The following is a 57,671-nucleotide window of genomic DNA, read 5'->3' as shown; positions in this document are numbered from 1 at the left end:
GAAAATCTGTATATTATATTGCCGCCAATGCCCTCGCAGCAACTCTTGCTGCCTTTCTGGGGAAAGGCTTCTAAGTTCAGCGAAATCGTTCGGCCCCGTGCCCCAACGTATAGTTGGATTCGCGCCTCCGTCAGGCCCTGCATCTTCAGTTCCACCGTCAATCTGAACGGCATTATCCGTAAGTCCTTCCATGTAATTATTATAAACTTTGTGATCATTCCCATAGAGACGGAAACCGCTCACTCCGGGTTTCTTGCCATCCCCGATAATGAAATTGCCGTAAAAGCTGTTGCGATGACCGTGCCGGGCTACCATCCCTCCATAGGAATTCAGGACGGTGTTGTACCGGATGATATTATCGCTGCTTTTCACCGAAACGATCTCGTCCTCGCCGTTCAAGCCATCGAACAAATTGTATTGAATCGTAACATGTCCGGGGGCTAAAGATAGTCCGGAAAGCCCTAGGCGAATCGCTTCCAATCCGTTGCTTACCCTTGGACCGATATCATGAAAGTAATTGTATTCAATGACATCATACTGCGAGACCGAATTCGTGCCGTCATATGTCATGACAGCGCCGAAGCCGGTTTTCGGACCGATATCATTGTAAGCGATGCGATTGTAGCTGCTAGTGCCCTCCACCTGAATATAATGCCGGTCGGTTCCGTTGTCCGTAAGCAGCGTCGAGTTCGGGCTATGCGACGTTTCTCCCGTATAAACCGCCCCATTCGGATCATAGGTGCTGCCATAACGACAGCTATTTTCAACGCCGATCACACACCAAATCTGCTTATCGATTTTGTTCTCGGTTTTCGTAAACCGATATTTCTGACCCGTTTCATCCAAGGCAAACGTGTTGCGAATGATGGAGACATTGCTCGAATCGAACAATTCCACACCCGGATGCACCCCCTTCAGTGCGTCAATCCTTTTTTCTGGGACGGCTCTGCTCCGCAGTGTATCCTCGCCTAATGCCGATCCACCCCCAGAATGGAAGGTAAGTCCCTCAACCTCAATATAGTTTACATTTTCCAAATGCATGTAGCTGTCGCCAGCAATAACGGCCTTCCCGAGTTCGGCAGCGACAATACGAATCGGAAGCGCAGCCGTGCCTGACTTATCTTTGATAACGAATGGACCGTTTTGTGCATACGTGCCATTTTGCAATTCAATCGTGGTCCCTTTAGCGGCTTGATCCAGTGCATTCTGCAGTTCTTCCGCTGAATTGACCTTCACCACCCGTACCGGAGGGAGAGGCTCCACGGGTTTATCGCCTGCTTGCGGAGGGCCGCTTGGCTCAGTCGGTTCATCCACTTTGGGTGCTGTGCCCGTATAAAGTTCAACTTCGGTAATACTATTCCAACTGCCTGAGCTGCCAGAAGCTGTATTTCCATATCCAACCAGCCTCAGATAACGAACTTCTGCTGGAGTAGTCAGCACATAAGGCTGCATAATATCATCTTCGGCTTTAAGCACTCTGCTTTTTCGTTTAGGCAGCAGCACGATCGGATTCTGGAAATCCGCTTGATTGGAGCCAATAATTTCGAAATTGGTTTGACGGTCGATAGCGCTTAGGAAAGCGATATTCAAATAGGTAACCTTCTCAGGCTGCCCCATATCGAACTGCAGCCACTCCCCTTGTCCGGAAGCCGACCAACGGACATCATTATTCCAAACACCGTCCACGACATTGGCAGGAATATTCGTCGTATTCGGCTGATAGGAACTAGCGGTAACCGTACTTGCGTTCATCGGCACTTGGCCATTCGTTCCTTTGGCCGATAGCCGATAGGCTTGCAGCGTATACGTATTCATCGCATCGCCGCTTGATAATCGGATCGTGATCTTGTTCGTGCCCGGTGCGAGATGAACTCGGGTAACATCGCTTATTGGCTGATTCACCCCTTCAAGATTCGTCAGGGTCACCGTCGTTGAAATACCGCCACTGACTTGCATGGCTAAACGGATGGAATCGGTAGCCTGTGGAACGATGACCTCATACCCGTCCATCTTGGAAGGCGCGAAGGGGATATTCATCCCAATCTTTTGGCTGCCGTCCCAAACATCGAGCGCGGATAACTGGATGGCTGGCATTTTCTCCGCAAAGGTGAAAAAGGATCCGTCAGCCAGCTCCGTATCCACAGCATAGTAAGCTTCGCCATGCACCTGTACAGGAGTTAATGACAGTGGAACCGCGTGGCTGAAATCGCTGCTTCCGCTCGTTAGCAGCAAGCCGCCTAGCGGAAGCATCGCTCCTGGAAATGCAACTTGTACGGTCCCGACATTGCCGGTATTTCGGACCTTCCACGTCCGCGCTGACTGCTTGAAGTCCGCACCGTACGGCACAGAAGAAGCCATACTTCCGTTATCGCCCCAGAGAAGGTACTGCTTGTCCGCCAAAGCTTGTTTAGCAGTAATGATGACCTGCGAAGATGCTTGTCCTTCGCTGCTCCGGCTTGTTACTTGAGCCAAAGCTCCTTGCTGATCGCGGGCGATACCTGCAATGTTATTGCCATAAGACATATTGGACTCAGTTGGCCAAACGACCATCGGCGAAGGGCCTGCCGATACATAATCCTTCCCCTTCAGCGGCGTTCCGAACTTAAGGGCCATGTACGTTTGCACTTGATTTTGCTGCACTTCTGTAAGCGTATCGCCAAACACGATCATCTCGCCAATTTGTCCATCATAGCCGGATCCTCCCTTGACAGCAGAACCGAGAGACATCGGGTTACTTCCGTTTCCAACCATTGCGAGGCGGGCCTGTGTTGATTTGGCTATCGTTTGCCCATCTAGCGTAATCGCTTGGTAAACAGCACTGGAAACGGCAGGATGCGATTCATATTGAAACCCCCAACTATTGTATTGAAGAGGAGGGATTGAATAGCCTGTCGTGAGTCGTGGACTTCCAGATAGGGTAGCTCCTGAATCCCACAAAACTTGCGAAGTGCCGGAATAAAAGGGGATATACGCTCCGAACACTCCTTTTCCTTGCAAAGTTTCGTAAAAGATTTGAGAGGTCTGATTTGATAACGCTAGCCCCCCAGCAACCAAATAAACACTCGCCTGCTCGACCGGCTCATCCTGGTCAAATAACCCATTTTTGTCCAATAAAAGACTTCCATTGCCTGAACTTCCTGAACGAATAAATTGCACCGAAGGCTGGAAATTCAATGCAGGATTGGACGGAGTATACTTCGGCTTTGCCCTCGGACTCTTATCCCCAACCGTCCCGTCATTGATGAAATCATTGCCTTGCGGACTGCTGTCCTTCCATACCGTTATATCGCCATTCCCATTGCGGGTCACGCTGTCGGGATCCGCTTTCAGCCACAATTTCAGCATGTTGGTATCCACACCACCTGGTGTTCCTGCCACTGTGCTATCTGCATGTGCTTTGGATAACCCTGAAGGCAAACCTGCTAAAGTTAAAGTTGCTGCGAGTAGCAAGCTGATTGCCCGTTTCGAACGCACTCTGAATTCTTTTGACATCTTGCTCAAATTCTCATCACCTCTTCTGTATCATGAAGCTTTTAGGGAACATTGCTGAAAACCATAAAAGCAGCTAAACTCATCATAAGAAAGCCCTTACAGATAATAAATCTTCAAAACCTTGAACTCATCATCAAATTCTCAAATTCCACTAATCAATATCTAAATCAACCTTCAAATTTGAAAGACGCGCATCAAAGTGACACTGCACTCTGTATTTTGCTGATTATTCCGCTATCTTACCCACCGCAGTGGCTGGCGGATCGCTATATTCGTGCGGGCGACCTTTGCTTTTGGCAGCTCTGGCATCCGTAATATGAATGGTGCTTTCCTTCATCGACGCATCGGCATGCTAACTCTTTTTAGCCCCTGTCGCTAATGAATAGTCAATGAACGATGCTAGTTAAATATTCAATTTACCCAATATATGATTAGCTATAATTCTATATCCTTCTGCGTTCGGATGCAGATGGTCTGGTAGTTTGTCAATAAAGGCTTCTCCGAAAATATCCAAACCGTCAACATAAGTCATATTTGATTCCCCATAAGAAATTAGAATACTCACTGCTTCCTGGATTTCTTTCCTCATTGTAACCAAGGTCATTCCTACTAAGTTTTCGTCTGTCTCCCTATGAGGACAATAAATAGGAGAAAATAAAAATAGGGGCGTGTTGCGATGCTTTTCCCGAATGATTGATACCAGGCCAATAATTGCAGAACGAAACGTTCGGATGTTTAAACTATTGCCACCCATCACATTAATGCCTAGGCATAAAGAAATGACGTCGGCGGGAAGGTCACGGATGACACGAGCAACCATTGGTTCCAAATGACATTGTCCAGCAAATCCCATACAAGTCAGGTCCCAACCTTTGTTGCGTGCTACGATTGCCGGCCAAGTCAGAGCCGGACTTTCAGCTGCGCTGCATTGTGTAATCGAACTGCCGTAGGCAACCCACCTAGGTTGATTGTCTGGCAAAGGAGCCGCCGAAGCCCTATCATCGACTTTTAGTGCTTTCACAATGACCGCAGCTTCTTGTGACAAATAAATGTCAACCCTCTTCATGCTGCCTGGCAAGTTTGTAAATAAACAAATTTCTTCTCCTGCAAGAAGCGTCTTGGTATCGACTAATTCATCTTCGATAACGAGGTCAAACCGTATATCTTTATCCGTTCTAGCGACATGCAGCTCCACTGAAGTGGAATCACTCATAAATGCAACTCTAACACCCGCTGTTTCCCCTGCCTTCTCCACCAATTTCGAGGCAAATAAGCTGAGCTGATCATGTGGCAATCGCCATGGCCGGAGTCCAATATCCGTCGTTTCTATTGAAACGGCACCTCGAAACCACTCTTTATTTATTTCAATTGTTTGCATGCTTCAATACACCTCTTTATAAATAGGCAAGCTAGAAATACCTATTCTTCCAAATTGTGCAACGTTTTCTAAAATAAGACCACCGAGCGTGCTTATCTGCTGCATTTCCTTGTTTTCTTGGCGTTTGAACGTACAATAAGCACTCCTGCCTTGCTTATGCCTTCAAAACAGCAACAATTCGAACAAATAAGCACGTTCAGCTACCTTATTCTCAGCGCATCGGCCCCCTATTAAGGGAACTGTGGGACACTATTAAGGGAACTGTAGGACTCTATTTAGGCAAAAAGCAGAGATACTAGAGTGTTAGCAGAACTACAGGGTCTTATTTCCACAAAAAGCGCTGAATTTCCCATCAAACAGCAAAATAGCGCACTGTAGTTCCCCCCAACCTCGAAATATTGACACTTTTGGCTGGAATAGCGCACTGTAGTTCCCTTAACCTAGCTATATTGACACTTTTGGCTGGAATAGCGCACTGTAGTTCCCCCAACCTCGAAATATTGACACTTTTGGCTGGAATAGCGCACTGTAGTTCCCTTATCTCCGCACGAGGCAGCTAGGAGCTCCTCGCTCACTCCAAAACATACGCTTATCTCATAAAAAGTCGCGATTTTCGCGACTCTTTATGAGATAAGGCTCTTGGCTCAAGCCAAGGATGTTACAGGAAGCACCGGCTTATCCTGCAAAATATCGCCGCTAGCTTGCATCCATGAAGCCAATTCGGAAGCAAGCCGTTCGATGATCCCGGCATTTGCCGGCTCTGCCGACAAATCTTGCGTTTCCCAAGGATCGCTCCGCAGATCGAACAACTGGATTCGTTCCGTTCCTGTGTTCGTTTCTGGCGAGCGATAATAACGGATCAGCTTCCATCTTCCGTCCGTTACCATCCGCTGGACATCTCGATATACCGAGCCCACGATACCGCGAACGCCATCAATTTCCCCAGCAAAGATGGGACACAGACTTATGCCTTCCGTTTCCTCCGGCAGATCGACGCCGCATAGCCCTGCAACGGTGGGAAAAATATCAATATTGCTTGCCAGCGCATGTTCCTGCTTGCCCTCCGGCACGCCTGGCCCCCGGAATATAAGCGGTATGCGCACGCTGTGCTCATAAAGGTTCTGTTTGCCCATCAGTCCGTGTTGCCCGACCGCCAAGCCATGATCCGCTGTATACACGATGAGTGTATCTTCATAAATGCCTTTAGCCTTCAGCGCTTCGACGACTCTACCGATTTGCGCGTCCAAATGGCTTATCATCGCATAGTAATCGGCAATATGTTCACGAATTTCGCCCTCGTCCCTCGGCCATCGTGCAAGTTTCTCGTCCCGACCCGCCATATCGCCGGTATCGAATGGATGCTCCCTCATAAAGTTCGGAGGTAGCGGAATGTCGGATTTGTCGTACATGCTAGCATACGGCTCCGGCGCGGTTCGGGGATCATGCGGCGCTGTATAAGCCACATACAGGAAAAACGGCCGATCCTCCCGGTAATCCTCAATAAATTCGACGGCGACGCTCGTAAACAACTCCGTCGAGAACGTCCGTTCGATATATTCCTGTTCCTTCGGATAAGCCCCAGTCAGATCATAATCGTACACAGGAACCTTTGTATGCTCGCTCATTCCGTGAAAAGTTAGCTTATCTCCTCCTTCAAAACTTCGGGCGAAGCTTGCCTTGTCGTTATGCCATTTGCCGATCGCATGCGTCAGGTACCCGGCACCCTGCATCGTTTGCGGCATTAGCCGAACATCCGGACGAATGACGCTCGAATGCTCCCGGATCATCATATCCTTGCCGATCATCGCCCGGAAGATAGGAATTCCCGTATTTACGCACGCTCTGCTAGGCGCGCAAACCGCTCCGGTCAGGCCACCGAATATATGCGTGTTACGACAAGCTGTCCCGCTAGCAACCAGCGAATCCAATACCGGCGTCTGCACGGTTTCATCGCCGAATGCTCGAATGGCTTCACCACGATGATCGTCCGCTATGATAAATACGACATTAGGTCTTTCGGCTGAAAGCTTCTTTAAGTTCTTCTCTTTCATCTTGTACCTCACTCTCACGAGACAGAAATGCTTCCGGATGCGGCTACTTTTTTGTTTTAAACTGGGTATAGGCTTGTTGATAAATTTCCAGGTAGCGTTTAATGTTCATTTTGTCCAAAGTGCTCAAATAGTTGTTCCACTCCTTGTCAATGTCCAGCGAGCCTGTAACTGTTTTCGCAAAAAATTCAGCTCTGTAGTCCGTAAGCGTCTTCTCAAGGGTAGAGAGCTCCTCCGCTTGTTCGTTGGTGAAGAACAATGGCGGCACAATTTTGCTCGGGTCGGTTTTGAAAGGCTCGTATTTTTTAGTTTCCTTATACAAAATAAGTTCCAGCGAATTTTTCGGATCTGCTGCCACGCTTAATCGCAAGTCGTTGGTTCGCAGCGACGGCCCCGCCTGCGCCCAGTGAATATTTTGCAGCTTGCCAAACGTGGCGATCGGTTTCCATTTCGCTTGCTTCCCGTTAACGCCAAGCTCTCCTTCCGCAGGACGCACCCACTCCTGATCAGGACGGCCCTGCGTGCTGCGCAGAGTCGCTTCTTCCGAAAGCAGCAGGTCAGCCATACGGAATGCGGCAGCGGGATTTTTGGCCTTATTGGTAATGACGTATTGACCAGCAGATACCGCGTAAGGATTATACGCAGTTGAACGTACACCTGACGGTCCTTTGAGCGGAGGTACGGATACGAAGTCTTTGAATCTCGGGTTATCGACTTCGACAAATACCGTTTGGTTTTGTGAGGCAATAGCTCCGGCGATCGGGATTTCCGGGTTCATGCCCATTTGTTTCAGCTGGTTTCTGTCTTGTGTAAACGTTTGCGGAGAGATTAAACCTTCAGCAAACAGTTTATGCATATATGTCAAAGCTTCCTTCCACTCCGGTTGATTATAGGCAACTTGAACCTTACCATCCTTAACAAAGCGCAGGTTGAAATCTTTCTCGATAAAAGCGCTGGTTAGAAAAAGGTCCAACGTAGATGATGGGCCATTCGTAGCGCCGACAAGCGGGATCTCATCTGCCTTCCCGTTTCCGTTCGGATCTTTTTCTTTAAATGCTTTTAGCACTTGATAAAACTCGTCAGTCGTTTCCGGCATTTTTAAACCGAGCTTATCTAGCCATGGTTGATAAATCCACATCTTTTGACCAAGTGAGCAGTGGTAGCAATCATTCACCTGAGGGACCGAATAAATTTTGCCGTCAGGCATGGTAATCAAATCTTTGACATAGGAAACCTGCTCGAACATCTTTTTCATTTCCACGCCGTATTTGTCAATATACGGGTTCAGCGGAATAAATACGCCATCCTTACCGTAAATCGACTGCTGAATCGGCGATACGCTCATATTAAGCAGCACGTCCGGATAATCGCCGCTTGCGAGTGAAACGTTAAGCTTCTCTGCAAATGTTTTTTCCGGAGCGACTTCCCAATCGATGTGAATGTTCGTTTTCTCCTCCAGCCACTTGGTGAACTCATTCGTTGCAAAGTTTTCGACAATGCTGGATCCTTTGACCATGACCCTTAGCGTCGTCTTCTCTTTCGTGATCGGGAATACACCTGCTACTGTTACTTGATCGTCACTGCCTGCTTCCGTCTTTGGATCTGCTCCCTTTTGTCCGCTGTCCGCACATGCGCTTAGAAGCGCTAGAGAAGCGGTAACCGCTACTAAAGCTGTTAAACCTTTTTTCATGTAAAAACCCCCTTTAGCCTTTGAGTGATCCAATCATCATGCCTTTGACAAAATGCCTTTGTATGAATGGATAGATGATGAGCACGGGCAGCGTAGACACGACGATAAGGGAAAATTTCAACAGCTCCCGCAGGCCATCCCTTGCTGCTTGATCGGCAACGTCGGTTATCATCGACGCATCGACCTCGTTTTGCACCAAAATATCCCTTAATACCAATTGAATCGGGTACAACTCCTGATGTTTTACATAAAGCAGTGCGTTAAAATATTGGTTCCAATGTCCGACTGCGTAAAACAAGGAGATAACAGCTATGATCGGACCTGACAAAGGAAGCACGATTTTCCGCACAAACGTAAAATCACTGCATCCATCCATTTGAGCGGCTTCAAGCAATTCATCCGGAATGGTTGTTTGAAAATACGTACGGGCAATGATCATATTCATAACGGCAAGCGCTCCCGGAATAATTAAAGACCACCTAGTGTCGATCATACCCAGCTCTTTCACAACCAGGTAAGACGGGATCAATCCGCCTGAAAACATCATTGTGAATACAAACAAAGCCATAATGCTATTACGTGGCATAAAATCTTTTCTCGAAAGCGGATAAGCCGCAATGAGTGTAAAGAGCACATTGATCGTCGTTCCCACTACGGTATAAAAGACCGAATTCAAAAAGCTAGACATAATTAAACGATGCTTAAATACCGCCTCATAACCCGCTAACGTCGGCTCTACCGGATACAACCAGACTTTACCGGAAATAACCGCTGTGGATGAGCTGAAGGAAGCGCTAACAATATAAACCAGAGGATAAAGAATCGTAATCGTAAAAATGAATAGGATGATGTAATTCAGAATTGTAAAAAGCCTGTCATCCGCACTTTCTTTAATGCTTCCCGTCATAGACATGCCCCCTTATTACCACAGACTGGTTTGCCCCAACTTTCTGGCTATCCGATTGACGGTAACCAGCAGGACCAAATTAATGACTGATTTAAACAATCCAATGGCAGATGAGTAGGAATAGTTGATAGCTGTTGATGCCAAGCCGACCTTGTACACAAAAGTATCGATCACCTCAGATGAGCTCATATTCAGCGGATTCTGCATCAGCAATACCTTTTCGAAGCCTATGTCCAGCACATGGCCGGTGTTCATGATGAGCAAGATAACGGCAACCGGCATAATACCCGGCAAGTCGACGTGCCACATTCGCTGCACTTTATTGGCTCCATCCACAACAGCTGCCTCGTGCAGCGAAGGATCGACAGCTGCAAGCGCTGCCAAGTAGATGATGCAGGAAAAACCAACGTTTTGCCAAATACCGGACCAGACAAAAACGTGTGAAAACCATTCGGGTATGCCCATGAAATTGATTGTCGGCAATCCGAAATATTTCATAATCGTTTGAATCAGGCCAACCCGTGGGTCCATCATTTGCAGAATGATGCCTACCATAACGACTACGGAAATAAAATGCGGTGCGTAAGTGATCATTTGCACGGTTTTCTTAAAGAAACGAGCGTTTACGTAATTCAAGGAAAGCGCAAGAATGATTGGGAACGGAAACCCTGCAAGTAAACTATAGATGCTGAGCAGGACCGTATTTTTCATAATCCGAACAAACTCATACGAATGGAAAAAACGATCGAAATGCTTCAGACCTACCCATTCGCTGCCCCATACCCCTTTAGTCGGAAGATAATTTTTGAACGCAATCAAAGCCCCATACATCGGCACGTACTTGAATATGAGCAAATAAATAATCGGCAGCAGCATAAACAGGTAGAGCTGCCAATGGCTGGATGCGTTCTTCTTCAGTCTAGACAAGTAACTTTCCTTTTTACCGACAGTTGTAGACAACATATTGCTCTTGCTAGCCGAAACTTCCATAAATCCCTCCCTCTCTCGATGTCCATGACTCGGTATGTTTGATGTCTTTCCTATATGTAGCATACAAAAAATAGGGACAGCCGAGCATTGTGCTGTTTTACACCGGCATGACTTTTTTTGCGCTGGACGACGGCATGCGAATCGTAACCTTCGTACCTACACCCAGGTCGCTTTGTATCGAAAGTCCATACTGCTCTCCGAACACCATCTGAATCCGATTATGCACATTGAGCAGCCCGATGCTGCCTTCGAATGTTGGTTGTGTATCCAGCAACCTCTCCTCCCGGCTGTTCATGAGTCGTATGTTTAATTGCAGAAGGGATTCCGCATCAATACCGCAGCCATTATCTTCAACGATGACATAAAAATCCGTTTCATCCTTCCAGGCGTCAATAATAATCGTGTGAGTATCCTCGATCCCATAGGGAAACGCATGCTTAAACACATTTTCGACCAAGGGCTGCAGCGTCAAGCGAACCATACTGTCCAGCAAATAATCCGTACTGATGCGAACATCAATTTCAAATTCGCGCTGGTTGCGGTATTTCATAATAGACATAAAATACAGAATGTGTTTAAGCTCGTTGGCTACCGTAATTTCCTCCAAATCGGTGCGTATGGAATAGCGCAGCATATATGACAGAGAACGAACGATGTCTTTGATCTCGCTTGATTTCTGGATAACGGCGTAACAAATAATAATTTCCAGCGTGTTGTACAAGAAGTGCGGATTAATCTGTAATTGCAGCGATTGAAATTCGGCCAGTTGCCGTTTCATTAAATTGTCCTGATTGCGCAGCTCGGTCTCGTAAACCCGCTCGACAAGCTCTTCCAGCCGGGTGACCATCGTATTGTAGCTGGTAATAAGCTGATCCATCTCATCACGGCTTCCGGTCAGAGGTACTCGGGTCCACTGGCCTTTGGCCGTCTGACGCATCCCGTTTTCCAGGAGTCGAACTGGATGAACGATAGATTGACCGAAACGATAAGCAAGAAATAAGGCCAAAATCAATGTAAAGATACCTACGAGCAGCGTTGTTTGCCGCAAATCTGAAATCGGCTTGCTCTGCTCAGCAACCGACATGCTTGCCACCAGCGTCCATCCGGAGTAGTCAGACTTTCGACTAAAGAAAACCCGCCCCGGTTCTCCGGGCAATTCAAATATTTGGTCTTTATTGGCTTCAACCGTATTGAAATGCATACCGTCAAGCTGTTTGCCGATCCGGCTCGGATCCGGATGGTATAAGATTTTCCCGCGATCGTTGACGATAAAAAAATACCCGGATTGTCCGAGTTTTATGCCCTTCCAGAGCGTGTTCAGCTCTCCTATCTTTAGTTCGAAACCCATAATGCCTTTAAATGATTTCGATGAGGTTCGGTCCGCTAATTTGCGAATAAGTGTGAGATGACCATCTAGAAATCCGGAATCCTGAATCGTCAGCTTCCCGTTTATATCATCGTCTTCCTTCATCTGTTCGACATATTCTTCAAAGCCTTTGTAATTAAAAGGAACAATGTGGATATTGAAATCCGTTGCCTGGAACCCGTTATAACCGATAATGTACGTCATTGATATTTCCGGGTTGTTGATGAGAACAGGTTGAAATACCCCCTTCATGGCAATTTCGGATGTATAAAAGCCAGGAGTTGAATTGCTTGGAAGATCAAGAGCCTCTTTCACGACAGGAGAAATCAGAATAGAGACTGTTGCCCTCTCGTAACTTTTCAAAAATAAATCGGTTTCATGCAAAACATTATCAACGATTTGAGTCAGCAGCCCTTCATACTGATTCTCCAATTCGTTAGACGACCGCCAATAACCGGTAACCCCCACCGTCACCAAAGTCAGCGCGATAATAATGACAAAGTAAATGTAAACCTTGCGTACCAGGCTGTTTTTCATTACCTGATCCCGAGCAGCCCGCGATATTCGGTAGGGGAATAGCCCGTCGCCTTTTTAAATACTCTGGAAAAGTGGGGGTAGCTATCGTAACCGACCTCGGTTCCAATGTCGATGATTTTGTAGTGCGGAACGGCAAGCAGTTGTTTGGCTTTATCGATTCGTTTGCGCATCCGGTATTGCACGAAGGTCTCGTTCGTATTTTTCTTAAAATAATGGCTGAAATAGGTCGGTGTTACACCTAGCCTCCCAGCAACCATGTCCAGCGAAAGCTCCTCCTCGAAAAGATGCTCATCGATGTACTGGATAGCCGCCTCCAAAACATTGATTCTTTCATGATTGCGATACTCGCTCAGTCGCTGTATCCATATTCCTACTTCTGCCTGAAACCATTCATACGTAATCGTGATGACCGTGTTCTCCTCGAAAAGCGGCTTCACTTCGATCCTGTACGCCCCTCTGGCATTCAGTTTCTTGAGCAGTAGCGTGACAGCGTCGTATACCCGCTGGTACTGCTGAATGTCCGTTTGGGCGGCGAACAACTCCCGCTTTCCCTCCTCAAGCAATTGATTAGCCCGAACCTTGTCCAACATCCAAACCGCTTCCTCCAAATGATCGATCCATTGTTCAAAAAGGGTGAAGGAAATAAGCGCCGCTTCCCGCATGGCGAGCATTTTATCCAGCACCGGAAAAAGCTCGATTTCTGTAATAGGCTTCAGCAAATATTCCTGTACGCCGTACGACATACATTTTTGTGCATACGCAAAATCCCCGTATCCCGAAAGCACAACGACTTTGGTGAAGAGCTTTAGCTGCTGAATATTCCGGCATAGCTCCAGACCGTCCATACGAGGCATCCGAATATCAGTCAACACAACGTCAGGAGGGTTAGCCATGATGCTCGACAACGCTGACACACCGTCTGTAAACGTATCGATCTCACTAAACCGTTTATATTCCCAAATTAACGTTTTGAGGCCAATCCCGATGATAGGTTCATCGTCAACAATAAAAATTCTGGCCATTCGCTTGCCCCCCTGTTTAAAATGTTAACCACCTTTATTATTTTCCGATTCCCGTTATCCTGGATACCCATTAAAACCTAAACAAAGTCATCAAAATCGCAAATTCCTTGCCCTTAATAATCCGAATGGGCATGTAAATGAAAATAGACCATTCGGTAAGCCTACCGAACGGTCTGTCTATGTGCATATTGGCTGAAAAAAAGCTTATTTGATCCAGTTTATTAGTCGGCTTGACTAGCTCGTGGACCTACATCATCAACAATGAGCGGTTTTATCACCGAAATATTATCGGGAACGTATTCAACAGCGCCAATGGCTTGATTTCGTTCAGACATTCGGATCAAACCGTCTTTACTGCGAACTAATTGGATATCTTCCTTCTGCATTGTGCCCGCAACAGCGATATTGTTAGAAATAATGGCAAGGCCATCCATCTTGTTGTCGAAATAATTGGGTCGCTCGCTTGCCGCAGCCTGCTGAACAGCACTTGTCTCAACTATCATCGTTCCAGTATGGCTGACAATCAAGTTGTTATACACCCTGGTACCCACGGGTTGGTAGGTTTTTCCACCCAGAACAAGGCAATTTGTGTTATTACCCATGTTCACCAGCGTATTATTGAACACCTGGACATTATATTGCCGCCAATGCCCACGCAGAAGCGCTGTTCGCTCCTCTTGCGAAAGATCCTCTAGAACCGCAGACTTTTCCTCATCTCCACTTATCCACTTTACAGTAGGATTTAAGGTTCCATCAGCTCCTCCATCATGTGATCCGCCATCAAGTCTTATCACCTGATCCGTCAAGCCTTCCATATAGTTGTCATAAATTTTGTGATCGTTGCCATAGATGCGAAAGCCCCTCATTCCCGGCTTTTCCCCGTCACCGAAGAAGAAGTTGCCGTAAAAGCTATTGCGATTACCGTGTCGAGCGACGAATCCCCCGTACGAATTCCGAGTCGTATTGTAGCGGATGATGTTGTCGCTGCTCTTCACAGAAATAATCTCATCCTCGCCATCAAAACCGTCAAACAAATTGTACTGGATCGTTACGTACCCAGGTGCTAATGAGAGGCTTGATAAACCGAGCCGTATCGCCTCTAATCCGTTCGTAACACGCGGGCCAATCCCATGGAAATGATTATATTCAATCAAATCATGCTGCGAGATCGTTCGTCCGCCATGCCCCTCTCCATCATAAATAATAACAGCGCCAAAGCCTCTCTTGGGCCCAATTTCATTGTAAGCAATCCGGTTGTAGCTGCTCACTCCCTCCACTCTGATATAATGGCGGTGCGTTCCATTGTCGGTGATCAGTTTAGAATCTTCATAAGGGGTCGGACCGCTATAAACGGCTCCATTCGGATCATAGCTGCTGCCATAACGGCAGCTGTTTTCGACGCCATACAACCCCCATACTGGACCCTTATTCGTGAGGAAACGATAAGGCTGGCCGGTCTCATTCAAGGCAAACGTATTGCGAAGAATAGAAATTCGGCTAGAGCTCTGCAGTTGAATTCCTGGATGTACACCTTGCAAGATACGGTGCGATAGACCTCTATCACTAAGCGACTGTTCGCTGGAGGAAGAGCCGATCCCACTATGGATCAATAGCCCCGATACTTCGATATAACTTGAATTCTCTATGTGCATATAGCTATCGCCTGAGATAATGGCCATTCCCAAGTTAGCAGCCTCAATCCGTATCGGCATGCCGTCCGAACCATGCTTATCCTTTACAACGAATGGACCGCTTTGTTCATAGATACCGTTTTTTAGCTCAATGACGCTTCCTGCGACCGCTTCATCCAATGCCATCTGCAATTCTGCAGCCGTGCTAACCTTTATGTATTTCAGCTTCGGCCGCACATCCACATGATCCCCCATATCCTAACCCCTCCATAATACTCTGACATTCGCTTGCATGCTTAGAACACACGATGCTTCCAACCTTGCAGCTTGGCAAGAGCTTCAACATAATAGTAGTCACCGTAAATCAACGATACATTCACATTCGTCTCAGCCGGTTTATGCCCCGTTCCCCCACGGAGAATGCCCTCATGCTGCGGTTCATCGAAGGCAGTATATCTCTCCGATAAGGATTTCAAGATGCGCTCAGCAGCTGAGCGGTACTTATTGGCATCCTCAGCTTGAACGACTTCGGCAAGTTCAAGCAAACCCGACGCCGCAATACTTGCAGCAGAAGTATCTCTTGGCGCCCCGCTTGCATTCGGTACGCGGAAGTCCCAAGGCGGCACCATTTCTTCTGGCAGCGAGCTAAGGAAATGATGAGCTACCTGCTGTGCAGCATGCAGGTATTTCTCCTTCTTGGTATAACGATATGTGTTTGTCATACCGTACAACGCCCAAGCATTCCCCCTAGACCAGCAGGAATCCTGTGCAAAGCCTTGCCCGCCCATGTGCTCCAGCAATTCCCCAGTTATCGGATCGAATACAGCAATATGACAAGTCGATCCATCGCCACGGATCATATGCTTGATAACCGTATCTGCATGGGCACACGCGATTTGAGAAAATCGCGGGTCTTGCAGTTCTTCGGAAGCCCAGAACAAGATTGACAAGTTCATCATGCAATCGATGATAGCCCAGCCAGTCAAATCACGATTCCAGGCCCTAAGAAACTGCCCGGCCAGATTAAATCGACCAGCCAGAAAATTGGCTGCCGCAAGTCCCCGGCGTCGTCCGTCCATATCTCCGGTCAGTTTGTACTTGAGGACAGATGTGGGCAAATACTGGAACCCCACATCATGATGAAAATGGTTGTCTTCCAGCAGATGACGTTCCATCCGTGTGTCCCACTCCCAGGCAGAAAGCTTATAGCGTTCTTCGGCGGTCAAATCATAAAGAATCCACAGCATCCCCGGCCAGAATCCGGAGATCCACTGATCAAGCTTCAAGCCATCATATGCCCCTGATTGGGCTGCATGCGGCGCTAGTTCAATACCTCGGCTCAGCATAGTATCAACCTTGTTCTGTACTCCTTTCCACCAAAGATCGATAGATGCAGGATCAATTATTATTGGCTTTTCCATGAATGTGATCTTCTCCTTTTTATCCTTTAATAGCCCCAATTAATGCGCCTTTCACAAAATATTTCTGCAGGTAGGGATAGACCATAAGAATCGGCATTGTGGCAACGATAATGGTAGCATGCTTCAGGGTTTCCCCTAATATCGAAACGTCTCCTGCACCCGAACCGCTTGCCATGGAGCTTGCTTCGTTCTGCAGCAGAAGCTCTCTGAGCACAAGCTGAAGCGGGTAAAGAGAGCGATCTTGTATAAAAATGAGAGCGTTAAACCAAGCGTTCCAGTGACTCACCCCGTAGTACAGCAACATAACAGCCACGACAGGCATACAAAGCGGGAGCATGATCCGAAACAAAATAACAAATTCATTAGCCCCATCCATCTTCGCCGATTCTTCCAGACTATCTGGTATCGCTTCAAACGCTGTTTTCATAAGAATAAGATTGAACGCTGAAACTGCTTGCGGAATAATCAATGCCCATAATGAATTAGCCAAACCCAGCCCCTTAACCGTAAAATAAAAGGGTATCATTCCTCCGCTGAAAAACATTGTAAATATAATATATAGCATGAGGGGCTTGCGATAGCCCAGACATTTACGAGACAAAGCGTACGCGCCCAGAGAAGTGAGGAGTATGTTCAAACATAATCCCACGACAACAATGATCATCGTATTGACATAGCCGTTCATGATCGTTCCATTTTGAAATACAAGCTTGTATGCCTTAAGATTAAAATCAAGCGGCTTCCAAAGAATTCCGCTATGCTGCATGTACAGCGTAGGGTCGCTTAAAGATGCAAATAGGACATACACAATAGGATACATTGTGGCGACAGCAAGCAGTGACAATAGCGTGTAGTTTCCGATATCGAAAGTCCACTCACCGACTGATTTGCGATACATATTCATCCCCCCTCTACCACAGGCTGGTATCGTTCAGCTTGCGGCTCAACCAGTTGGACCCGACAACAAGGGTGAAATTAATGGCCGAATTGAATAAACCAACGGCCGAGCTGAAGCTGTAATTGAATTCCTGAAGCCCAACTCGATATACATAGGAGCTAATAACATCAGCGGTTTCATAAATGGTAGGATTATAAAGCAAAATAACTTTTTCTGTCCCCACACTCAGCATACGGCCCATCTCAAGAATCAATAAAATGACAATCGTAGGCATGATTCCCGGTAGCGTGACATGGCGCATTTGCTTCCAACGTCCTGCGCCGTCGATCTTCGCAGCCTCATACTGCTCTGTATCAATGCCAGCCAATGCCGCTAGATAAATAATAGTTCCCCATCCAATATGCTGCCACACCCCCGACGAGACATAAATCGTACGGAAAAACTGGGATTCAAGCAGCAGGGAGAGTCTCTCCCCGCCCAAAAAAGCTATAAAATCATTGATTAATCCCCCGCTTACGGTGAATTCCTTGATCATTCCGCATACGACGACGAGTGAGACGAAATGCGGCATATAGGTAATCGTTTGGATAGATCGTTTAAAGATCGTTTTCTTAACTTCGTTAAGCAGCAGAGCCAGGATGATCGGTGCAGGAAATCCAAAAACGAGATCATACAAGCTGATAAGAATCGTATTTTTAAGCGTACGCCAGAAGTAAATACCTTCGAAAAAAACTTTAAAATGCTCGAATCCAGCCCACGGGCTTCCTATAATGCCAAGTCTCGGAGAGAAATCCTTAAAGGCAATGATTGCGCCATACATGGGAATATAGTGAAAAAGCGAAAAAAATAAAATCACAGGAGCTAGCATGAGATAGAGCAGCTTATTTTTCCGAATGTCATTCATCATCCCCCATCCCGGGAATGAATTTGTTTTCACTGAAATACCACCTTTCTATCTCTTGTTATACCGATCAAGCGAATTCTGATAAATCTCTACGGCGCGATCAATGCCTAGCTTTTTAATTTGTTCCACATATTTGCCATAATTCTCAAGTGGTTCCTTGCCCATAATAAACTTTGCAAACATTTCTTCCTTATAATTGCTTACATCGTTAATGATTTTACCGAGCTCTTTGCTTTCTTCCGCAGTTGGCGTAAGAAATGCTGGTATTGTGTGTTTAGCCGCATCGGTATTCGACCACAATTTAACCGCTTCATCTTGCTGAGGATACGTATTCCAGTTTCGACGTTCATCGGCTTCATATGGACCGTTCGGCTTAGTAAACTGCGCGACCATTTGCTGCAAGCTATACTTATCATTTTTCACGATCTGATCTGTATACGAAGGCTTTCCGTCTTTCATGACATAGCTTTCGCCCTCGACGCCAAAGTTGAACAATAGACCGCCTTTCGTGCTGTAAGCATAATCCAGCCAACGAACAGCCAGTTCCGGATTTTTCGTAGTTGCCGAAACCGCTTTGCTAGGACCTGGATTATACTTAAAATCTCTCTGCCCTGTAAAAGGCTTCTCCCCTTTTTTAAGGGTTGGATAAGGTGAGCCTACCAAATTGAACTTCGGATCCTTCGTTTTCATAGCATCCAGCCATTTTCCCAGGCCTCCACTCAGGAGGCCAACAGTTGCTCCGGTTTGACCGCCAAGTATTTTCGTATCCAGAGCTTTCCCATCTGTCAGCGCAAAATCTTTATCAAACAAGCCCTCTGAATACCATTTCCGGAAAAGGGCTAGGAAATCCTTATATTGAGGATCGACGGGTCCAAACTTGACTTTACCTGAGTCATCGAGGTAGAAATTGTTCGAAGTATGATAAGCGCCGATAAAAGCATCTCGAATCTCGAAATTCCCATTGACATAGGTTACACTGAATGGTGCTTTTGCTCCCTTTTTGTCACGGAATGCCTTTAAAGTCGTTTCCCATTCATCAATCGTCTCAGGAATGGGCAATTGCAGCTCATCCAGCCAATCCTTACGAATGATTGGTCCACGGAATACTAGTCCGGAAGGGTTACGGATCATCGGAAATACGTAGTATTTGCCGCTATCCGTTTTGATCATTTTGTCGAGCTCCTTATCTTCCTGCAGCTTCTTCTTCAAGTTCGGCGCATATTTATCAATCAAATCATTCAGTTCCAGAATGACTTTATCGTTTATGGCCTTCTCAGGTCCGCCAGGGTAAGACCCCGAGCTTCGTCCCGTCCAATCGTACTCAATGACATCCGGCAATTTCTCAGAGACAATCATGAGATTGAATTGCTCCTTCAGTTGTTGATCGTTCGGATGGACATACTTGACTTCAACACCCGTTTCTTTCGCCAACTGCTTGCCAAAAGGAGTTTCAGCCAAGTTTTGATAAAACGTGATGGCATTGTTATTTATTCCTTCCCATGATGTTAGCGTTTCCTTCGTAGTCATAGGATAGGTTGCTGTTGACTTGGCTGGATCGGCATTGGGCGTATTTACGCCGTCCTTGCTAGTACTTCCGTTTTCCGAGCAAGCGGCCAGTATAATACTTGTAAACATGAGGACACTTAATCCCGCAGCGCCATACTTGCGATGTTTTCCTAGTAATCTTAAGCTTTCCATGTTGGTTCCCCCATTCAATAGTTAAACGGATCCTTACAATTCAACGGTTTGCATGTTTCATTTTGCTTAAAAGATTAGAAAAAGTATATATTCAAAAACTAAACCCGTACATTAAAACCGGAAATACGAGGTTTTGAGTACGGGTTTAGGTTTTACATTATGGGCTGTCAGGCCCTACATTCGAAGCAACAAGCGGTTCACGGACAATGGCAGTAGAAGAACTAAAATATTCATCTGCACCAATATCATTCGTTGAACGCGTTTGACCATCCATATCCTCTGTAACGTAAGGATAGCTGCCGACAGCGGCATTAACGGCTGCGCTTCCAGAGGTTAACTTCTGCAATCCATTTATCGTTGTGAACGAAGGCGTTATATTAAGGATTTCCGACGATGATCTTGAACGATTATTTAATGTACTGCCAAAGCCAATATTCCCTTCAAACACAGCGTTCGATGTTTTCACTTCCTCATAAAGCGTCCCCGTACTATTGCGAACGATGTTGTTGGCTATTCGACTATCTACAGGTGCTGAGGTATAGCTTCTGCCGATGATGATGCCGAATGTGCTGTTAACGATCGTGTTGTTCGCAACTTGCGCTCGGTACACTCTCCAATGCTTGCTTAAATCTCCACTGCCGTAGTTTGTGGAGTTGGGTCCACCATCCCAATCTCCTCCATCGAGATTAATAGCGTCTGTGGTCAGACCTTCGAAGTAGTTATTATAAATGCGATGATCCGTCCCATAGATTCGGAACCCGCCCACTCCGGCTTTAGTCCCATTACCCAGGAAGAAATTTCCATAGAATTGATTATTATTCCCATGTCTTGCCGTTATTTGTCCTTGCGAATTACGAATTGTATTGTAACGAATCGTGTTATTACTGCTTTTCACCGAAATAACTTCCGGATCTCCATCGCTGTTCTCAAATAAATTATTCTCAACTGTCGAATTCCCGTTTAATAAGGAAACACCAGATAAGCCAAGACGAATACTCTCTTTCCCGTTGGTGATCCTCGGCGCGCTGTCATAGAAATAGTTGAGGTCAATAATCGTATATCGCGACATATAGTTGGTTCCATTTCCATCTACTGCGATGATGGGCCCCGGATCAGCTTTGGATCTGAATTCATTCCGATCAATCCGGTTATTGTCGCTATTGACACCTCTGATATTCACCCAGTTGTTAGTAGCCCCGGTTTCATTCAGATTAAATTCGTTGCGTGTCAAACGGATATGGTTGGATTCATCCATTTTCACTGCATTGTTGCTTGTGCTGGTCGTAGTTGTAAACTTCAAGCCCGAAATCGTCACATAGGACGACTGATAAAGATAGAAATAGGCGCCACCGGCCAGAATGGCTTGCCCGCGATTAACGGCTTTAATTGTAATTTCATTGCCATCCGCACCGTGAATCCCATTAATATTGATAGGGCCCGTTTGCGAATAGGTGCCGTTTTCCAAATAAATGACCCTGCCTGGAATGGCTTGGTTAATCGCAGTCTGCAGCTGTCCGGGGGTGGAAACCGTTACTGAATCTTCAACGGGGGTTCCACTTCCATTTCCGTAAATCTCTACCTCCGTATAGCTATTCCAAGCGTTCTGCGAATTGCCATGCCCGACGATGCGCACATACCTAACAGAGGCAACATCAGGAAAATTAAATGTTTGCAGGCCTTCTACCAAGCTGCTTGTTACATTTGCTTGAATGGTCGTAAAGGTCGTGTTGTCCGGAGAAGTCTGAATATCGAAAGTTGAGGTACGTGTGGAACCATTTAAGAAAGCAATTTTGACATAAGCTACTGTTGCGCTAGAACCAAGATCAAATTTGATCCATTGGCCATCACCGCTGGCTGACCAGCGGGTTCCTGTATTTCCATCTACCGTATTGGAAGGAACATTCCCATCATTGGAACTTGCCGTTACATTGGACCCTGAAATTGTAAATTTGGTGTCTGCAGCAGCAACTAATCCAGGAATCAAGCTCAAGAACACGAATGCGCATAACAGTAACTGTAAAGCATTCTTAAGTGACAATTTCATATAACTAACACCATCCTTTTAGTCTAATCTGATCGATCATCGTGACATGAAAGTCCTTACAAAAATGTTGTCTCACGAAATGTTCCTGATCACCACTTCCTTTCCGTATTTTCTAGCTCTAGTTTATCTCGTGTTACAAGGTTATTGAATCTCATTTGGCTTCATTTGTTTATAGGCAAAAGCAAGTATGATACGTAAAAAACAAACTCAATCGATCGTATTTTGTAAACAAGTATGTGAAATAAAAAAAAGAGCCCATTCCGGACTCTTTAACAAAGTTAGATCTTCTGATACTTTCCAGGAGTCATCCCTTCAAATCTTTTGAATATACGCAAAAACGTGCTTACATCTGCATAGCCAACACGTCCGGCAATTTCGTTAACGGTTAGTTTTTGCTCGGAAAGAAGTGCCTTTGCCGCTGTCAATCGCGTTTGGTTGATGAGATCTAGTAATGTTTCTCCTGTATGTTCTTTGAATATTTTGGACACGTAGGATGGCGTTAACGAAAATGATTCTCCGATCATCGAAATATTCAAATTCACATCTCGAAAATGCATCTCAATATATTCTCGTATATCATTAATCAAATACGCGTGATGATTTTTCTTTTCCGTTTGAATCCATTCACATATCTGCATGAGCACCCGATTCATATGCATCATCATTTCCTGAATCGTGTCACAGTTCAACAAACACTCCACGTCTTTGACATGAGCCTCAAAATTTCGCCTGCTGATCGTACTCACCTCATCTAGCGTTTTGAGCATGGTACTTGCCAGATTAAACAAAAGACATTTGGCAAGTGCAACCGAAACAGGATGGACCTTGAAATTCGCTTCATAGATCTCCCCTAACAACATCTGCGATTTGGGCAAATTGCCAGTCTTCACATAGTAAATGAGCTGTTGTTCAACGCTTAAAGGATAATAATAATTCCTCTGAGATTGAGCAGACTCCATACTTTTTTCCTTGTACGGAATCAGCTGTCCACTCCCAAGTACGATTCGATACTCTAGCGCTTCCAATGCCTCATGATACGATTGTGAAATTCCATAAACGTCACTGTGAACACCGCTCACAGCAATCGTCATTTCGGCATGAATATGTTCCTTCATGAATGCTTGCGTTTGAGAAGCCATCCGATTTAATTCTTTGACTTCCTCTTCTTCACTTAGAGTTGGCTTCAAATTAATGATACAAGCTATCAGTTCGTTCACTTCCGTTGAATAAACCGTCGCGTTCTTTCCGGCCAACTCCTCAATCACATTGCTTAGAATAAAGTGAAGCATCTGCATATTTTGCCCGAAAGAGTCCCGCCCTTCATCTGATTGCAGCTTGCCATAAGCATCCACGCTGAAAAGCAGCACCGCAAACCGATCCGAATGGAATTGAACGTTGTGAGCGATGAAAGATTCCTGAAGCGGAAATTTCTTCTCCAATTGTCCTTTCAATAAACGTGTCAAGAAATGAGCTCTAATCGTATTATTATGTAGCTTTAATCGGTCACTGATGGCATCTTTCTCAACAAATGTATGCTGAAGTGCGTTCTGTAAAAATGAATATTCATTTGATTTCCCATCGAAACGAAACCCTGATTTTTGCGTCATGTTCTGCAGCAGCACCTGAATCGGCAAATAATTCTTTTGCAAGAAAATAATGGTGACAATGATGCCAATCAACAAACCTAAAGCAATACTCAATCTTGTCATATCTTTCAAATATTCCATCTTTTCATTAAAAATGTTTGCCGGCAAAACCGATACATATTTCCAACCCGTTAGCTCAGATGTAAGGTAAGACAATGCCGCTTTGTCTTGATTCATTTCTACATAAACCAAACCCTTTTTCCCAAACAAACGCTCAGAAGGCAAGTAATCTTGAAGCTTCTCTTTATCTTTGGACGATGCAATGATGTGATTATCTTTATCCAGAATCAAAACTCTCGAATCATTGTATTGCGGAAGGCTTTCCAGCAGCTTATTCACGTTAATCAGGAAAATTAGAATGGGATGGGGCTGTATCGGATTATTAAAGATGAGCGAGCGGGCAAACATTACCGTAGACGTGGGCTTTCCATCGTTCCAAAGCAACATGGGGGAATACTTGTATACATATTTACCATCAAATAGCTGGATCCATTCCTCATAGGTAGTCTCTTGGCGCTGCCTCATCATGGCATGCAGACCACGGGAATCGATGTGGTTAAACGTAGATATAACGGTATCGCTATTAGCGTACATCACGTAGATTTGCTCAATATAGTCATTTGCATTCTGATATGTTCTTAAATTTTCAGCGATGTTGAACAGTTGAAAATAGTGATCATCGGATAATGGCTTTTCAACATTCGTGAAAGAGACTATATTTTTGTTTAAAGCAACTTCCAAACTTAATTGTTCCAAGCCTTTTAACTTACTGTCAATGGATAATTCGATTTGCGTGAGAAGCAGCTCATTTGCCCGATTAATTTCTTTCTCCACCAGACTGTGCGTGGCAGAATAAAGAATTATACTAATTACAATAGGAACCAACAATACAGATAAGTAAGAGAATATCCATGTTACAATTACACTCCTATTATATTTTCGGAGCTGCAGCAGCATACGAATGACCTCCTGACAATATATTCCTGCACCTATTATACATGGCTTATGAGAGCGATTACAAACGATGTCCCATCAGGCTACTTTGGTCTTTTTTGCCATAAAAAAATCCCCTCCAGTTTAGCAGCTTTCAAGTCCATTGTACCCATGGACTTTTCTTCACTGTCAACCATAAGGGGATAATATCAGTAGGAAGTTTTTTTCATTTTCAATGCTAGCCTTTACTTCTTCTACCGTATACAAAATATAAGGTAAGGGCAGACATAATCATCAAAATCACAGAATAGACAAGAGTCAACGCTTTTGTATCAGCCACCGCATCTGCGTCTGTACTATTTTTGATAACGATGCCCAACGGCTGGTACAGAGGGTGATATAGAAATACCGTCAGGTCATAATCCGCCAATATCCCGTTGAAATTCAAAGCAAGGACAGCCAGCGTGGAGGGAAGAATGATGGGTAGAAGTACCCTTCTGAAGGTATAAAAGGATTTGGCGCCCAAATTTTTGGCAGCATCCTCAAGATTGCTGTCAAGACTGAAGAAGGATGCCTTCACCATACGAAGGGTAAATGGAATGTGGACGATCACATAGGCAATGAACAGCAACCATACGGATCCGACCAACACGTTATTGCCAATAATTAGCCGAGGTGTACCAAAGGTGACAATCAGACCGATTGCAATTAATGTTGAAGGCAGCATCCACGGGATCAGTAGGGAATACTCCAGCATATTGGTCCAGGTGTTCTTATATTTATGCAATATCCGGGAAGCCATTAAAGCCAAAGCCACGACGGTAATTGACGCTGCCGCTGCATAGCAGACACTTACCAGGTAAGGTTTAAAAGCGGAAAGACTTGAAAACACATGGATGTAATTGTTCAATGTCAAATTGCTAAAGGAAATCGATGCTTTTGCAATGCTTTGGGCATCTGTAAAGGAAAAAGCAATAATGAGAATGACAGGAATGACATAGATCAGAAACAGAAGATAGGCTGCGGCATGGGTAAGCACATTCGCAAGCGGATTAATGATTTTTTGCTTAACCATCTCGGATTTAACTTTGGATACCGACATGAAATTTCCTTTTCTTTCAAACCGGATCATGATGGACAGCAAAACCATGGTTGCCAATCCGAGAACGAGCGCGAGCAACGCGGCTAAATCTTTGGAATAAGTGCTGTTGGCGAAGGCAAGAATCATAGGCGTAATCGTTTGAAATTCCGTCCCTCCCAGAATCAGAGGCGCTGAAGTTGCAGCTAATCCTGTAAGAAAGAGGAGGATCGTCAACGCATAAATAGTTGGCTTTAATACGGGAAGAACGACGCGTCTCAGAATATAAAAGGGCGATGCCCCCATGTTTTTCGCTGCTTCGATCGTTTGAAAATCCACTTTACGCATAGCATTGCTTAGAAAAAGGACATGGTTGGATGTACAGGCGAACGTCATGACAAAGAGAACAGCCCAATAGCCGTGAAACCACGTCGTATCAAAGGAAGGAAATACAAAGGCCAAGACTTTCGTCATAAGTCCCGTCTCACCGTAAATCAATTTGTAACCGGATACCAACACAACGCCGCTGTAGATGAGAGTTGTAAAATAGCCAAGCCTTAATATTTTTGCGCCTTTGATATCAAAGTACTCGACAACCAGAACCAAAAAGATCCCTACAAGGTTTACCGTAAAAATAAGTGAAATCGCTAAAATAAAGCTGTTGTACAAGCTTTTCATGGCACGAGCGGAGGATAACAGCTTTTGAACGGGTTCAAATGAAAAATTTCCCTTACCGAAAAAGATTTCGTAATAAACATTAAGATTCGGATAAATCAGAAAGGCGATGACAAACCATGCTATCAAAGCATAGAATATCAATGTGGACAAAGGGACGGACGACCGCGCTTTTTTAGTAATCTGTACGTTCAACAATGTTACCCCCTAGTACTGCAAAATATCGCCGGCGTGCATATAAATGTCAATCTCATCTCCCGTTTGGTATTGGTCATGTCCTTTTTCTGTTTCAACGGTCTTCAATATCCCGCCGCCTGCAATCTCCACCGAATACTTTGTGTAAATGCCATAAAATTCCTGATCCACAATTTCCCCTTTTAGTTGTACGGCATTTTTACCCTGAACTATTGGTGTGAGGCTTATTTTTTCGTTTCGAATATAAGATTTTTTGGCAGGATCAATGAAATCCTTTAAGGGAGAGTTCTGAATAATCGCCGGTTGAATCAGATTTATATCGCCTATAAAGTTACAAACAAATTCCGTCTTGGATTCATTGTAAATTTCCCGCGGCGTACCGACTTGTTCAACAATCCCCTTGTTAAATACAGCGATTCGATCCGATAAAGTCAAGGCTTCTTCCTGGTCATGCGTTACATATACGGTAGTGATCCCAAACTTCTTCTGAAGATCCTTTAACTCATTACGTAATTGCACTCTCAGCTTGGCGTCCAAATTGGACAAAGGCTCATCCAATGCAAGTATGCTTGGCTTAAGCACAAGAGCCCTCGCGATAGCCACACGCTGCTGCTGACCGCCCGATAACTCGGACACTTTTTTGACAAGCTGTTCCTCGCTTAAATCTACTTTTCGGGCAATCTCTTTAACCTGCGCATCTACTTCGGCTTTAGAGAATTTTTTCACCCGCATGCCAAAAGCAATGTTTTCGTATACATTTAATGTGGGAAACAGAGCATAGCTTTGAAAGACCATGCTGATTTCACGCTTTTCAATAGGTACTTGGGTGATATCCCGATCATTCAACAGGATCTGTCCGCTCGCAGGATTTATAAAACCTACCAAGCTCCGAAGAATAGTCGTTTTCCCGCATCCCGACGGCCCGAGAAACGTAAAAAACTCTCCTTCTCTGATGTTGAGATTAAGGTTCTTGATGGCATGGAAATCGCCGAAATGAATTTGAACATCTTTAAATGTAATCATTTTTAACCTCTGTAAAAAGTATTTTTTAAATATAACAGGCTGCATGCATGGAATATTCCAACATGCAGCCGAATCACCAAACCTTATTTCATAATTTCCAATTGAATTTTTTCTACCCATTTCCCAAGATTTCCGGCAACAAATACCCAGTCAAAAGCTATTGGCTTGATTGAAGCATAAAGAGCTTGTACATCTTTGTTTGCTTTTGCAACAGCTTTTGTATTCGCAGGCATGGCATTGAATTGTGCGGCAAATTGTCCTTGCACGTCCGCCGAACCGATCCAGTCGATAAACCTTTTTGCCGTTTCCATTTTCTTAGTCCCATTCGCAATGGCTGCTTGTTCTACAATCATTGGTACTCCACTACTTGGACTTACAATTCCCGCTTTAACCCCATATTGTTTCTCTTTTGCCTGCAGAGTGCCCGAAACGACGGCTCCAATTGGGGATTTTCCGTTAACCATATTTTGGTAGAAGTCTTCACCTTTAACAGCTGGGACACCGTTGTCATACAACTTCTTGATTTCATCCCAGCCTTGCTTTGAAATTCCATACTGGCCTTTGTCATCTTTGTATTTAGTCAATATGCTTGCCACTATTAACTGAGGTGTAATTTGATCAAGCTGAGTTGGAGTCTCATATTTCCCTTTGAACTGCGGATTACTATATACATCGGACCAATCCTTTGGTGCTGTATCCGCCGTATAAGATTTTGGATTATAGCCAATCAGAATGGCTTGCTTGACCAAACCGTGGTAATATCCTTCCGTGTCGTTCAAGCCCGCTTCAATTTCTCCCACCCATGCTGGGGCATATTTGGCAAGAACTTTTTCTTTCTTTAAGTTTTCATAAAGCATATTGTTCAATCCGTAAATGACGTCCGCAACCGGATTGTTTTTCTCGGCTATCAAGCGATTCGTTAAATTTGCTCCGCCTGCCCCGACAATTTCGATTTCAAATCCAGCGTCTTTCGCCTTCTGGACTAACCAATCGCCTCTGCCGTCTGAATTCGCGTTCGTATAAACAATCAACTTTTCGTTCTTAACTGGCTCTTTCGATGCAGGTGCAGATGCGGCCGGTGTACTAGTTGGTGCGGTAGTCCCCGCAGTATTACCGTTTGTATTGCCTCCACCGCAGGCAGTTACCGCTAAACACATGATTGATATCAAAGATACGCTTACCATTTTTCTCATCATTCTTTTTGACTCTCCTTTATATAGTTGATTTTTTATAAAGACAGTGAGACTATTAGCATCTGGATTTCTAGATATTAAAAATCAATCCATCATAGGCCACCACGACCCCGGTCGGTTTGAAGATTTCGTCAAATTCATCGTGAAGCAGTTTGGAATTATGGCTAAAGTGAGTGACGATAATGTGCCCTTCCTCTTTCAAGATGTTTTCTTTCCGAAACTCACGCTGAGCCTCAAGCACCGTCTCAATACACATATGATTGCGATCTCGGGAATTTCCCGTGTATCCATGCGTGCAATCGAGTATAGCACAATCCAGATTTTTCCCCTTTAACCATGCCCAAGTAGCTTCTGGAAACCAGCCCGAATCATGTCCATACAGCAGCTTTTTGCCATCCTTTTCGATCACGTACAACAAGCATGTTTCCATACGGTCATGATCCGCAAGGAGCGGTGTAACAAGTGCATCACCTACCTTTATCGTCTCGAATGGGCGCAGCAGATGAAAAGCAAACCTTTCTCCTTCAAAGCGGCCGATGGCAACACGCGTATGGTACATCACGGCATCATTCCCATAGATATGCATCGGATGCTGAAGTTCGTGTGCAATACCCGCTCTCCGGCATTCCAAATCATAAGCATTAAAATGATCGGAGTGCGTATGGGTGACAAGCAGGTGCTCGATAGCGCCCAAATCAATGTTGTCGCGAAGAGCCTGCATATAAGAATCTGGCGAATAGTCGAACTTGATTACATCGTCAATGATGGCCGAGGTTCGTGTACGTATGTTTTTTCCTCCAAGCTTACGAGCTTTGAGGCAATGCTCACAGCGGCAAAATGCATTCGGAAAGCCCTCTGCAGCTGCGGTTCCTAGAAAATGAATTTTCATATAAACTCCTTCTGTCAATCCTAAAGAACGGATTTCCTCTCTACGATCTTCGTTTGAATTTTGATGGTAATCGTTTTCTCATGTGAATGATTTATGCGTTTCATTAGAAGATTAAATGCCGATTGGGCAAGCTGCCCGGTATCCTGTCTGACCGTTGTAAGAGGAATCGGCGTTAACGCTGATAAATGGATATCGGAGAACCCAACAATTGAAAGCTTATCTGGGACAGGGATCCCCATACTCAAGGCTGTATATAAGGTTGAAATGGCCACATGATCATCCCCGCACATGAGGGCTGTCATATGCGGATTTTCCTGAATAAACCGTTCCTGTTCCGGGTCGCTCTCATTAATACGACTTGGATTGCATGCCACGCTTTTAAAATGAATATATTGGTTTTTGACGGGAATCGCATTATCGAGCAACGCCTGGATATAACCTAGATACCTCTCCTCCCTGCTAGTGATATTATCTATCGAGTTCGAGGTGTATCCGATTTCCCGGTGCCCCTTCTCGATCAAATACTGGGTCATCTGGTAAGAACCCTTATAATGATCGTGATACACGCAATCAATCTGAACCTCACGAAAAATTCGATCGATAATAACAATCGGAAACTGCTGTAATTTCAATCTCAGCACCTGGTCACTGCATGTCTTGCGCCCTTGGGGAAATAAAACGATGCCGTCTACCCCCCCTTCAACAAGTCTCTGCAGGCAACGATCCTCATCATCTTTATCCTTGCTGATTTTCAGAATAAGATCGCAATCGTGTTTTCGCACTTCGATCTCTGCTGCTGCGATAATTTTTGAAGTGTAATCAGATAGATGGGGCACTATGAGAGCTATCTGATTACTCTGCTTAATCCGCTTCTCCTCAACTGGAAGCGCTTTACTTTCCGACGGAAGCACTCCGTTGTAAGGCTCTCCATCCCTTGGTCCGGAAAGGAAGGTCCCCCTTCTCGGCAAACGGTACACCAGCCCCTGCTCGACCAACCGTTCCAGCGCCAACTTACTCGTCATCCGGCTAACACCGAACAACTTCGCAAGCTCTCCTTCTGAAGGGACGGGATCATGCGGTTGAAGCCTGCGGCTCTGGATAATGCCTATGGCCTTATCAGCTATTTGCAGGTACAGTAGACTCGGTTTCTTTGACGCGTGTGCATTTTTCATTACTGGTTATCCCTCGTTTTAATCAAAATCATGAACTGCAGCACTGGCGGTTAGTTCATCATTCCTTTTTATGATTAATTTCGCTTCACATACTGCTAAGAATCACACATAGATCAGTGACCTATAGTGAGCTTAATCCATGTCACTGACATATACAATGACATAGGTCGTTAAGTTTTTGTAAAATAAGCATTTCTCTTCAAAAATTCTAGATTCATCGACGATCTCTATATCAATTATATACATACTTCCATGCCATTAAATTTACAAAATTGATACAATTATATGCTTAAACTGTCTTACACTTTGACCCCCAATCATATGATCAGGTTTTATGTTGCACCAAAACCGTCAAAAGAGCGCCTATTGCCTTTGATGGCAATAAGCGCTCTTTTGAAATACTTGCAAGCCTAGCACAAGCAGGTCTACACTTACTGACCGTTACACGTATCGTATCGCTTGAGGAACCTCCCCAATTATTTGTTATGTGGTACGCGAACTGTGCTTATCGATGTTGATTGATTACCTGCTTGGTCGATTATCGTATACGTAATCGTGTATATTCGCCCCGTCCCATTACCTAATCTTTCCGCCCGTAATTGAAATGTAGTAGCAGGCGTGCTTATATTAGCCTCAATGTCACCCTGACCACTATCCGGTTCATTACTTGTAATGGAGGTTAACACAACAGAAGCAACGCCTGATACGGCATCACTCGCGTACACCGCAGCTTGAACCGTCACCATTTCATGATTCGGCGACCATATGGACGTTTTATCTAACTGAACCGTGAGTAAAGGTGCTGTTTGGTCAATCTTAAACTCAATTGTTTTGACCTGTTCTACATTGCCTGCTTGATCCGTGCTGCGATAACCAACCTTATAAGTCCCTTCAACAAAGGCAGGAATGGAACCGGTATAGGTTATCCAAGCCCCGTTATTTACTTGATATTCTGTTTTTGCCACACCGGATAATTGGTCATACACGGCTATGCTTACCGTTACATCCGATGTATACCATCCGTTGCTGCCGTTTGGAATACCCGGACTTACTGTGGCGCTGCTTATAGGAGCTATCTTATCCCCCTTAAAATAAGCCCAATCCGTCTGGATTCCCTCCAGCAGGGCAGGTTGGCTGGAGCTTTCCATTAAACTCCCAGCTTGAGCTCCAATGGAAATCTGGGTTCCCTTCATTATGCTTCCCGTAAATCCATTCAATTGACTTTTTTTCATAATCCCTTCCGTCAATACTCTTCCCGACTTCCCTGGTATAATCCGCTCTAGCGTGATGCCTACAAAGCTTTCAGGAGCATCAGCAGCGCTCATGAGCCGCAGCGTGGTATGGTCGGTATCAAAACGTACGGCGGCAAATCGAGGAATGCCAACTTGGGTATTATTTTGTAAAGTTAATTGCTTATCTAGCATTTGCGGATAGTATTCATCACCTGTGACGTTATACTCTGCCACTCTACCTGAAGCGCCCAAAACCCCATTTATTTTTGCCAATATATAGCTATTGGGCTGGTTCGTATAATTTTCATTAAAAATGATCGTTTTAATTGTTCCATCTTCAAAGATCACTTGAAGTGTTTTATTATGGATGGTACGGTCCCCAAGTCTTCTTCCCAACGTATTATTGACGTCGATGTTGGAACTCAAGCCCACCTTGATACCCGATATATCCCAGTATCCGTATAGATAGCCATTCAGGCCACCGCCTCCGTCTCGGGTTTCATACGTCCCCAGAATATCCGGCACGGCATCTCCGCTAGCCCTTACAGAGGATTGGCTGCCTGTGGAGCTGCTGAACAAGGCCAGCGCCCTTCCCCTATGGCCATCCTCGTAACCGATCGGTGTGCTGTTCGTAAAGGTAACGTTATAATCCGCATGGTTCGCATATTGGTTCTCCGGTTTTTGCGTAATCCATGGCGAGTCATTCTGAACCATATAAGTCCCTATAATTTCAGTGTTATTGAAGATGACCTCATCGTTCGTTCCACTGCCCAAGGATTGGATAAGAATAGGCTGCAAGGTCTCCGTGGAAACGATTTGACTGTTGTTGATCACATTGATTTGGGGTTTGGTGAAATCCTCGCGATTATGCACATACCAACCGACAGATTTCGAAACAAAAGAACTGTCATAAAAAGTCTCCCTTACACCGCTCGCGGAACCATAACCCCAAGTGCTTGCGATCCCACCCCGCTGCCCGCCCCATACCTTGGTCGGGTCCAAATCTGCCGGTGGAGTAACACCCGGATGAGCCGCCACCCAGCTATTGCGATAATTAATAGCTTCGAGATTGCCATAATGCTCAATATGGGAATTTTTCACGATATGAACCGCATCCTTATTATTGCCGCTGTCCTCACTGTGAACCGGATACCTCATATTTCTGGCGGTAATCGTGAGGTTCTCCAGATTGGCCGTGCCCTTCAGCCACAGGGTTGATTGGTCGGTGATCTCAAGGTTAGTGGCTGATGGACTATTCTCTCCTTTTAGGATGACCGTTTCCCGGTCAGTTCCCCGAAGGGTCGTATAAGGCTTAACCACCCAGTTTTTCTCCGTATATACACCTGGATAGATCAGAATGATATATTGCTTTTCGGGATTGCTATCCTGAATGCTATCGTTAGCCAGCTTAGGAGAGATGAAATCGCCGGTTCCATCAGTCTTTACTGTCAAGGTAACGGTTTCCACATACCCTTCTGTGACTGTAACCGCAGATGAAGCCGTTTTGCCGCCATCCACTGTCGTAACCGTGATAGTAGCCGTTCCCTCTTTTTTTCCATAGACGGCTCCATTCACATCCACAATAGCTACCAGCGGGTTGTCTGAGCTCCATGTGACTGCCCTTTCTACCGCATTTTGAGGCTCTATCGTGGCCATCAAACGCCTTACCTTGCCTACACCGATCTCCATAGTTGTATTGTTCAGGCTGACGCCAGATACACGAGCTGGGATGGGGTCATTGGAATAGGTCACAGGCCGGATTTCTACGTCATCCAGATAATAGGCATCGGCTAACGCAGGAGAATCCGTATACAAATACATCATCAAATTGGAAACAACACCGACTTCATTCAGCTTAAAATAGCCTTGTACCTGCTTCCAATTGGTAGCATCCATCGCAGGTCCTATTACCATAACCACCTGCTTGGAAACACCATCTAATTGGTACTGCAAACATATACGAAGCTTCTCTCCAAGAGTTGAGCCTGGCGCCAGCTTCCCCCATGCGGAATAGTAATATTCCTTCCCGTTTTCCACGCCGGGAAAATAGATTTTTGCATACGGATATTCTTTGGTGATTTTGACCGACTGATGACCGGAATGATATTCTGATGTGCTTAATTCCGTACTGATCCTTGATCCGGTATAGGGCAGTGTGCTCATTTCCATCCCTGGATCAACTAACATATTATCACCCAGAATTTTGGGCAGAGAGCTGAAAATATACAAAGTTTCTTCCTGTGCTTTCCACACCGAGTGAAAGCCGAACAATGCGTCTAACGCATCGATTGAAACCAGCAAATCACTTTCCGTCCATATAGGCACATGCTCCAGGTTTACGGGCGTATTTCCTTTATAGGCTGTGCTTTGTCCGTATACGACCCGAATGACACTGTTATCCTTTACAGCGAGGAGAGAGCCTTCATGATCCCATTCATAAGGTATGTTCATTTTCTTAAGAATCTCGACCAGAGGCACCCTAACGCTGCCATCGACGATTTCCAAAGGTGTTAAAGTTGTTGCCGGCTTTCCTTCAAGCATCATCTTTATGCCCTCTATAGGAACCGCCACTAGGCCAATCCGGTCAATACTGAAATCACCTGTGGTTGTAATCGGGTCAACACGGATCGCCTTTATTGTTCCCGTCCAGTTCCCAAGGCTCCACATCGGTACATAGTAGTCCGAATAGTTGCTGTCATAATTATTGACGTAAAAATCGACAGCCATGGCTTCTTTCCAGACTTGATCCTTTTCGGTGATAAAATAAACCTTGCCTGCCATATCAGCAGTACTGTTTTTCATACGGATGTGCAGATAGGGATTCTCTTCCGCAGAAATCCCCAGAGAACCTGGTGAAAGTATGCCGGGATCATTACCCGTTGATGTACCCGAATAATAACCTCCCGCAATGCTTACAGGGTTGACCTGTTTAGCTATCGTCCAGCCCTCGCTGTCTCCAGCCGTATTGAAATCCCATAATTTGCTGTACTGGATACTGCCATTATTAGTTAGAGGCGGAGGTTCAACCGCTTTGGCAGGGAGGACGGTTCTGCCTTCCGGGTATAAGACCCGGACTCTATCCTTTTGCTCGGGTGTAGGCACAACATTCGTGTGCGTACCTCCCGCTGTAAATACTTCCCGGATTGCATCCAGATATCCAAATCCGTTTAACCCGGCTGGCAGAATAAAGTGGCCCTCCCCGTATTCATTCCAATTATCGAGCAATATGATTTTGCGGCCCGGGCTTTCTTCCGGTAAAGAGGGTATAAAGCTGTCTTTTACCCATTGTGCCGTTGATTGAAATTCCTGGGGTGTTGCATAATAACCCTCCGCTCCGCCCCAAGCGGTATCATCCCTGCCCATGCTGATAACGGGGATCACATCCATTATCCCTACATCCCTTTGCTGCTCTAGCTTAGACTTCTGGAGGGCTTCTCTCCCGGCAAGCGCGCCCCAGGAGTAGGCAAACACAGCATCCATACCCGCATTCTGCATATCGCTCATCAAGGCAGCATCCGCACCTGAACTGGATATCAGAATAACCACGTCATCAAAGCCAGCGTCTTTGCAGGCTTGCCTTAAATAGTCCATTTCCACCCTAAGTGCCTCTGCCGTGCCGCCCAGACTATTTTTCAATTGGGTATAGCCATATATACCAATAACCGGCTTGTTGTCGACGACCAGATATCTCGGGTCTTTGAAATAATATTCCATCCAGTAGGGCACCAGGTTATTCCTGAAATCATCGCTTCCGCTTACCTTGGAGGCAGCAGCCTCCCACATGATCATAAAATCCGTCTGGTTACTATATTTACCATTAAAGTAGCCATCATGAAGCGCCGCTCCCAGACGTGGGTCCTTAATCGGCTTTCCTTCCGATCCCGTTGGCCTGTACCAGCAATACATCTGGAAGTCGACTCCATGCTCTACCATCCACTTCGTTTCCCAGTCCGCTACCTCCGGGTTTCCTTCGTCATAAAAGCCAAGCACCGGGACTCTTTCCGGGTAAGGCTGGATCCGTTCCCATCCCAAATGTTGCCCTTCTCTCCACAAGGAGCAGGCCTGGGCACCAACTAAGGCATCCCCTTCCTTGGCCACCGGCACAGGGGCAGGTACATAATCCGCAGGCTCCTCAGCCTCTTGGTACAAAAGAATATCATCCAAGGACATGCTTCCGTGATTGGAGGCGGCAATGGCAAAGCTGACAAGATCAACACTGCTCGCCAGTACATCCAATTGTTCTACCTTCAGCTTGCCGTTCAAATAAAGATCCGCTTTATTTGTAACCGTATTCATTTTAAGCTTTACATGATACCAGAGGTTAGGTATATACTCATAAAAATCTATATATTGGCCAGCAGCGTTTTTATAGGAGAATTTTCCGTCTTGTGTCAGCCATTGGAAGGCTGTTGATTCTCCACCTTTTAGTTCCATGGAGAAGCCATCCAATTGTGTTGGCATCAAAACCTTATACTCCATAACCAGGCTCCCTTCTTGGGAAGGAACAGATCGCCCTATATGCATAGCTCCATTCGCGTTGGCTGCATCCATTTTTAAGCTAAACACATCCGGAGCTTTTGAATTATTCATTTTTTCAACGGCAATCGCACCACCATTTGGCTGTGTGCTCCAGTCCTGTGGCAGCGGTCCTTCCACGGTAGAAAGGAACCTTTCATTAATGACATAGCCTTTATGAATCTTGACCGGTGAAAAATATATTTCGCCCGTAGTCACATCGCCTGTAATCACAAGAAAGTTGTCAATCGACTCTACACTACGGGTAAAGCCTTTTTCCGTTGCCTTTAACAGGCCGTTGACATAAACCTGCACGTTGTTGGCTTCGAGGTCAGCAATCACTTTAACCCCATATTCCACATCGGCGGTAAGCGTCTGGAGGTCATACCAGGTCCCCCCAGTTGCCAGACTCAGCTTGCCATTCTTTACCTCAAGGCTAACCCCTTCCACTTCTCCACTGCGAAGCTGCCACTTTACTCCATTTATAATAGCAGGCATTCTAAATCTGTATTCCAAAGTGAGCTTGCCAGAATGCTGCGGACGGATTTTTTTAGTCATGGATACGGGAAGTACATTACTGGTATCAATAATTTTAAACCAGCTGTTATAGCCGTAGGAAATCGCCCCTCCCGCTTTTCTTGTATCCCATCCACTAGCCACGGCATCATTGGGATTATAGGCAGTAGTCATGACAGAAAAATCCTCATCCAATAGGTACTCCGCTTTGGGCGAAGCAACCATTTCTGCATGGGCGGTAGAAACTCCCCATTGATTTACCATCCAAATAGACAAGATACATAGAGCCACAAGAATCCCTGACAAGCTGATCTTATTTCTCAGACAAATCTCCCCTTTCATTATTGAAATCCGCTTTATGCTTTATCATCGCCAACTTCCCAGACCGCCGAATATAACAGGTGGAATCGAATTCAGCCCACCCATACGCGGCGCGAAAGCAAATAAATTGTTGAATTTTTCTATATTTTGGTTAATCAACTGTCGTATAAGCCTACTTTACATACTGCTTGTATATTTCTCCTGTTGTGTAAATTTTATCTTTATTCTTGGCGTACCAGTCTTTGTACCATGCCTCGATTTTGTCGCCGCCGCCTTTGCTCCAGGCCGTTTTAGCATCGTTTATCGCCTGATCCACGGAATAAGAAGCACCGCTTACAATTGCTTTGTTGAAAATATCGCTGATCGATTGCGTTAATGAAGCCGAAAAAGCCGATAAATCTTGTGGAAGGGCCGGATTATAACCCGAAGCCGTGAATCCGTTGAAAGGACGCTCTGGATTTAAATAAGCAGGCTTCGCTTGCTGCAGCAGTAGATCCATAAATTCCTTCTGCAGCGGAACTTTCGCATCGAATACTTTTTCCGGTTGCACGCATTTGGCAAGCAAACCTATCCCTATGTTGGCCTGCATTCGTAAATCTCCGTTATAGTCCACCTCAGCTTTTGATTTGGCCGGATCAATCTGCTTCGGACAACCATCCTCTCCCATCTTCCAATGTTCATTTTCGATACCATATGTCAAAGACAATTGCGTCGAATCCTTGGTAAGAAAGTCCATATAGTCCATAACAGCCTGAGGATTCTTGGCTTTCGCATTCACCGCCGCTATCAACTGAATCGGTTCCCAGCCCCAGCTGTATGAACCGTATACTGTCGTTGGAAATGGAATAAATTTAATTTTGGCATTTGGATTATTTTTACGTAACGTTTCGAAATTTTTGTATCCCGCACCATTGATTCCGGCGATATTATTAATACCGTAAATACCAAGCTTGCCGTTGACAAAGTCCTGAAGCGCCTTTTCCCCTTTATCTGTCAAGAAGTCTTTATCTACCGTTCCTGCATCGAACAGCTGCTTCTTCAATTGCAGAGCAGCTTTGGAATTATCCCACTGCCGAACAAGCTCTCCATTATTCAGGAGCATGCCGTCTGGGATTTCACCACTATTGTACATACGATCGATTACTCCCCCGCCGATGAAGCTTAGCTGGTAACCGAATGTATCCTTCTTCCCGTTGCCGTCCGGATCCCGTTCAGTAAACGCCTTGGCAACAGCCAATAGCTCTTCAGGGGTTGTCGGAGACTTCAAACCCAGATTTTCCAACCAATCCTCCCGAATCACCAGTCCCACATTCAGCGTAGGACCAACCACACGGCCAAAATAATGCATCTTGCCATCTTCATTCATAGCCAATTTCTTGACGCCTGGATTCTGCTCAAGAAATTTTTTGTATTCCACACTTTTGCTGACCAAATCATCTATTGGCATAAACTGCTTTTGCGCAAGAAACTGATTTCTAATTTTTGCATCAAATTCAAAGATTAAATCAGGAGCCGATCCCGAGGCAAACAAAGTATTCAGCTTCGGCAGCGACTCCCAGCGCGGAATCGGGACAAACTCTACATTGGCCGGTCCGTTGGCATTGATCCATTTGCTCCAGCGGTTGTTGTCTATGGTGCCTTCGGCAGCTGGTACATTCCCCCGGTCATAGACGGAAACCGATATTTTCGACTTCGGCTTCATTGTCGCCGGTTTAGTCGCGTCTGGAGAAGCTGTATCACTTACTGTGTTATCCTTACTATTGGAGCAACCGTTCATAATCAATAAAACCAATGCCGATGCCAAAACGATCCTTATTTTTGTACGATATTCTGCTTTTATCCCATTCATATTTAACCCTCCTGATTATATTTCGCTCATTTCTCCGAGCATTGATACCCTTGCCCATTCATACTCCTACTTCACGCTAACAGATTGACATCACCTCCTTAGCAATCCATAACAGCCTCTATCCCTTAACTGCACCAACTAAGGCACCTTTTACAAAATATTTCTGTAAGAATGGATACACGATCATTAGGGGTAGCAGCAAAATCACAACTGCTCCTGCTTTGATCGCTTCTGGTGTCATAGAAACCGAGTCTTCCGCTTGAAATGTATTGATTTGCTGCAGCAGCTGCTGATTTGCCACCATATTTTGCACAAGTACAGTAAGGTTGTATTTCTTAGCATCATTGATGTACAGGAGCACTGTTAGAAACTGGTTCCAATACCCTACAGAATAGAACAAAGTCAACGTGGCAAGGACTGGTAAGGAAAGCGGGAGAAAAATTTGCAGCAGCATTCTGTATTCTCCGCATCCGTCCATTCGTGCGGCATCTTCTAGTTCAGAGGGAATATTGAGGAAGAATGTTCGCATAATCATCATATTGAATGCGCTGACCAAGGACGGCAGCCAGATCGCAGCGTAAGAGTTAATCAACCCCAATTCTTTGATGACCAGAAAGCTTGGGATCAATCCACCGCCGAACAACATCGTGAACACAATCGCCAATGTAAAGAAACGTCTGCCATAGAATGTATTTCTAGACAATGGATAGGCAGCCAATATTGTAAATAACATACTCAGGGCAACACCAACCACTGTTATGATGATACTATTTTTCAAAGCGTAAATAATTCTTGTTCCTTCGATAAGCTGCCTATAGGCTTCGATGTTCCAACCGATCGGCCAAATCGACACCTTTCCCGAGATAATGGCAGAACTATCACTCAATGAGACTGCCAAAATATTGATTAAGGGCACCAATGCACTAATCCCGAATAAAGCCAAAAAAACGTAATTAACGGCGAGAAAAACGTGTTCTCCCTTGCTGGTTTTCACTCTGAAGTCCCTCCTACCATAAGCTCTGGTTATAACGTTTCGCGATTTGATTGGCAGTCAGCACCAGAATTAATCCGATACATGATTCAAATAAGCCCAGTGCAGTTGTCAGACTGAATTGTGAATTCTGTACACCAATCCGATATATGTAAGTGCTAATGACGTCCGATAGAGTCGCGACAGGCGTTCGCAATACATACACTTGATCAAATCCAACCTCCATTACACGCCCCAAGGAAATAATCAGAATAAGAATCATGGTCGAAGCCAGTCCAGGAATCGTAATATGCCAAATTTGCTTCCATTTATTAGCACCGTCCAGGTTGGCCGCTTCATATAAGCTGGTATCGATGCTTGTTATTGCTGCCAGATAGATGATCGCTGAAAAACCGGTTTCTTTCCATAACGCCGATCCGATAAATATCGACCACCAGGAGAAATTGTGATAAAGAAACGCATAAGTCTCTCCGGTTATCCGTTCAATTACATGATTAACAATGCCTGTTTCCTGATTAAATATCGTGAAAACAAACCCGCTGATAATGACCCATGAAAAAAAATGAGGTAAATAAATCAACGTTTGGATCGAGCGTTTGAACCACATCCTGCGTACTTCGTTTAAGAGAATAGCCAATATAACCGGCAATGGAAAGCCAAATAAAATGCCCGTTAAACTTAACACAAAGGTGTTCTTCACAATTCGAACCGTTTCGGGATTCGAGAAAATATAATGAAAGTGCTTAAGTCCTACCCATGGGCTGTCGAGAAAACCTTCATACAGGTTGTAATCCTTGAAAGCAATAATCAGTCCTAGCATAGGTGTATATTTGAAAATAACAAAAAACAACAACACAGGGGTAAACATGATAAACAGTGGGAGATTTTCCTTCAATCTCTTTTTATTGATGGTTACCATTTGATGCTGCCCTCCTTTCTTCAATCGCTTTCTATTGATGGTTACCATTTGATGCTTACCCTCCATTCTTCTGTGGTGTCTGTCATAAACCTAATTGTAGGGATATTCATATTACGCCTGCAATAGACAAGAATCTGTTGTTAAACAGTTTTCTGTATAAGCTGGGATATGCGATTTGCCTTCACTATAATTGCCTCATGAGGATACTTGCTCAATACTAGACACGATTCAGTAACAGTCATAATTCCGTCCAGTTGGCGAAACAATTCTTTATCTGGTTGGGTATACAATTTTGACCACAAAAAAAAGCCTCAAACATATGAAAGATTCATACGTGAAGGCTTTATGAACATAGCAGCGAAAGAATCTCACTTTACTGATTCACTGCGGAATACAACTGGCGTTTTCCCGGTAAGTCTCTTGAATACCCTGTTAAAAGAGACACTATGCTGATAACCGACCTTTCCGGCAATATCCTGTACAGACATGGAAGTATCACTCAACAGTTGTTTGGCATGCTCCATCCTCACGAAGGCCAAATAATCAACAAAATTTTCCCCGAATTCTTCTTTAAATAGTTGACTTACATATTTCGAATTGATTTGGAATTTATCACTTAAGTGATTTAAGGAAAGATCCGGATCAAAGTAGTTGGCTTCAATATAGCTCCTTACCTCGGCAAGCAGGCTCCTATTGTTCCTGCCTTCACGTATACGCTCCAGATGTTCTGATGTTTCAGTCAGAATCAGACTCGCCTTACCACGGAATTCCCGTAAAGTATCAAACCGCTGCAATAATTCATTGATAGGCTGCAGCCCTTTATTTCGCCATATTTCGCCATAGTCCTCCGAAAGCTCCATGAGCTCCCGATTCATTTGATAAATCAGATAATTCAGAATACTCTCTACATCTTCTCTGGATAGCAGTGTTTTCTCCAATTCATCAAAGAATGCCTCAAGCTCCTCCCCCCACGATGGATTGCCCAAGCGGAATTGCTGCGACACCGTCCGTACAGGCTGGAGATGGCGGAACATATCCCCTTTCGGAGACATTTCGATATCGTTGTAAGCAATGATTCGATTGCTTCCCAAACCAGATTTATAGCCAAGCGCTTGCTTTGCGTCGTCGTATGAGCGATAAATCAATGCGGCTTCCTTGATTAAACTGCCTATACCAATCGTAACGGTAAACGTCAGGTTGCTCTGCACCCATTCACGCACTTCCTCCATCATACTTGCAAGTCGCTCGGAATTCTCCCCCTGCTCGTCCTGATATTGATAAAGCACCCCTACGATATGATGATCCATCCATTCATGCCAAACGATCACACCGTTATTTTGTGCCACTTCCGCAATCACACTGCACAGAATAAATTTTAACAAGTATTGATCCTTCTGGTTGTAGCTCATCTTAAAATCAGTAAATTTATCCATTTCAAATAACACGACTTCAAAACCGCTATACTTCACAGGACGTTCAAACTTGATCATTTCGTCCGTCCATTGCTCAGGTGTGATCTCTCGCGAACCTTCCAAGGCCTCTTGAAAAAATACTTTCTTGCGGAATACGATATTCTCTTCATGCCTTTGTTGAAATTTATTCGATTCCTCTATTAAATTCTCTACCGCATTCTCAATAAAACTGAGCTGATTTCCTCCTGTATGCGTAGCCAATTTCTGGCTGATCTTGAAGGAGAGCGATTGAATTTGATTAATCATAAGCTCGACCGGACGATAATTGCGACGGGTGATATAAACAATCCAGATGACTCCAAGCGCAACTATACTCAGACCAATAATAAGCCATATATAAGAAAAATTAGAAATAAAATAATACACCTTACCCGCCTCGACACCGCTGCGGAGATGCCAATTGGTTATCGGCGAGTGAATATCGGATAAATACATTTCTGTTGGCTTCTGCTTGGCTCGCTCTAACTCGGAACCATTTCTTGACAGAATTACATTGCCCTCACCATCCACAAGCTCCGCGTAGCTGATCCCCGAATCAAATAAATCCTGGAGTATCTTCTGTAAAGCCGTTATTTTGACATTGGTGACAATCTTGCCTTCTTCCCCGGAAAATAAAATCACGCTACGAACAAGTGTTATTACAGATATCGGCTCCGTCTGCGAGGAGAACTCCACATACTGTCTACTTCCGCTCCATGATTGAAGCGACGCATCTCCGGTCAGTTGGGCTTGCAGAAATTCCTTATCCCCAAATGCGCTGAGCGGAATAAAACGGTTCTTGCTTAAAATGGCTTGATCCGAGTAACGGTAAAGATAAATCGAATCGATAATGGCATGCTTTAAGACTAGATTATTCAATTCAAGTGAAGCTTCATAGGTTTGGAATAAAGGGTTAATTTCTTGCTGTGGTGTAAAAAAATCACGAATACTGCTGTGGTTTGCTATAATTTCATTGATAATACTTTGATCAATAGCCGAAAGTGATTGATCAATAAGCTTCATAACTTGTGTAGAATAAATTCGATTAGCTTCCTCGGCTTCCTTCTTTAAAACCTCACTCACTCCCAGAAAAAGAAATAAAATGAGCAAAGTAACAACAATCAAAAAAACCGGTACATAAGAAATCAATATCCGTGAAAACCAATGATTCCTAATAGGTTCACCTCATTTTTTAAAACAACCTTATTATAGGTTAATTATAGCGACAGGATATTAGTTCAACAATAGACAAGTTTCTGTGATAGACATAATTCCGTTCAGTTAGACGCACGGTTATAAAGGTCGGTTATGCGGAACAGACGAATGGCTATCTTCAGATAACGGCCTATCGTCCCTATGGAGATTAAATCCTCGAGATCTTCTCACACTGTAATAAACCTATTCTAGAGCTGATGATTATTTCTGCGAGAAGAAATCTACCGTGCTAGCATTTTTTTGCAAGGTAGACTGTCATCATTCGCCTGCCCTTTTTTCAAACATTTCCATGGCAACAGATAATCCTGCATAATCTCCAACTTGCTCACCTAACCCAGCAGGCACAATCTCACATACATCCAGGGACAAAGATAAGGCTTCCTGTCTCAATGTGGTCATGACAATAGGCTCAAGCAATTCTTGCTGCCGCCCATAGATACTACCAATAACAATTCTTTCCGGATTGAGTACATCTACCAACATAGCAAGTCCCTGTCCTAACCGCCGACCTACCAGAATAAAAACATGCCGTGCTAAAGGATCCCCTTCTTGCGCAGCCTTTCCTACCGTTTCAGCAGACAAACCGGCCAATTCGTTCATATTTTTACAGAAGGAAGGAGCCTTATCTTCTTGAATAGCTTTTATCGTCATCGTTTGCGCGAGCTTCGCGATACCTCCGCCGCTACAGAAACCTTCAAATGAACCCTCCTTCCCATATCCCAATGGCCCATCAGCTTCTAAACGAACATGCCCGACTTCACCGGCCATGTCATTCGTTCCCCTATAAAGCTGCCCGTTAAGAATAAGCCCTGCCCCCATACCCGTACCGAAGGTAAGAAAAATCATGTTTCGACAACCTTTTCCCGCTCCAAAACGCCACTCGGCTAACGCACAAGCATTCGCATCATTCTGTAAGCCGACCGGAATACCGAAACGCGCGCGAAAAGGAGTGATCACGTCAATATTATCCCAGCCTGGAAGATTCGGAGGCGAGAGAATGCGTCCAGCTTCGCTATTTAATGGACCTCCGCAGCTGATGCCTATCGCCGCAGGTGTTTGCTCAGAATGCCTAGATATTACAGTCTCCAGGGCTGCTGTGATGTCATCCATTGCCACTTTCGGATTAGATGGCGTCGTGAAGCTTATTTTTTCCAAAATAGTTACGCGATCTTGTTCCACAGCACCCAAACTCACTGCACATTTTGTTCCACCAATATCGATCGCTGCCAGTATTGTCATGAGGGAAAGAACGCCTCCTCTAGCATACTGCATAAGGCATGATAGATCGGAAGATGCCTCTCTTGGATATCCGATGTTCTTTCCCAAGGGACACATATGGTCACATCGCAAAGCGACTTCATTTTACCTCCACTACTACCAGTGAAACCAATGGTTTTCAACCCTTGCACCTTGGCAACTTGCAAGCCCCGGAGTACATTAAGAGAGTTACCCGATGTACTAAAAGCAATTAATACATCGCCTGGACGTCCATAGCCATACACTTGCTGAGCAAAAATCATCTCCGGAGCAACGTCATTGGCATAAGCGCTAATCAAAGCTGTGTGACTAATGAGTGAAATCGCTGGTAGCGCGCCTTGGAGCCTTTCCGCAAGACCAACGCCCTCTCCTGGGAATTCACGCTCAAATTGAGAGCTAACCAATGCGGGCAGTGGCCGATTGGACATAAATCCCTTCATCAATTCGCCAACAACATGCTCGCAATCTGCCGCACTTCCACCATTTCCGCATAATAGCAGCTTGCCATTTTGATGAAAGGAATTGTATAGAAGCTCATATCCCAATTCAATATCCGGCAAACATTCATTTAACTCTGGATAACGAGTTGTCATTAGACGCAAAATAGCATTCATTCAACAGTGCCTCCCATTTTACAAAGTTGACCCACCGACTTTCACCATTGCTTATACGTCTTGCCTTAGCTGAATCCGCTTCAATGCCTTCATCACATCACTGCCACCTCGGCCGAATAGCTCATGTAGACGGTTATATTCAAGGTATAACTCATCATAAACTTGGCTATGTTCATTGATTGGCCTATAGCTTTCTTGCCGCACACGGGACATACGAGATGCCGCTTCCACAATACTCGCATAACCGCCTCGTTCAATACCTGCTGCAACTGCACCAAAAATAGCTGCCCCGAGTGCTGAAGTTTGCGTTGAATCGGCTATCTTGATTTCACGGCGTGTCACGTCAGCAAATATTTGCACGAGCAGCCGATTGCGCTGAGGCAGACCGCCGCATGCAATCAGCTCGCTCACCTTAACACCAGCTTGCTCAAACGTCTCAATGATTTTTCGAGTACCAAAAGCAGTAGCTTCCAACAGGCAGCGGTATATGTCTTCCGGCTTCGTCTGCAAGGTCATACCAACCACCAGTCCACTCAAATCCGCGTCGACAAGCACCGTACGATTGCCGTTCCACCAATCCAATGCTAGTAAACCTGTCTGTCCAGGTTTCAACTCCCTTGCCAATTTCTCCAAATAGGCATGTACGCTGGTGCCTTCGTTCGCAGCCTCATCCTTAACATAACCTGGTACCCCCTGCTCAACAAACCAACCGAATAAATCTCCGACTGCCGATTGTCCCGCTTCATAGCCATACAACCCAGGAATAATCCCATCCTCTACGACTCCGCATCATCTCCTAAACTTTATTTGTGTGATTTTGTAATATTAATACAACAAAATGCCGCCTTTCACCCCCTTAGTGATCCTAGAATAGCACCTAGTATAAAGTACTTTTTCACAAAGGGATAAATGGCTTATTCGGATAGAATTGCAATAGTCCTATTTATTTACTCTTGCGAGTGCCGTATTATAAATCGTTTCAATTTCTGTTGCGCCCTTTTCTTTGCATTGTTTAATAAAACTATCCCAATCATTCAATGCCCCATCATTGATAATGAATCTATCCATATTCAAAGTTAAATACGCATCTAATTGTGTGCGGAGCTGTTTAAGCTTTTCTCGTTCTTCTTTATTAAATGGGGGATCGTTGACTTCTCTGAAATTAATACCATCAGCAAGATCCTTGATTGCCTTGTCAGACCACTTAACTAGTTCCGATGCGGAAGAAGGAATTAGAGGATGGTCGTCAGAATAAAGTGCTAAGCCAAGGTAACCGGTTCCAAGTGCAGATTGCATCGCCCGGAATGGATCTTGTTTATCCTTAAACTTCGCTTGCGTCGCTTCAGAAATCTTATATTCGCCACCAGCTAGTGTATAATCAACGTTCTCTACACCAAAGCTTGTCAGATTGGTCCCTTCGTCTCCATACATCCAGTCTATAATCTTGATAACTTCTTCAGGATTCTTCACCTTAGAGCTTATTGCGTACATTTCACCAAGATGATCAAGTTGATATACATTGTTGCGTTTAACCCCATTGCTACTAGCCATGACAGGTAACAATTCGAACTTGGCATCTGGCTCTTTAGCCTGGAGTGCTTTATTAAAGTTTACACCGAAGCCATTGTTATCTTGGTAAAAGAAAGATTTTCCAGTGCTTAATTTTTCCACCCATGTTTGTGAGGTTGCTACGGAATAATCCGGATCTAGAAGTTTTTCTTTATAGAGCTTATGTAGATAGGTAATCGCATCTTTAAATTCAGGTGAATAAGGACCAAATTTATATTGCTTTGTAGCTTGCTCATAATAAACCTTAGTACCTGTAATATTGGTATATCCACTACCAAAACCGAAAGCAATTGGATTGATCAAATTTTCTGTTCCCGTTTTACCATTCGCTGCACGGCTAGTAAAAGGATAAGAGGCTGGATAAGCATCTTTAAGCTTTTTGAGTACCTGATAGAGTTCTTCATAGGTTGTTGGGGTTTTTAAGTTAAGCTTTGACAACAGATCTACACGAATCATCGGAAGCTGACCAGACTGCAAGCTCCATTTGGTTACGAGCGGAAAGCCATATAACTTGCCATCGACTTTTGTCTTATTGATTTCAGGCTTCTGCCCAATTAGTTTTTGGAAATTCGGCATTTTATCCAGATACGGTGTGAGGTCTAGGAAAATATTCAAATCAGCGTAGTTCGAAAGATCATTTTGATTAACCATGATCACATCGGGTATAGAGTTTGTAGCAATTAGCGTTTTCTTCTTATCCTCATAATTACTTTGTGGAACACTTTGTAATTCAAGCTTCACATTTTTTCTTTTTTTAATTTCTTGAACAATGGTCGAATTTACGTCTAACGCTTGCGAAGAATGCTCATATCTCATCCATGAAAGCGTTATGAGTTTGGCAGGAACTGATGATACTTTTGACGCCGTAACATTTGGCTTGACTGGGCTGCTACAACCTGCCAATAAACTTCCCAGTAAGGCGAGTGAACAATAGACGGTTAACATTCCTTTTTTTTTAATAACCATGTTGTTCCTCCTTAATAGATCTGGATTTGTTTCTGGCAATTTTATTTTATAGGCTAGCAGGCACTCTTTGAAAGAACCAAAATTCCATTCGATGAACCGTTATTCCACATTAATCGTGATGAGTCATTTATCCCTCATGTTTCAATCGTCCATTTACAGCCTATTTCTGTTTGTTTCCATGGCTACTACGATATTCATTCGGCGAAATGCCTTCATACTTTTTGAACAAACGTAGAAAGGTTGTACGGCTGAATATGCCAATCTGATCGGCGATTTCACTAATTTTCAAATCTGTATGCGCTAACAATTCTCTCGCTTTGGCAATCCGAATAAGACTGATATAGTCCGAAATATTCGTCCCGGTCGACTCTTTAAACATTCTTGACACATACTTGGCGGACAGTCCTATTTCGTTTGCAATCACTTCGAGATACAAGTCCTTTTCATAATGCTTCTCAATATAATCGGTTATGAGTGAGACAACCGCACCCGATTTGCTTTCAGGTTTATATAACGTCCTTGTGATAATTTTATCGTAAAATTCAAAGATATTTTTCAATCTTCCATCAAACTCACTTGGTAAGAGCTCCTTTTGACTCAAAAAAGCATGTTCATTCGCATCAAGAAAATCATAAACACTAAGTCGCTTTTCCGTAATATAGCGATTACCCGTATTGTAGAACTCTACAAGCAAAGCCCCAAGATAGTGATAAGAGACACCCCTTGCTTTATTCAAGCCAATGATTCCTTCCAGCTCTACCTTCAGGCCACCCATGTCACCTGATTTCAAACCATTTACTATTTTGTTCTCATCTAGAAATGAATAATAGTAGTTTTGATCGATAACAAAATGAGTCGCATCTAAAATGACCATCTTGGATGAGTCCGTCCGTTTATCTATGGCTGTAATAGCATCACTATAAGATTTCGAATAATCATCGATCTTATCGTATTTTTTTCCTAAACCAATAATTAATTCGCAATAAATCATGTCATAGGCAAAGGTCAGTTTAATCATCTCTAAAGCTTGGTCTAGTTGCCCACGGTCTTCCTCACTCTTCAAATTAACCATGCAAACATATAAGTAGGGCTCATATTCCGTCAAATAACAATTCACGTACTTCTTCATAATGCCCCAAAGCACATTCTTCATCTTTTCCAAAATCAATAATCGGTCTGCTTCCACAATCTCATGATAAAATCTATCCCTAAAATGAATCATGAAGCAGCAGCATAAATAACTCCCTGTGTGAAAATCAATTTCATTTAAGATTTGGTTAACGGAATAAGGCTGTGCCCCTCGATATCCTTTAATTAAATTCGTGAAAAACTGTTCTAGAATTTCATCAGAAAATGTATTGATTTTAATATTGTCGTCTCTATGCTGCTGTATCAATTGATTGACGCTATTTCCGATCCTTTGAAGTTCGCTGCTGTGGTGAGTATCATTGTTCCATTCATCCGCCTTTTCAGTTTTTTGTAAAATATCTCTTATATTTTTGATCGGATTATATAAGCGAACACTAAATATGAAAGAAAAAGCTACACCAATAATAAGTAAACTAATGCATATCCAGATAATCAAACTAAAAATACTTGCAGACTCCTGGTTAAATGAGTTCACAGGGGTAATAGAAAAATATCTCCACCCAAAATCGGACGTGGTTTGAGCTAGCCAGTTCTGTTCTTGACCAATCCGAACCGCCCCGTTACTTCGCTCCTCCGATGAAACTCCAGCAATGATTTCTTCTTTCGCCTTCTGATCTAACTCGCTGCTTTGCAAAATGATTTGATTATTTTTATCCAATACAAGATATTGGGTAGTCGAGAAAATCGAGTTATTTTGCAACGTAGCCACGATCGTAGGAATGGATATTGTCGTCACCATCGTTGCCAAATGCCCATTCAAATATTGTGTCGTAATACTCGGGATAACCTCTCGGTAAGAATTCATATCAGCGTTGACCACTTTGGTAGGCTTCAATAATTCGAATAAGCTGCTTTGGTGTAAGCGTTGACGCCAGAAATCTTTATTGTACTCATCAAATTTATAAAATTTGTCAAAGAAAATGTCAAAATTAACGATGCCATCACTTAAATAAACGCGTTTATCATCAACAAAAATAAAAATATTATCTACAAAATGGCTGATTGGATTGCGGTTACCCGCAATTGATCTCACAATCGATGGCATTTTGATTTTCTCATCATCCGTAAGTAATGAATCCGGTCGTAAATATTGCTGAATCGTCTCACTAAGTAGCAAGCTGTTATTGGTTGCCTGCGCCATACTTAAATAAATATCAATTGTTTTGGAGGATGAAATCAAATTATCAGTAAGCTTCTCAGAGGCATCCTTCTTAATTAATTGATCTGCGTTAAAATAAGAGATGATTCCAATAATGACAATTGGAATTAATAATGAGATGAAATATAGCAGAATCTTAAAGAATAGCCTGTTCTTATTCAATGATTGCTTCAGATGCTTCCAATTCAAGTTCGCTCCCCCCTCCTGTTCCCACAAATCCCAAATCATGTATTCGCTGAGGAACTTTGTAACAATTATTATCTATGTATTATTCGGATCTTTCTATATGAAATCCTCCCGCTATACATGAATGTTTTCTTCTACTAACTGCTCCGCCGCGCTGCTGTTGTCGTTGTTAAATCATCCCTGCAAGGAATCAGGTAACCGACTAAGCACGAACTAAGGCCACGAACTAAGGCCACATAAAATCGCCTACTGCGTAGAGTGACTTCATGTGGCCTTCATTTTTCTATTTTTGCCTGAATGGATAACCTAGGCCAAAAGAATGCGGAACGTTTTCAGCTCAATTCTTAGTCGCAACAGCTGCGAATTGCTTAGATAACTCCTTGGAAAGACGGTATAGCTGATCGACTTCCGCTTTATTCGTGGATGTAAACTCATCCTGATTTCTCACACGCGAGTGATAATTCGAACTGATGCCTTCCTTCATCTGATAATATTTAGCGTTTATCGGATACAACTGCCGCTCAATAAATGAAGCTACACTCAGTAAATCACTTAAACGCTGCGCTTCTTCAGGCTGCTTCTCCCAATTATGTAGAAGCCATGCATACAGGTCTGGATGAAAGTTAGCCATGACTCCACTGTAACCATCAACGCCAAGCTTCAATGTTTCCAGAAGTGTAGCTGTATTGGCGTTGTAAAGCTTTAATGAAGTTCCTTTAATCGCTTCCAGCTTTTCTTTGATCATCTCCACATCGCAAGAAGTATCCTTCAAGAAGAAAAATCTTCCGGTATCCGCACACCATTTCAAAACAGATGGTGTTAATAAACGCTTATATGGAAATGGACATTCATAGATACCATACGCAATATGGTCCGGCAGCTGTTCGATTAGCTTCTGAGCGTTAGCCTTCCACACGTCATCAGACTCATCCGCTCCTGCCAATCGGTTCGAAATCAGGATTACGGCCTCAACGCCAGTTTCTGACATCGCTGTCAATTCTCGAGCCTGGTCTTCAAGCGAGTCGGAAATGTGCCCCGAAGCGATGACGGGAACCCTTCCCGCTGCCTTCTCCGCGACAAAAGCGGCAAGCTTCACACGCTCTTCCAAGCTCAAAAAGAACATCTCGCTTGACTGGCATACAGCAAATAATCCGTCAACCTTGTTTTGAATAAACCATTCAACCATACGTCCCATCGCATCAAAATCAATTTCTCCAGACTCCTTGTATAAGGTAATCATGGTAGGCCATACGCCGTTAGGGTTATTAATCTTCATTTGACATCTCTCTCTCATTGATATTTTTCAATTCCACAAAATTCACTTCCTGGATGGCCTCATGTTCTAGCGCAGGTATAAAAAACGTTTTAATTTCACACTTGCCAAAGGTACTTCGCCAGCTGCGATTTAAGACTGGAATGACTAGATCTGTCTCCACTTCTCTTCCGTACGTTTCATTACAACGCAGAATCCAGCCATTCCCGTCTTCCGCTGGTTTAAAGGCCACAGCTACCACATTTTCGGCAGAAATCACAATTCCCTCAGAAACTTGTGGTAAATTACCTTCGTGGTACGTTTCCCATACCTGCTGCAGCGGAGTATGCAATTCGTAAGCCTTACGTACAACGCCGCTATCCTGCCACGAACCGGCATGAGGCGAGAGTATGTAGATAAACTCCTGCACACCTTGATCCATATATTCCGATTGTTCATCACGTTCGCCAAAATGATCTGCATAAATCGGACTTCGCACTACGGTCATCCTTAATTCATTGTCTAGAACATCGTAAGCGTATTTGGTATCGTTGATCAGAGATAGTCCGAACACTACTGACGGTTCAATTCCCTCAGCTGTACCAGGTTCATTACCCGATACATTAACCCACATTTGTCCAGGCACTTCGTTTCCATTAGCCGGACGTTCAATGTAGCCGTACGGAATTTCAAACACGGCACGAGGCTGCTCGACATTTACAGGAAAGGCAAGCTTCAGCATCCTATGATGTTCTCTCCAATCAAGCCTTACCTTTATGTGCAAGTTGGAACTGTCATGTAATAAGCTGATATCCTGACGTAGAACAGAATTTCCGTAATGACTAATCACCCTAATCGTCGCCCGTAGAGGTCCTGTTTCAAGCACTTTCAACTCTGCATTACAAAAGCGTCCCCATTCATCGCGATACTGTGTCAGACCGTGTCCCCATGTATCGCTGTGGCTCTCATCCAAGACGATTGGCACCGCTCCGTCTCCAGCCAGTACTTCTCTAAAGCCATTAAGCTTGTCAATGACATGTCGGATATATCCTGTATCCGGATCGAGCTCAACGAATAGTTTATTATTCTCTAAGAAGCAACCCTCAGCCCGAACGGCCCCTTTCGGCTCCATCGGATCACAAGCTTTATCGCGGTATACCCAATACACCTGATACCCGAAAGCCGGAATTCGCCCCATGATTAACGTATCCCATTTATCACTGGTATTTGTCCGAGATGCCCTGATCGTTTGAATCGGCAAGGGATTGCCTGCAGCATCTGTTACACCAGCCAGCTTCTTGTTAATTGCAATAGGTGCCTCCACTTCCCACGATAATGGGTTAAAGACCACAAGAGGTGAACCAAGATCATCTTGCTCCCAAAGCTGCCAGTCCTTCTCCTTGCTTAAGGATTTCACACCTGGTTTCATCGTATTAATCGACCAGGAAATCTTTTGAAGCGCAGCGTTTATTGCTTTTGCCCCAATGCTTAACGATTCACCATAAAATTCCTGACCATCGTCGTAGGCTTCCTTAATACTGCAACCGCCCATAATATCATGAAAATGGTTGAACATGACATTTTCCCAAGCCCGGTTAAGCGCTTCTAACGGATAAGGTAAACCAAGCGTCAAATTGGCAAATGTAGAAAATTTCTCCGCAGTCAGCATCCGGTGCTCCACTCGGCGGTTAGTGGCCTTTGATTCCGAGTGTGTGGAGTAACAACCGACGGCATGCATCTGCATTTCATCCTTAATCACAGGGATATCCGGGTCAATCTCTCTCATTTCTGAAAAATAATGATTTGGAGAGCTTAACTGAATGTCGTCCAGTCCAGGTCGCTGTTGGATCTCATGGATGAGCTTAAGGTTCTCAATTGTCGGCCCCCCGCCGTGATTACCAACGCCATAGAAAGACATGAAAGCATGACCGCTTGCTACGGCCACATTTCTGTGGCTTATTATCTTATCTTCCATTCCATTGCTCGCCCAATTGCCATAGCTGTCCGCGAGCCTAAATGTCATAACACGGCTGCCATCTTCCGATTCCCACCAGAATAAATCGTGCGGCAATGTCTTCTCATGTGCCCCAGGACGCATGAAAACGTAGTAATCCATTCCACCTTGCTTCAATAACTGTGGCATCATGCCATGGTGACCGAACGAATCAACATTGTAGCCCACCTGCGCCATGACACCGAATTTCTCCAACAAATACCGTTGTCCATATAAGCTATGCCTAGCAAATGATTCGCCCGATGGCAAATTGCAGTCCGGTTGTATCCACCAACCACCTGTAATGACCCAGCGTCCTTCGGCAACACGCTGCTTAATTTCGGCAAACATTTCGGGCGCATTTTCTTCAACCCATTTGTAATAAGCCGCGCAAGCACATGTAAATACAAAATCAGGGAACTCATTCAATCGATCCAATGCAGAACGAAAAGTCGCTTTGATCTCTGCGTACCCCTCCTGCCAACGCCATAGCCATACTGGATCCAAATGAGCATTTCCGATTAAATGAAGCTTCGTTTCAACAGTCATGTTATCCCCCTTCACGCATTATGATAATTTGAAACCTCTAACCCTTTACAGATCCCAGCATGGCTCCTTGTACAAAATATTTTTGCACAAACGGGTAAATGACAAGCACGGGCAAGATGGCAACGAAGACACATGCGTATTTAATATTTTCCGTCATGACAGCCAGCCCCGCTTCTGCTGCGCCAAGCTGTGCGGATTGTGTAGCCATATCTCCCGAAATGACGATATTACGCAAAATGATTTGCATCGGGTACAAATTCTTCTCATTTAAGTAAATGAGTGCAGGAAAGAAGCTGTTCCAGTGAGCCACCGCGTAAAAGAGAAACATTGTGGCCATGACAGGCAATGAAAGTGGCAGCACAATTTTAGTAAAAACTCGAAATTCTCCGGCGCCGTCCATGATCGCAGACTCGTGAAGTGCTTCAGGAATATCTTCAAAAAATGTTCTCATCAGGATCATATTGAAAACATTGATCGCAGTCGGAATTAATATGGCCCAAATCGTATTGACCATTCCTAACGCATGAACCACCATATAGCGCGGAATGAGACCACCATCGAAGAACATGGTGAACACAACAAACAAAGCAAGAAATGAACGCCCATACATATGCTTACGCGACAAAGGATATGCACAAAGAGCCGTCATCGCCAGATTAATCAGCACACCGGCGGACGTATAAAAAAAGGTATTTCCGTAGGAGCGCACAATGGCAGGATCATTAAAAATAACGCTATATGCTTTAAAATTAATATCTATAGGTCGCCAAAACACTTCACCGCTGCTAACCGATGACCCGGAGCTAATCGATATGATTCCCATATAATAAAGCGGATACAGGGTAATAAAGATCATAGCCAGCATAAAAATTATGTTAATCGTATCGAAATAAGAAAACTTATGACTTCGCATCTCAATCCCCTCCGCTAGAACAATCTGGATCCATTTATTTTTTTGGCAATTTGATTCGCTGATATAACGAGCGCAAAGGCCAGTAAAGATTGGAAAATACCTACAGCCGCAGCAAAGCTAAAGTCGCTGTCAATCAACCCTCGACGGTAAACAAATGTTTGAATAACATCTGCGGTTTCATACGTGGGACCACTGTACAATAATAAAATTTTCTCAAATCCGACCGAAAGCATTTTACCCACTGTCAAAAGCAGCATGATCGTGACGACGGTTGAAATCCCAGGCAGTGTAATATGAAGCAATTTGCGCCATCGATTTGCCCCGTCCATCGTCGCCGCCTCATACAGTTGTGGATCGATAGAGGTCAATGCCGCCAAATAAATAATGGAGTTCCAACCAATACCTTGCCAGATTTCAGAACCGACATAAATGGTTCGGAACCACTGCGGCATCGACATGAATGTTTTAGCTTCCCCGCCAAAAAGCTTAATCACTTCATTAATGAGACCATCGATGGAGAGAAAGTTAACCAGCATACCTACGACTACAACGGTAGACAGAAAGTGCGGAACATACGTGACGCTTTGAATAAACTTTTTGAACATTTTTAATTGCAGCTCGTTTAACAATAAAGCGAACACGAGAGAAGATGGGAAATAAAAAATGAGTGAATACAGATTGATGAGCACTGTATTGCGAACCACTTGCCAAAAATACGGATCCGTCAGAAATTGCCGAAAATACTTCGTCCCTGCCCACTGGCTATGGAAGAAACCCTTGACGATCGAATAATCTTCAAATGCCATCAAATTCCCAACCATAGGTGCATAGTGAAAAATAACAAAGTAGGTAAACGGTAATAGAAACATTAGATACAGCGGCATACTCTTGCGGATATTTTTTTTAATCTCCACAACTGGTGTATTTTTTTTAATTTCAACAACTGGTGTCAAATATCTCCACTCCTTTCCAGAAAATAAAGGGACAGGCTGCCCGATATGGCTTAGCAACCTGCCCCCCTCTACTTGCATGAACTTCGAACGTTACTTCACGCGGGCTAAGGCATCGTTGTAGATTTTGACGATATCATCTGATCCTTTTGCTTTAAGTTGTTTAACGAAGTTATCCCAATCATTAAGTGCACCGTCTGTCACAATAAATTTATCCATGTTTTGAGCCAAGTAAGCGTCAAGCTGTGTACGGATTTGTTTCAGCTTCTCACGCTCATCTTTTGTAAAAGGAGGGTCATTAACGAATTGAACATTTTCGCCTGCTGCCAAAGCCTTAGATGCTTTCGTGTTCCATTCTACCCATTCCTTGGAGTTAAAAGGTAATCCAGCATGATCGTCATTATTCACAGCAAGTCCCAGGTAGCCTGTTCCATATTCCGATTGCAGCGCATAAACCGCGCTTGGCTGTCTGTCCTTATACTTATTGACAACAGCGTCAGTCAATTTGTAATCGCCATTTTCGCCAGTGAAATCTTCGCCTTTATTACCGAAGTTTGTAACCTCAATTCCCTCTTGGGAGTAGAACCAGTCCATGAATTGAACAACTTGTTCAGGATTCTTTACTTTCGCATTAATGACGTACGATTCCGACAAGTGGCCAAGTGCATAGATCAGGTTACGCTTTGCACCACTCGGCGATGTCATGGTATCCAACATATCAAACTTAGCATTCGGATCTTTCTTCTGCAGATTAATATTAAACGTGCTAGCGAAACCATTATTATCTTGGAAATAGAAGGATTTTCCTGAGTTTAGCTTCTCTTGCCAAATTTGCGATGTAGCCGTAGCATAATCTGGATCAAGAAGCTTATCTTTGTAGAGTTTATTCAACCAAGTGATAGCAGCTTTAAACTCTGGCATTGCTGGACCGAATTTGTACTGTTTATCTTTCGGCTCGTAGTATACTTTCGTGCCGTTAAAGGTTGTGTATCCGCTTCCAAATGCGAAAGAAATTGGATTGATTAGGTTTTCTGTTCCTGTAAGTCCATTTGCAGCACGAGCAGTAAAAGGATATGAATCTGGATTCGCTTCTTTCATTTTCTTCATCACTTGATACAATTCATCATACGTAGTTGGCTTTTTCAAACCTAGCTTATCAAGCACATCCATACGGATCATCGAAAGCTGGCCTCCAACACCCTGCCAATTCGCAACAAGAGGGAATCCATAAAGCTTACCGTCAATTTTGTTTTTGTTAATCTCTGGCTGCTGGGA

The 57,671-nt window shown here is 44.2% G+C and carries 34 protein-coding genes and 1 pseudogene (2 of these 35 cut by a window edge); all 35 read right to left on the bottom strand.

Annotated features, from left to right (window positions below; all coding sequences use genetic code 11):
* Positions 1-3,492, bottom strand: the 5' portion of a protein-coding gene (locus GC102_RS06355) for a chondroitinase-B domain-containing protein (protein ID WP_246320758.1). The gene continues 1,434 nt to the left of window position 1, outside the view; only the first 3,492 of its 4,926 coding nucleotides appear in the window; its start codon is at positions 3,490-3,492; its stop codon lies off the left edge, out of view.
* 403 nt (positions 3,493-3,895) lie between these two features.
* Positions 3,896-4,870 (bottom strand): SGNH/GDSL hydrolase family protein, encoded by a 975-nt coding sequence (locus GC102_RS06350; RefSeq protein WP_171688704.1) that lies wholly within the window; start codon positions 4,868-4,870, stop codon positions 3,896-3,898.
* A gap of 644 nt (positions 4,871-5,514) precedes the next feature.
* Entirely contained in the window at positions 5,515-6,921 is a 1,407-nt protein-coding gene (locus GC102_RS06345) for a sulfatase family protein (RefSeq protein WP_171688703.1), read from the bottom strand.
* A gap of 43 nt (positions 6,922-6,964) precedes the next feature.
* On the bottom strand, positions 6,965-8,608 hold the full coding sequence (locus tag GC102_RS06340) for an ABC transporter substrate-binding protein (RefSeq protein WP_171688702.1): 1,644 nt from the start codon (positions 8,606-8,608) through the stop codon (positions 6,965-6,967).
* A 13-nt stretch (positions 8,609-8,621) separates the two neighbouring features.
* Positions 8,622-9,521 (bottom strand): carbohydrate ABC transporter permease, encoded by a 900-nt coding sequence (locus tag GC102_RS06335; RefSeq protein ID WP_171688701.1) that lies wholly within the window; start codon positions 9,519-9,521, stop codon positions 8,622-8,624.
* 9 nt (positions 9,522-9,530) lie between these two features.
* Positions 9,531-10,505, bottom strand: coding sequence for an ABC transporter permease (locus tag GC102_RS06330; protein ID WP_171688700.1), 975 nt, complete (start codon positions 10,503-10,505; stop codon positions 9,531-9,533).
* 97 nt (positions 10,506-10,602) lie between these two features.
* Positions 10,603-12,408, bottom strand: coding sequence for a cache domain-containing sensor histidine kinase (locus GC102_RS06325; RefSeq protein ID WP_171688699.1), 1,806 nt, complete (start codon positions 12,406-12,408; stop codon positions 10,603-10,605).
* Positions 12,408-13,430, bottom strand: coding sequence for a response regulator (locus tag GC102_RS06320; RefSeq protein ID WP_171688698.1), 1,023 nt, complete (start codon positions 13,428-13,430; stop codon positions 12,408-12,410). The genes GC102_RS06325 and GC102_RS06320 overlap by 1 nt, the downstream gene beginning before the upstream one ends.
* Before the next feature lie 221 nt (positions 13,431-13,651).
* Positions 13,652-15,316, bottom strand: coding sequence for a polysaccharide lyase 6 family protein (locus GC102_RS06315; RefSeq protein WP_171688697.1), 1,665 nt, complete (start codon positions 15,314-15,316; stop codon positions 13,652-13,654).
* A gap of 41 nt (positions 15,317-15,357) precedes the next feature.
* Positions 15,358-16,482: a glycoside hydrolase family 88 protein gene (locus tag GC102_RS06310; RefSeq protein WP_171688696.1), complete on the bottom strand. Its 1,125-nt coding sequence runs from the start codon at positions 16,480-16,482 to the stop codon at positions 15,358-15,360.
* A gap of 19 nt (positions 16,483-16,501) precedes the next feature.
* Positions 16,502-17,380: a carbohydrate ABC transporter permease gene (locus GC102_RS06305; protein ID WP_171688695.1), complete on the bottom strand. Its 879-nt coding sequence runs from the start codon at positions 17,378-17,380 to the stop codon at positions 16,502-16,504.
* Between the two features lie 13 nt (positions 17,381-17,393).
* On the bottom strand, positions 17,394-18,287 hold the full coding sequence (locus GC102_RS06300) for an ABC transporter permease (RefSeq protein ID WP_171688804.1): 894 nt from the start codon (positions 18,285-18,287) through the stop codon (positions 17,394-17,396).
* A 45-nt stretch (positions 18,288-18,332) separates the two neighbouring features.
* Complete coding sequence (locus GC102_RS06295; protein WP_171688694.1) at positions 18,333-19,982, bottom strand: extracellular solute-binding protein; 1,650 nt, start codon at positions 19,980-19,982, stop codon at positions 18,333-18,335.
* A gap of 157 nt (positions 19,983-20,139) precedes the next feature.
* Entirely contained in the window at positions 20,140-22,026 is a 1,887-nt protein-coding gene (locus tag GC102_RS06290) for a chondroitinase-B domain-containing protein (protein WP_171688693.1), read from the bottom strand.
* Between the two features lie 278 nt (positions 22,027-22,304).
* Positions 22,305-24,629, bottom strand: a complete 2,325-nt coding sequence (locus GC102_RS06285; RefSeq protein WP_171688692.1) for a helix-turn-helix domain-containing protein — start codon at positions 24,627-24,629, stop codon at positions 22,305-22,307.
* A gap of 214 nt (positions 24,630-24,843) precedes the next feature.
* Positions 24,844-26,553 (bottom strand): ABC transporter permease, encoded by a 1,710-nt coding sequence (locus GC102_RS06280; protein ID WP_376769349.1) that lies wholly within the window; start codon positions 26,551-26,553, stop codon positions 24,844-24,846.
* Between the two features lie 12 nt (positions 26,554-26,565).
* Positions 26,566-27,576, bottom strand: coding sequence for an ABC transporter ATP-binding protein (locus GC102_RS06275; RefSeq protein WP_171688690.1), 1,011 nt, complete (start codon positions 27,574-27,576; stop codon positions 26,566-26,568).
* A gap of 83 nt (positions 27,577-27,659) precedes the next feature.
* The gene (locus tag GC102_RS06270) at positions 27,660-28,772 is read right to left on the bottom strand and encodes an extracellular solute-binding protein (protein WP_171688689.1); all 1,113 of its coding nucleotides are present in this window, start codon (positions 28,770-28,772) and stop codon (positions 27,660-27,662) included.
* A gap of 67 nt (positions 28,773-28,839) precedes the next feature.
* Positions 28,840-29,658 (bottom strand): MBL fold metallo-hydrolase, encoded by an 819-nt coding sequence (locus tag GC102_RS06265; RefSeq protein ID WP_171688688.1) that lies wholly within the window; start codon positions 29,656-29,658, stop codon positions 28,840-28,842.
* Positions 29,659-29,678: 20 nt separating this feature from the next.
* Positions 29,679-30,830, bottom strand: coding sequence for a GntR family transcriptional regulator (locus GC102_RS06260; RefSeq protein ID WP_171688687.1), 1,152 nt, complete (start codon positions 30,828-30,830; stop codon positions 29,679-29,681).
* Positions 30,831-31,306: 476 nt separating this feature from the next.
* The gene (locus GC102_RS06255) at positions 31,307-37,435 is read right to left on the bottom strand and encodes an OmpL47-type beta-barrel domain-containing protein (RefSeq protein WP_171688686.1); all 6,129 of its coding nucleotides are present in this window, start codon (positions 37,433-37,435) and stop codon (positions 31,307-31,309) included.
* A 151-nt stretch (positions 37,436-37,586) separates the two neighbouring features.
* Positions 37,587-39,263 (bottom strand): extracellular solute-binding protein, encoded by a 1,677-nt coding sequence (locus GC102_RS06250; RefSeq protein WP_171688685.1) that lies wholly within the window; start codon positions 39,261-39,263, stop codon positions 37,587-37,589.
* Positions 39,264-39,381: 118 nt separating this feature from the next.
* The gene (locus GC102_RS06245) at positions 39,382-40,257 is read right to left on the bottom strand and encodes a carbohydrate ABC transporter permease (RefSeq protein WP_171688684.1); all 876 of its coding nucleotides are present in this window, start codon (positions 40,255-40,257) and stop codon (positions 39,382-39,384) included.
* Positions 40,258-40,270: 13 nt separating this feature from the next.
* On the bottom strand, positions 40,271-41,173 hold the full coding sequence (locus GC102_RS06240) for an ABC transporter permease (protein WP_171688683.1): 903 nt from the start codon (positions 41,171-41,173) through the stop codon (positions 40,271-40,273).
* 368 nt (positions 41,174-41,541) lie between these two features.
* On the bottom strand, positions 41,542-43,773 hold the full coding sequence (locus tag GC102_RS06235) for a helix-turn-helix domain-containing protein (RefSeq protein ID WP_171688682.1): 2,232 nt from the start codon (positions 43,771-43,773) through the stop codon (positions 41,542-41,544).
* Between the two features lie 324 nt (positions 43,774-44,097).
* Positions 44,098-45,078 carry an ROK family protein gene (locus GC102_RS06230; RefSeq protein ID WP_171688681.1) on the bottom strand — a complete coding sequence of 327 codons (981 nt, stop codon included), beginning with the start codon at positions 45,076-45,078 and terminating at the stop codon, positions 44,098-44,100.
* Complete coding sequence (locus tag GC102_RS06225) at positions 45,075-45,710, bottom strand: D-sedoheptulose-7-phosphate isomerase (RefSeq protein ID WP_171688680.1); 636 nt, start codon at positions 45,708-45,710, stop codon at positions 45,075-45,077. Before GC102_RS06225 ends, GC102_RS06230 begins: the two co-directional genes overlap by 4 nt.
* A 51-nt stretch (positions 45,711-45,761) precedes the next feature.
* A pseudogene (locus GC102_RS06220) lies at positions 45,762-46,499 on the bottom strand (FGGY-family carbohydrate kinase); the annotation flags it as partial.
* A gap of 150 nt (positions 46,500-46,649) precedes the next feature.
* Complete coding sequence (locus tag GC102_RS06215; RefSeq protein WP_171688679.1) at positions 46,650-48,245, bottom strand: extracellular solute-binding protein; 1,596 nt, start codon at positions 48,243-48,245, stop codon at positions 46,650-46,652.
* A gap of 160 nt (positions 48,246-48,405) precedes the next feature.
* Positions 48,406-50,742 (bottom strand): helix-turn-helix transcriptional regulator, encoded by a 2,337-nt coding sequence (locus GC102_RS06210; protein WP_171688678.1) that lies wholly within the window; start codon positions 50,740-50,742, stop codon positions 48,406-48,408.
* Between the two features lie 334 nt (positions 50,743-51,076).
* The gene (locus tag GC102_RS06205) at positions 51,077-52,015 is read right to left on the bottom strand and encodes a dihydrodipicolinate synthase family protein (protein ID WP_171688677.1); all 939 of its coding nucleotides are present in this window, start codon (positions 52,013-52,015) and stop codon (positions 51,077-51,079) included.
* Positions 52,005-54,533 (bottom strand): alpha-mannosidase, encoded by a 2,529-nt coding sequence (locus GC102_RS06200; RefSeq protein ID WP_171688676.1) that lies wholly within the window; start codon positions 54,531-54,533, stop codon positions 52,005-52,007. The genes GC102_RS06205 and GC102_RS06200 overlap by 11 nt, the downstream gene beginning before the upstream one ends.
* Before the next feature lie 37 nt (positions 54,534-54,570).
* Positions 54,571-55,446, bottom strand: coding sequence for a carbohydrate ABC transporter permease (locus GC102_RS06195; RefSeq protein WP_171688675.1), 876 nt, complete (start codon positions 55,444-55,446; stop codon positions 54,571-54,573).
* Positions 55,447-55,460: 14 nt separating this feature from the next.
* Positions 55,461-56,399 carry an ABC transporter permease gene (locus GC102_RS06190; RefSeq protein ID WP_246320754.1) on the bottom strand — a complete coding sequence of 313 codons (939 nt, stop codon included), beginning with the start codon at positions 56,397-56,399 and terminating at the stop codon, positions 55,461-55,463.
* Between the two features lie 90 nt (positions 56,400-56,489).
* On the bottom strand, positions 56,490-57,671 hold the 3' portion of the coding sequence (locus GC102_RS06185; protein WP_171688673.1) for an extracellular solute-binding protein. The gene runs 438 nt beyond the window's last position; the window shows 1,182 of its 1,620 coding nt (coding positions 439-1,620); the start codon falls outside the window, past its right edge; it ends in the stop codon at positions 56,490-56,492.

It is taken from the genome of Paenibacillus germinis, from assembly GCF_013141785.1.
Classification (GTDB): Bacteria; Bacillota; Bacilli; order Paenibacillales; family NBRC-103111; genus Paenibacillus_E; species Paenibacillus_E phytorum.
The sequence above is the reverse complement of the archived record's forward strand: the minus strand, read 5'-3'. Positions and strand labels throughout refer to the sequence as shown.

What these genes read in the sequence shown, in the direction of transcription:
- GC102_RS06295 (WP_171688694.1), bottom strand. Translation starts at nt 19,982, where the DNA reads ATGGAAAGCTTAAGATTACTAGGAAAACATCGCAAGTATGGCGCTGCG.
- GC102_RS06325 (WP_171688699.1), bottom strand. Translation starts at nt 12,408, where the DNA reads ATGAAAAACAGCCTGGTACGCAAGGTTTACATTTACTTTGTCATTATT.
- GC102_RS06290 (WP_171688693.1), bottom strand. Translation starts at nt 22,026, where the DNA reads ATGAAATTGTCACTTAAGAATGCTTTACAGTTACTGTTATGCGCATTC.
- GC102_RS06240 (WP_171688683.1), bottom strand. Translation starts at nt 41,173, where the DNA reads ATGGTAACCATCAATAAAAAGAGATTGAAGGAAAATCTCCCACTGTTT.
- GC102_RS06305 (WP_171688695.1), bottom strand. Translation starts at nt 17,380, where the DNA reads ATGTATCGCAAATCAGTCGGTGAGTGGACTTTCGATATCGGAAACTAC.
- GC102_RS06335 (WP_171688701.1), bottom strand. Translation starts at nt 9,521, where the DNA reads ATGTCTATGACGGGAAGCATTAAAGAAAGTGCGGATGACAGGCTTTTT.
- GC102_RS06320 (WP_171688698.1), bottom strand. Translation starts at nt 13,430, where the DNA reads ATGGCCAGAATTTTTATTGTTGACGATGAACCTATCATCGGGATTGGC.
- GC102_RS06300 (WP_171688804.1), bottom strand. Translation starts at nt 18,287, where the DNA reads ATGATGAATGACATTCGGAAAAATAAGCTGCTCTATCTCATGCTAGCT.
- GC102_RS06315 (WP_171688697.1), bottom strand. Translation starts at nt 15,316, where the DNA reads ATGGGGGATCATGTGGATGTGCGGCCGAAGCTGAAATACATAAAGGTT.
- GC102_RS06195 (WP_171688675.1), bottom strand. Translation starts at nt 55,446, where the DNA reads ATGCGAAGTCATAAGTTTTCTTATTTCGATACGATTAACATAATTTTT.
- GC102_RS06330 (WP_171688700.1), bottom strand. Translation starts at nt 10,505, where the DNA reads ATGGAAGTTTCGGCTAGCAAGAGCAATATGTTGTCTACAACTGTCGGT.
- GC102_RS06225 (WP_171688680.1), bottom strand. Translation starts at nt 45,710, where the DNA reads ATGAATGCTATTTTGCGTCTAATGACAACTCGTTATCCAGAGTTAAAT.
- GC102_RS06345 (WP_171688703.1), bottom strand. Translation starts at nt 6,921, where the DNA reads ATGAAAGAGAAGAACTTAAAGAAGCTTTCAGCCGAAAGACCTAATGTC.
- GC102_RS06270 (WP_171688689.1), bottom strand. Translation starts at nt 28,772, where the DNA reads ATGATGAGAAAAATGGTAAGCGTATCTTTGATATCAATCATGTGTTTA.
- GC102_RS06200 (WP_171688676.1), bottom strand. Translation starts at nt 54,533, where the DNA reads ATGACTGTTGAAACGAAGCTTCATTTAATCGGAAATGCTCATTTGGAT.
- GC102_RS06230 (WP_171688681.1), bottom strand. Translation starts at nt 45,078, where the DNA reads ATGACAATACTGGCAGCGATCGATATTGGTGGAACAAAATGTGCAGTG.
- GC102_RS06285 (WP_171688692.1), bottom strand. Translation starts at nt 24,629, where the DNA reads ATGCTGCTGCAGCTCCGAAAATATAATAGGAGTGTAATTGTAACATGG.
- GC102_RS06250 (WP_171688685.1), bottom strand. Translation starts at nt 39,263, where the DNA reads ATGAATGGGATAAAAGCAGAATATCGTACAAAAATAAGGATCGTTTTG.
- GC102_RS06215 (WP_171688679.1), bottom strand. Translation starts at nt 48,245, where the DNA reads ATGGTTATTAAAAAAAAAGGAATGTTAACCGTCTATTGTTCACTCGCC.
- GC102_RS06255 (WP_171688686.1), bottom strand. Translation starts at nt 37,435, where the DNA reads ATGAAAGGGGAGATTTGTCTGAGAAATAAGATCAGCTTGTCAGGGATT.
- GC102_RS06275 (WP_171688690.1), bottom strand. Translation starts at nt 27,576, where the DNA reads ATGATTACATTTAAAGATGTTCAAATTCATTTCGGCGATTTCCATGCC.
- GC102_RS06340 (WP_171688702.1), bottom strand. Translation starts at nt 8,608, where the DNA reads ATGAAAAAAGGTTTAACAGCTTTAGTAGCGGTTACCGCTTCTCTAGCG.
- GC102_RS06205 (WP_171688677.1), bottom strand. Translation starts at nt 52,015, where the DNA reads ATGAAGATTAATAACCCTAACGGCGTATGGCCTACCATGATTACCTTA.
- GC102_RS06350 (WP_171688704.1), bottom strand. Translation starts at nt 4,870, where the DNA reads ATGCAAACAATTGAAATAAATAAAGAGTGGTTTCGAGGTGCCGTTTCA.
- GC102_RS06265 (WP_171688688.1), bottom strand. Translation starts at nt 29,658, where the DNA reads ATGAAAATTCATTTTCTAGGAACCGCAGCTGCAGAGGGCTTTCCGAAT.
- GC102_RS06260 (WP_171688687.1), bottom strand. Translation starts at nt 30,830, where the DNA reads ATGAAAAATGCACACGCGTCAAAGAAACCGAGTCTACTGTACCTGCAA.
- GC102_RS06310 (WP_171688696.1), bottom strand. Translation starts at nt 16,482, where the DNA reads ATGGAAAAGCCAATAATAATTGATCCTGCATCTATCGATCTTTGGTGG.